We start from the raw sequence: 56,562 nt of genomic DNA, 5'->3' as shown, positions 1-56,562 counted from the left end.
TCAGCACGTACTGGGCCACCGAGATATGCCGCACAGTGAATCAGTAAGTCGACATCTTTCATAGCAGCTACGAGCGAAGCTTGGTCGTTAAGTTCACCAATGATTGGAAGTAATCTTTTAGGTACATTTCCTGCCGTCTGCTCTTTTGTACGGTAGAGACCTCGTACCTCTAATGCTTTTGGTATCAAACGAAGGGCGATTCGAGTACCTAATGTTCCAGTCATTCCAGTAACCAGGATTCGTATGTTTTCTAGGCGCAATTTTGAGCACTCCTTTAGTTCAAAGTGAAAGATTCATCAGCATCAGAAATTTTATTCCTTCTCTTCATGCTAGTTTCATGATGCATCATGAATATGAAAGTGCGTCCCCGTACAAAAGAGAACTGATGTGGGGACTGAGATCTTTTCTTGAATTTTTTATGATACCTTCGTAAAATCGATTCGTTCTGTCGAGGCGTAATAGGACTTTTTGTTTTTTTTCAGCACTATATATCCGATTAAAAATCCAAATGTAAAAAATAAGATGGAAAAGATGCTGTACGTGTTTCGGATAGAAACAAATTCTGCCGCGGAACCTATTATGAACGTCAGTGTAATGATAAGAACGGATTGAGTAGCATGAAGAACGGCCGAGAATCTTCCCATGATTTCCGTAGGTACATTCGTTTGATAGAACGACATGAACCCTGTATTGGCGAAGGATAGGGAAAACGTCAGCAAGAAGAATCCTAGCGAAGCCATGGTAAACGATTGGGACAAAGAAAAAATCAAGTATCCCAGTGGTGTAAAGAAACCACCGAAGCAAATCAAGAAGCGCAGACTGAGATTTCTATCGAATGCTACGTTGAGGATGGATCCCAAGACGATACCGCCCCCCGCGATGCTGACCAAAAATCCATAGGTGCTCTCAGAAAAATTCAGTACCTGAGTTGCGAAGGATGCTTCCAAAGAATCTAGACTACTCATGAAGACGACCATCAAGCAATACAGTGAATAGACGAGCGTAATATATTTATTTGAATGCGTAAATCGATATATTTCTTTCCAATCCTTTAGGATGAGATGTATTGTCAATTTCTCGCTTTCGATGGATGTTACCTTTTCCTCTAGGTCAGGTAATAAAAATAATATGGTAGCAGAGATGATGAGGGCGAGTGCGTTCAATTGGATTGCGGAAGTTGGTGACCCGACGATGAACAACAAGCCAGCGACGGATGGACCTAGTATGAAACCACATGATTGTATGAAATTTTTAAGTGCATTGAACTTTTGACGGCTACCTTCGGGAACGAGCTTTGTCATGTAAATCATTGACGAAGACTCGAACATTGTATTTGCTATGTTCAAGAAGAAGACGAAGGTATAGATGACAAGGAGTGAATCAGTGAATGCCAACAAAAAAACTAGGAGAGCTCTTGATAAATCCAAAACCAGCATGAGATTTCTTTTATTAACGCGATCGATGAAGCTACCAGACCAGAGGCTCGTGACGAATGCTGAGATTGGTAACAAGATATATAAAACAGAGACTGCGAACGGAGAGCCAGTCATCTCTAATACGATTAAGTTCAAGGCGATAAAATAAATCCATGCGCCCAAGTTCGAGATTCCTACACCTACTAATAGTAACCCTGGATATTTCCATTTATGAACGTTCAAACCATCATCTCCTAAATTAGATTTTAGCAAGTAGTACTTGATTACATGATTCTTGAAGGTGTCGTGCCACATAAAAACTGGATGTCAGCGAAACGAAGATGATTCCTAATCGACGTAACGTGAGCACTAGTAAAAATCCGGCAACCTTCTTGTGGCAGCCATTGGTATTTCAGACTTCAAGCGTTTGATCATTAAAACAGACTAAGCGTTGTTACGAACGACAAAAAAAATCCCACCCCCAAGACTGCTGTCTTGGGGACGAGATTACTAAAATCGTGGTGCCACCCCTGTTCGTCGATACGTCACCGTATCAACCTCATTCGGTACAGCCAGAAAAATATGGCGATTACCTAAGCTCTATAACGGGAGCTCCCGTCATGATATCCACACCTGCTAAAGAGGATTTCCACCATGCTGCTCAGAGGCTTGTTTCGACACATGACTTTTACTCCTTCCCACCAATCGGAGCTCTCTACAAAAAGTTTGATGTATGTACTTTTCTCATCATTGCTTTTCTCAAATGAAATTTTTCCAATCTTATCATGTATCAAACCATAATGTAAACCAATAAATGCGAAATATTGGAATAAAATAAGGATTAGACCCTTTATCTTTATATCTATTAGACGAATTGTAATATTAAGTGCAACACCTAACTGAAAACACAAAAAAACCCATAACGGCCTCGTGTAGAATAGAGTTACCACACAAAATTCAACGGAGGATTCGTCATGAGCTATGTTCATCTTACCACATCAGAAAGAGTCAAAATAGAGACGTATCTCGAGCTAGATTTCTCTGCCCGAAAGATTGCGGGACGCCTGGGGCGTCAACCTTCTACGATTTCACGAGAATTAAAACGAAATCCTCACTGCGATTCTTCTCATGCTGACCAGCGTTATGTGGAGCGAAAAAAGAAGTGCGGTGCACGGACGAAGTTTACGCTCGAAAAAGGAGTCCGCATCCTCGAAAAGTTACAGGAGACGTGGTCGCCTGAACAGATTGCCGGACGATTATTCCAAGAAGAAGGACTCTCGTTCAAGACAATTTATCGTTGGATCTATACGGGCCTCGTCGAGGCCGATTCTGGACTCCTTCGACAAAAGGGAAAGCGTCAGAAACCACGTGAGACGCGTGGACGCTTCACGTCGGACTACCAATCAGTAAACGTCCAGCCGACGTCAAAGGGCGTCAAACGTTCGGAAATTGGGAGCTTGATACTGTTGTCTCGGGTAGAGGGAAATCCAAAGCCTGTGTCGCAACGTTCGTCGAGCGAAAGAGCCGTTTTTATCTCGCTGTACCGATGAAAGATCGGTCCGCTCAATCGATGGAGTCTGCGATTCAAGCCTTGCATCTCTACTTCCCGTTGGGAACGTTCCAAACGGCGACGACAGATCGTGGAAAAGAGTTTAGCTGTCATGAGCGAATTCGTGACACGTTAGGCGTACCGATGTATTTTGCAGATCCGTATTCTTCTTGGCAGCGTGGGAGTAACGAGAACGCCAATGGTCTTCTCCGTGAATTTTTCCCGAAGGGGACAGACTTCGGAAAGGTCAGGCGTTCTGAACTCGCTTAAGCGCTCGCCTGGATCAATGGGAGACCACGAAAATGTCTCAACTGGAAAACTGCATACGAGGTCTTCACGGAAGAAGTGTTGCACTTAATTTGACAAACCGTCATATAAATAATTCAAAAAATCCTCTTTATAGAAAACGTTTAGAATACAGGGTTGCTTTTCTTTTTTTTCCAAAGCCTTAATTTCCTCTGGGAATTTAGACGCTACATCCAGACGAATAAACGGCAGCTTTTCTTGCGCTTTTTGTGATCGAATGTTTATAACCCTTGCTCCTGCAAAAACATAGTCCAGTTTTAATTCTTCAAAAGCAATTTGTAAAATAGCAATTTTGGATGCTTCATTATATCCTTGTCCCCAATACTCATGGCCAATCCATGTACCGATATGACATGATTTTTTGTCGTAATCAATAAACATTAAATCAGTGAGACCGATTAGTTTATTTGCTTCATTCAGAATCACACGAGGAACTGTTTTACCTGCTTGCTCTTCCTCGATAACTCGCTGTATAAAGCGTTTTGTATCTTCAATTGTTCCGTCAGGAAGACCCAGCGCATCTTTCACCGGAAGTGCCGAAGAAAGTCTAAAAATTTCCTCACTATATTCCTCTCGATGTTTCACTAACTTAATCATTTTTATAAAATCCCTTCATTTCATCACTAAGTTGACAATCCACTTAGAAAAACAAAAAAGCCCTGCTTTTAAACAAAAAGCCCCCCTGGAGGTGGTATCACCCTTATTTAAAGCAAAGCTTTACTCTCTAAATGGATAACGGGATAAACCGCTATATTTTTCAATACAGTTTATGAAAGGTAGGTTCAATAAACATCTTTTGGATATCTTTCAGCTTTCGATATCCTCTCTGAGAAAGTACCGTTTATTTACTAGTCCTTAAATTTACTAATTGCTTGATATTTACATTTTATCTAGAATAGTTGAAATATTATAACAAGTCAATAAAAAATCAACTTTCTATTTCTTTGTTCCGAAACTCGTACTTTTACGAACGGTTTTGATGTCTCTTTAAAACTCATATTATTCATTTCTTATTATCCAAATAATATGAAAACATGATATATTAGTAAAATCCTGTAAAAATTTTTCGCATAGAGAAGACCCACGATATCAGAAGCATTATTTATTGAAAAAGCAAAAGGAGGTATTTTAATTGGAAATTTGGGATTTAGTTGATGAATCACGAAAGCTATTAGGTAAGCTGCATACTAGAGGGAATGAGTTGCAACGTGGTGAATTCCATGTTGTGGTAGAAATATTTACGTTTAATGCTGACGCTCAAATTTTATTGACTCAAAGAGATCCTCTAAAATCTTATCCATTACTGTGGGAAAGTACAGGAGGTTCGGTTAATGCTGGAGAAGGTAGCATAGATGGAGCAATTCGAGAACTCGAAGAAGAAACAGGAATAGTTGTAAATCCAGCAGATCTTCAATACTTAGGAGAGATGAAAAAGGGCAATTATTTCTTAGACAGCTATTTATACGTAAGCACGAGGAATATTGAAATTAGCGAGTTGATTTTACAGTCGGGGGAAGTATGCGATGCTAAATGGGCTACATTAAATGAATTGAAAGAAATGAATAAAATGGGCCACATCGTTCCTACAGTATGGGAAAGATACCAATTGTATCATAAAGAATTAGAGACTTTACAAAAGAAATTAATGAAGATATAAAATTTAAAGAATTAGTTTACATATCATCAGATTATCGGAAGTGCTTTCGCATAATAGTATGCACAATCCTTTAATCCACAAGCCAACGCACATAAATTCATGTTTTAGAATTTCTCTTTTTCAAACATGAAATTATAGTATAATCAGAATAATTTTTAATTTGAAAGATAAAAGGAGAAATTAAAATGACAATCGAATGAGAGAGATTGGAATTCCGCAAATGCAGTAATGATGATTTTGAATTCTTACTTTCGTTAGTAAGCGATCCAGAAATGGTTAGGTATATAGGTGAAGGCAAAATAAGAAATAGAGAGGGTGCTCAAGATTTTCTAGAGTGGATTTATAAAACATATGATTCTGGTTCGAATAAGGGGTTAATGTTATTAGTAGATAAAGAAGTTAATAATCCAATAGGACATGCTGGTCTAATTCCTCAAACCATTGATGGTATGGAACAAGTAGAGATAGGCTATTGCATTTCTCGCGAACACTGGGGAAAAGGGTATGCTACTGAAGCGGCAGAAGCACTAAGAAATTATGGACTTAATGTTCTTTCTGAAGAAAAACTTATTGCGTTAATTCCACCTGGAAACATTGCTTCAAAGAAGGTGGCCACCAAAGTGGGGATGAACTTAGAAAAAGAGATCATATTACGTGGTCAAGATGTTCATATGTATTCAATATCAAAATAACCTCTTGCTTCTTTCGATACAGATTATTGGATTATCGGAAGCTTTTATAAACATAATTTATATTTGACGAATTGTAATATTAAGTGCAACACCTAACTGAAAACACAAAAAAAACCATAACGGCCTCGTGTAGAATAGAGTTATCACACAAAATTCAACGGAGGATTCGTTATGAGCTATGTTCATCTTACCACATCAGAAAGAGTCAAAATAGAGACGTATCCAGAGCTAGGTTTCTCTGCCCGAAAGATTGCGGGACGCCTGGGGCGTCAAACGTTCGGACATTGGGAGCTTGATACTGTTGTCTCGGGTAGAGGGAAATCCAAAGGCTGTGTCGCAACGTTCGTCGAGCGAAAGAGCCGTTTTTATCTCGCTGTACCGATGGAAGATCGGTCCGCTCAATCGATGGAGTCTGCGATTCAAGCATTGCATCTCTACTTCCCGTTGGAAACGTTCCAAACGGCGACCACAGATCGTGGAAAAGAGTTTAGCTGTCATGAGCGAATTCGTGACACGTTAGGCGTACCGATGTATTTCGCGGATCCGTATTCTTCTTGGTAGCGTGGGAGTAACGAGAACGCCAATGGTCTTCTCCGTGAATTTTTCCCGAAGGGGACAGACTTCGGAAAGGTCAGGCGTTCTGAGCTCGCTCAAGCGCTCGCCTGGATCAATGGGAGACCACGAAAATGTCTCAACTGGAAAACTACATACGAGGTCTTCACGGAAGAAGTGTTGCACTTAATTTGACAAACCGTCTTATAAAAAAGTCTGGTTCAAGGGAAGAGACTAATGAAAAAATTAATTAAATTAAGAGCAGGTGACTCGATAGGTATTTTTTCACCGTCCTCACCGGTTACTTATTCAAGTCCTAAACGATTCAATCGGGCTAAGTCATTCTTAGAAGAGAAGGGATTTAATATCATAGAGGGAAAACTTACAGGAAAACAAGATCATTACAGATCCGGAGGCATTAAAGAACGAGCAGATGAACTCAACGAGTTGATTAGAAACCCTACAATTAAATGTATCATGTCAACGATTGGTGGGATGAACTCGAACTCCCTCCTTCCATACATAGACTATGAAGCATTCAAGCAACATCCGAAAATCATAATAGGATACTCGGATGTCACAGCTATCTTACTCGCAATTTATGCCAAGACAGGCATTCAGACGTTCTACGGTCCAGCACTAGTTCCTTCCTTCGGTGAATTCGAGCCGTTCGTCAACCATACATATGATTACTTCAAAGACATATTGATCGAGGAGCAGTCGCTACCGTACGAAATGAAAGTCCCCCCATACTGGACGGATGAATTCGTAAACTGGAAAGAGAAAACGAAGGAAAAGGACCAGCGGCCTAACGAATGGATTTGTGTTAACGAAGGAACGGCTACAGGGAGAGTCATTGATGGGAATCTAAACACAATTCAAGGCTTTTGGGGCAGCGAATATATGCCTGAAATGAAAAAGGGAGATATTCTCTTCATAGAAGATACGATGAAGACCGCAGCAGAAATCGAAAGAAGTTTTTCGCTCTTGATGGTGAATGGAGTCTTCGAAAAAGTTTCTGGAATCATTCTTGGTAAGCATGAACACTTTGACGATAATGGTACAGGTAGAAAGCCATATGAAATATTATTAGAGGTGTTAGGAGAGACGAAGATACCTTTCCTTGCCGACTTCGATTGTTGTCACACGCATCCTATGCTTACCCTTCCAATAGGAGCTGAAATCAAGTTAGATGCTACTAATAAAAAAGTGTTTATTATTAGTGATTTTACAGCTAAATAAATTGACATAGGATATGTATCTTTTAAGAGCTTCAAAAATGTACCTAATCAATCGTTGAATTCTTAGTAGACTTTAAAATTAATTGAGTATTAACATGTTGAGGAGCAAATCAAGCAGGTGATTACTTTTATATTTGAGAGTGACGTATAGATCGATAGAAATTTAATTTTACAACTGATTAAAGTGTTTACCACAATAGTATTCAATGTAATTAAATAACTTGAATATCTTATATGAATAAGTAAAATGACGATAAAGCTTTCTGAAATAACTTGTTCTAGAAACTCTGTATTTAATTTAGTCTCGACGATATTTTATTTTGTGTCTAATTTCGATCCATAGCTCGCTTACTAACCTTTGTAATACTAAAATGAACATTCAAATACTTTACTATTGGAAGAATGTTGTGGATGTAAATCATAAAATAACAATTAATAGTTAAGGATTTATGGTCATAAGTATGATGAAATATTCGGAGTTATTAACCAATAAAATTAATTAGAGATGAGAGATGTTATTTATGGCAATTGAAACTAGTAGAATAAACAATGAAAGTATAAAAATTAATTTATTAGAACATTATAATATAGACGTACACAGCATTAGTAAAGTTAACAATGGCTCTGCAAATATATATGAAATAGTTTCTAAAAATGACAAGACGTATATCTTAAAAGAATTTCAAAGTTTTATAGATAAGAATAAATTAAAGTTAGAGCCTACTATCAATCAATTACTTTTAAACAGTAAATTCCCTACATCTAAAATTTTAAAGACTCTAAAAAATGAGTATTTATGGTCATTCAACGAAAGAATATTTCACCTTCAAGAAAAAGCCGAAGGAATAATTTTTTCTCAAAATAATGCTCCTGATTGGTTATTAAGAGATTCAGCAATGTATTTGGCTAAACTACATGAAATTTTAAAATACCTCCCAAATTTTCCAATTGGAATGCCTAAAAGTGGATGGGACAATGAAAGCAAAATAAGAAAAATTGAAAAAATGATACATATAAAAAAAGAATTTATTTCTTTAGAATCTTCAAATTTTATGATATTAGAAGCTATTAATTGTTTAGATTTTAAAATCAAATATTTAAAAGAGAGTAAATTAAGTGAAAAAAATAATTTTGATAATTTGACAATTAAAAATACTCACGGTGATTTTAATTTGAATCAGATTTTAATAAAAAATAACAGTGTAGAAAGTGTAATTGATTTTTCATCTGCTTCAGCTCTACCTGCAAGTTGGGAAATTATTCGATCATTTACGTACAGTCATAAATCAAGTCATAGTGGTGAAATTAATATTTTAGATTTAAAAAAGTATATCGAGGAATATTTAAAATATTCATTATTAACTAGAGATGATATAAATGAAATGCCAGCTTTTTATTTGAATCAACTCGCTTTCTCTTTGTATGGATTCGAACAATATTTGAAATTTCAACAAGATGAATCTTTACTTATCTTTGCTATATGGAGAACCAAACTACAAAAATACTTATTTGAAAACTTACAAACGATCAATAATGATTTTCGAAATTGGAGTATTTTATAGTTCGGATTTTGTATAAAAACTTTAGAGTTACTATATTTTAAAAATAAATCTTATAATTTAAAAATAGAATTACTATAAAAACAATAAGCGAACTACCCATCATCAATTGGACAGGTAAAATAATAAACAATTCTTAAACAGTGTTGGTTCTGAATTTTATTGGGCTCAACCTGCTTAGTCGTTTTTGGTATTAATTTTCGTTATAGAATCGAATGTATTGCTGAATCGCATAAATGAGTTCGTCGAACTTCTCGAATTGATGTAGATAGTAAATATCGCATTTCAATGCACCCCAGAACCATTTCATCGTACGAGAGCATTTTGGAGAAAAGAGGATTCGTTATCGTAGAAGGAAAGCTTACTGGAAAACAGGACCGTTACAGATCCGGAAGCATCAAAGAACGGGTGGAGGAAATCAATGATTTGATTCGAAACCCTGAAATCACATGCATCATGTCGACGATTGGAAGAATGAACTCAAACTCGCTTCTTCCGTACATCGATTATGAAGCCTTTAACCACATCCGTATATCATCATCGGCTACTCGGATGTTACTGCGATTCTATTCGCGATCTATGCCAAAATCGACATCCCGACACTCTATGGTCCAGTACTTGTTCCATCGTTCGGCGAATTCGAGTGTTCTTGAATCATTCTTGTTAAGCATGAACACTTTCACGGCAAGTCGTATTGTCGGATGGACTGCTCATATTTTAGAGCAATCTGAAAATAATCGTATTTTTAGACCTCAATCTCAATACACGGGTGATGTCCCGAAAGATGATTTCATCTAAAAGGTTAATGAATGGATGTATGTAAGACTCCGTTCTTTCTAACTTTTAATTGATTGCGACGAATCAAGGTACGAAAAAGACGAGTAGTACAAAATGCGATCAACCTGAGGCAAGGACGTTCTGTCCTTGCTTTTTTATACATCCGATGTCAATATTCCGTATACTCAAAACATACTAAGAAATGGAAAGGGTTGATGACCTATGATATTTCCTTTTGTAAAAAGTGGCACCTCAGATTTTTCTTTAGTAGTAAATTCGCGAGAAAAAGAGTGCTACGTCGCAGGATTCGTAGCGTGGAAAGGAATTTATGACAAGCTGGAGGTTGAGCATTTCCTATACGCCAATCGAATCGGTACGCTTGATTGTGGTTTGATTCGATACTTGCCCACCGGTAAGTCATCGATGGTCAATCTGATTGACCGATTGTTCTTATCTCAAGCAATAAACGCCGTCGTGCACCCTGAATGTGTCGAAAGATTCCATGATTATACAGAGACGGTCTCGATAAAAAATGAACATTTTAATGCGGTCTCACCGTTCGGAGAACGACTTTCGGTGAACGAGGAGGTAGTTTGATGAATGTGACCGTCCTCCATTATGATGTCTTCACGGAAACGCCCGGTCATGGTAACCCGGCCGGTGTCGTCCTCCAAGCAGATCACCTAACGCATCAACAGATGCAATCGATTGCTCATGTTGCTGGATTCACGGAGACGACATTTGTGCAACGTTCGAGCAATGCGACGTGGCGTATGCGTTATTTCGCGCCTGGCAAGGAGATGAATCTTTGTGGTCATGGGACGATTGCTGCGTTGACCGCGCTAGAACAAGCTAGTCAGATACCGCAGACATTCACGGTTAACACACAAGCCGGTATTCTCGAAGGAAAACAGGTAGCTTTAAAAACTCGATTCCGGTTACGGCAAGGGAGTCCACGAATCGTTCCGTTCCAAGGAGCAGTCCGTCCCATACTCGTAACCATCGGATTAGACATCAAGCATCTCGATGATCGTCTACCAATTGTCTATGGCAACACAGGAAACTGGACACTCATTTTACCCATCCGCCGGTTGATGGATTTCAAGAGGATGCGGCCAGACAACGAACAATTCCAACAGGTATTGACCGCATTTCCTACTGCATCCGTACATCCGATTTGTCTCGAGACCTATCATACTGCTCATCTGCATGGTCGGCACTTTTCCGCATCCGGTGCTGGAACAGTGGAAGACCCAGTCACTGGGACTGCATGTGGCGTGATGGGGGTCTACCATCGTCTGTTTATTGATCCGCTGTCTACGGAGATAATCAGAATTGAACAAGGACATGAGATGAATCGCCCCGGCACCGTCGACATTCTTGTTAGCGGAACAGACTCGGACCCTTCACAGTGGCAGGTCGAAATGGAAGGAGGGAGTATTTTTGTAGGTGCACGATACATTACGATATAGAGAGACGGACGGTCTGATCATCGCCTCGATTGCCATCTTCACTGATTTTGACTGCAGAGGATAGAGATGGTCGATAGTGTATTATGAATGGTCTGTCGGTAAACATCTTCAGACATATATCGATCATTCACACCACATTGGACTAATGATGAAACGACTAGTTGAAAGATGTCATGAGAGCAGCCCTTTGTTTGGTAAATCCAAAGAGTGGTGCAGTGTTTTCTCATCATACATAGCCATAGATTAATATGACCGTCATCGTATGATGCTGCAGGTGTTAAAAAATGAACATCGATGATAATGTTAATATATGTAAGGTGTTATTATTTTTTAGTGTGAAAAGGAGAGATTAACGTGAGTCGGTTTGGAATCTGTCAGGTGGACGTTTCACCACCACTCGGAATGCCGTTCATTGGTTATAGTCGACTGAATGGTATTTCTGAAGTTCACGACCCACTCTACGTCACGGCATGTGTGTTCGAGAGTGAGAAGGCGAAGTCCGTATTCGTCAGTATCGATAACATCGGCATGCTAGTTGAAGATACGAGCCTGATACGAGAGAGAGTCGGGAAACGTCTCGATATGAGTGAAGAAAAAATTACGGTCGTATTCTCGCATACACATTCGGGGCCAGCGACGGCAAGTACGGACCCACTCATCCTAGCTTATAAAACGTTGCTCATTCAGCAGACAGTTGAAGCTGTCGTCAAGGCTAATGATAACCTAGAAAATGCCGAAGTCGGCTGGCATGTCACGGATGGGAAGATTGGGGTCAATCGAAGAGAAAAGACGACAGAAGGATACGCGAAGATGGGGACGGATCCAGCTGGTATCGTTGACGAGAGGATTGGTACGTTATTGATCCGTGATCCATCGGCGAAGCATCTGATTGGTGCCCTCATCTTTTGTACGGCACACCCTAATGTGTTGAAGTCAAATAGTATGTCCTTGTCTGGTGACTATCCCGGGATTGCTAGAAAGATTTTAGAACAGTCACTCTCCTGTCCGGTCGTGATCATCCAAGGAGCGGCCGGAAATGTGAATGCGAAATATCGTGGGGATCAGGCGAGTCTCAAAAAAATGGCCTATGGGCTTAGCGGAAATGTCTTGACCATGGTACCAGAAGTAACCTTCCATCCGATCTTCAAACATAGTGTACAATCCGTCAGCTATCCAATGAGGCTCGATGATGTACCGAACCCGACTGACATAGAACGTATGGCATCACGAGCAGAGGTGGATTGGAATGTCAGTACGAAACGATGGCGTGACTACATGGTGGAGCGATGGGAACGACAATCAACGACTATAGTGATGGATATAGAAGTCCAACTGTTTAAACTCAATGAGGGATCGTTTGCTGGCATCCCGATGGAGCCTTTTTGTGAGTCTGCCTTGTTCATTCGGCAATCACTTCAAGACGATCTCGCTTTTTTCGGGGGCTATACAAACGGATATATTGGCTATTTGCCGACGGAAGAAGAATATCCGTACGGAGGATATGAAGTCACAATCAATCCAGTTGTATATGGTCCTGTTACAGGGTTATGGATGCCACCAGTTGCCTCAACGGCTACAGAAATCACTAAAACGATTCTAGAACTTTACCAAACATAGTCATCTTCGTATGTTGTCTACCAGGTGGATACTTAATTTGCTTTTCGACAATGCTGAGAAATTTGAGTGTTTATCCAGTTAAAAGCAGCTCTATTGTATTCGGAAAATTTCAGTGTTTTGAACATCCGTTCGCGATTGCTTCAGTAAACCGTGCTCTCTAACACTTATCGTTCTTTAAGAGAAAATATTTCAAAATCTGAGAAAAAATAAAGGCGGGTGAAACACATTGAAAAAGTTCGACCTGAATATTGAGCAGGTACTCGAAAACTGGGAAGTCTATCATGCTCTTCGAGAAATTATCGCCAATGCATTAGACGAACAGGTCCTTACACGATCAAAAGATATCCGTATCGAATGTGATTCGGATGGCAATTGGCGCATTCGTGATTATGGCCGAGGCTTGCAGTACGTGCACTTCACGCAAAATGAGAACCAGGAGAAGTTGAACCATCCGAATCTAATCGGGCGTTTTGGTGTCGGGTTGAAGGATGCGATGGCGACGTTTGATCGTCATGATGTCGGTGTTGAGATTCTATCGAGACACGGGCGGTTCACCTTAGGAAAAAGCAATAAACATGCGTTCGAGGATGTCATGACGCTCCATGCCTATATCGAGCCATCTCTCGATGATGCGTTCGAGGGAACGGAATTCATTCTCTCGAATATATCCGAAGAGGACATCCAGAAAGCGAAGCGACTCTTTCTACTCTTCAGTGATGAGCAGGTACTTTCCACCGTTCAATACGGTCAAATCTTAGAAAAGCATGGTCATACGGCGAATATCTACATCAATGGCGTGAAGGTCGCAGCGGAGGAGGACTTCCTCTTCTCTTACAATATCACCTCATTGACGAAGGCGATGAAGAAGGAGTTGAATCGAGAACGTACGAACGTCGGACGTACCGCCTATTCGTCTCGTGTGAAGCAGATACTCCTTGATAACAAGGAACCTCGTACGACCCGTCTTCTAGTAGAATCATTGAATCGGTTCACGGAAGGAGAGCTTCCAGTTGAACTCACATGGAAGGACGTGGCGATCCATTCCTGTAAGCTATTGAACATGCTTGAGGATGTCGTGTTCATGACACCATCCCAAATCAGGAGCCACGCCTCGATCATGGACGATGTCAGCGGATACGATTACAAAATCGTCACCATTCCGGAGAACTTGGGTAGTGCGTTGATCAACCAGAAAGATGAGGCAGGAAGGCCGATACGGGATTTAAGTACATTTGTCGAGGAAGTAAGGGATTCGCTCTCCTATCAAATCGTACCAGTAGAAGAACTGAGTCAACAGGAACGTATACTTTGGGAGATGAGAACCGACATATTGAATATGCTAGGTCCGATGCCACCTCAAATCCAGGAAGTGAAGCTCGTGAAATCCATCGATTTCGCATTCGACCGCAACCAGACATTGGGATTATGGCAGGGAGAGAGCGGGACGATTCTAATTGCACGATCCCAGTTACGTTCGCTGTCAGCATTCACAGGGACACTTCTACACGAAAGGGCGCATGCAAGTAGCGGACGACCAGATGTCGACCGAGAATTCGAACTAGAGTTGACGCGTTATATAGGTTCTCTAGCGGAAGGTCTAATCCAACAACAACCATCTCTCAAGGATACGAGTGAACTATCCGTTACTGCGCAGATAAATCCTGAAGACGATGCAAGCGCGAAGCCTACCATCGGATTTTTCAGACGCCTCTTTGGTACCAAGTGATGGTCTTATACTAACCAGATACTGAAATGATTTCGACGTCGAAATGTATACAAACTATACGTCCGCCTGATATAGGAAAGATTTAGTATCCTCTCGAGAGGAGAAGAGACCCCCTTTCGGTGGCATCATATCGAGGGACGTATTGACGCTGCGGGTGAAGGCTTCCCACATCGAGAAGGGTATACAAACAAACGATCATGATGAAAAACAGTCCAATCCTTGAGTAAAGAGCGTACTAAAGGATTGGACTGTTGCGTTTCTGGATTAAAAAATTCTTTTATCCTTAAAATTAGATGTATAAAAATCCTCCTGACATAAAAATATTCATTAATTTCTAATTTTGTAGTCGACTACACCGTATGCTATACTTATCTTGAAAGAAGGTGTCATGATGAATTCGAACAAAATAGTCGTTAACAACATCAAATCCTGGTTGCTAGATAATCAAAAGACACATCAGTGGTTAGCTCAAGAAATAGGTGTCAGCAAGGCACTGATCGGTCATATGTTGAATGAAAGCCGTGTCATTCAACCACAACGAATTGTTGATATCGCTAATGCATTAGGTCTATCAGTCAAGGAATTGACAACTGATGCTTCGATGAAGGAAGAGCGTATGACTGTGCAATTACGAGGTTCACTTTCAAATCGACGTTCTAAAATGGAATTAGAGCGTTTAAAATTTGCTGTGGAAGATTACATCGGACTCAAGGGGAGTCGATCATGAAGCCATCCATAAAGATTACTGAAGAGATTGCAGAAGCATTTGCTGCTAGCTTTCTCGAACACGTGATTGATAGTACGGTCTTTATCGGTGCGTATATTGAACAGGTGTTGGCTAAAAAAGCCAACCTGATTTTTCAATATGTTGAGGACGATGCGTATTTCGGTGCTGCTATCAAACATATGTCAGGAGAAGAGTTCATTGCCTTGAACTCCTATCAATCTTTGCGCATGCGCTATTTTACTGCCGCCCACGAACTTTGGCACTTATCTGAGATGAGTAAATTTCAAGTCAGTGGATTTGACCATGAGCGGGCAGCCGATCGATTTGCAGCGGCACTCATGCTACCAAAGAGTACGACTAAAGAGGTATGGGAAAAACTTAAAGAGTCATATGATACAACCCTTGCTATCATATATCTCGCTGATATGGCCCAAGTCCCATATGTATCAGTGGTCCGACGCCTACGGGAGCTCGGATATCGCTTCTCTGACTTAAGCGAACGAGAAGAAGATTGGGTAAAAGAGCGGGTTCAATTGAGAGTTTCGCCAAGTCTACTGGATCAACGACAAAGGTTCGAATCATTTCCCGCTTACGAGACCGAAGTTGTTAGTGCAGTAAAAGAAAAACGCTTGACTCGTTTAAGTGCAGCGAACAAACTTTCTGTCTATCGACCTACACTTGCAAAAGAGTTCCAAGAAGAGACGATGCAATCGTTACAAGAGGAATCAATGGATGATTAAGGAACCTGTATTCATTGATGCGAACATCATTATCCATGCGACAAGTTTTCGACAAGCAGATGTCTTCGATTGGTTAAATAGTCTGTATGGGCAAATTCTAATCCACATTGAAGTATTAGAAGAATTAAAAATCTCTTCGGTGAGAGAAAAGATAGATACTCTAATTGCAGAAGGAAAGTGGATCCTGTTTGATCCGGAATCGGAAGCATCCATTGAGACTGATGCACTTTATGACCTTTACCTCGTTTACTTGCAAGAAGTGCGAGTGGCATTTGAACAACTCGACGAAAAGAAAATACGAGAAGGGCGTCCACTCAAACACACAAGTGATCTAGGAGAGATTCATAGTCTTGCAGCAGCTCGACTACTTAGCGCTGACTTGATTTGTAGTGATGATGCGGATATCCGTGAGGTGATCACAGATGCTGATCTACGCATCATTAATCACAAGGAACAAGAAATATTAATCCGTCAACACACCCTTATGGATTTCTGTTTAAATCTAAAGAGACACGACATCGTGAAACGAAGCGAAATCCGAAAGTTTTTCAAATCAATTCGTCCCTATGAGGTAAAGCGTTTCGATGAACACATAGATGAGGTTTAAATTATTGAAATGTTATCCATTCAAAGATGTAAACGTTTCGACATCGAAACGTTTACATCTTTTTTGTTTTTATATAAAAAATTTTAGAAACATTTTACATCTATAAAAAGATAAGTTTACGGACATTCGTTTATGATGAAATCTTATGAAAAATTAAATAAATGAATAGACTATTAAAATTGTATGCATATTGGTCATCTGAAATAAAAAAAGAAGACTCATATACATCCATACGTAAGTCTTCTCCATCTCATTTGCAGATATCCCGTCGATGTCCAATCTTGAGAATCAAAATCACGACTTTCTCACCTTGAATTTCAGCAATCAGACGGTAGTCACCGATGCGATAACGCCATTCACCCGAACGATTCGAAACGAGTCGCTTTCCGTGAAAACGTTGATCATTCGTCCCGACAAGATTTTTCTTGGTTCAGGACATGATGATCCATCTTCTTAAGAGATTTTTAAGCCTCGCGCTTAAACTTTACGGTGTATGCCGTCATTCTAAATCAAGTTCCTTCATCATATCGACACTGCAAAGTCATCCAGATAGCCTAGACGAATAGTCGATTTTTTGAATCATCGCACTCAGTCCTCAGTACTTAATGATTATCATTCGTTCACGCATGTGATTATAGTAAAATGATAATCGATACCTTAAAACGATGGAGGTCATTTAATGATAAGAAAAGAAACACCAATAGAAGAAATTTTGTTCGAGGCAATGAACCATGCAGGTGTCTCTTTACCGATTATGATTGGAGAGGGAGCATGGCACAGGGCATGGAAAGTGACGAAAGAGGATGAAGAGTTGGTACTTCGAATTCCCAAAAAAGTTGCTTATGAAAAGCCAGTTCCATTCGATCATGACGCATTGACGGCAGAATATTCGGCAACAAAATGGTATTACGAATCCGTGAATCAAATGGTCCCAGGTGGTGCACCAGCGCTTTTTAAATTTCATGTTACGCCTGAGCTTACATATACGTTGGAGTCATTTGGTGGAAAATCATTGCCTTTAAGAGAAATGTCGCTAGTCGAAGCGGTGCGTTTAGGTAGACAAATTGGAGCTATCTATCGAAAAATGGAAAGTCTTACTCCTGAAATTGAGGGATTTGGTCGTTTAGCATGGACAGAAAATAAAGGACTCCATGGAACTATAAACGAGGAATTTCAGACGTTTTTTCAAGAAAAAAGTCTAACTCACATCCATAATTATCAAAAACTAGTTAACGCGTATCCGATGTTTCAAAACAAGGGGGTGGCACATGCACTTCAAGTAGTGACTACAAATCGAAATCGCCGAATCGTTTCGGCAAGATTAGTCAATCAAGACGTCTCGCCTGAAAACATTTTGTGGGGAGGCGACAGCGTCTGCCTGATTGACCCTTACCCAATTGTCTATGAACCTCGTGAAATGGCCGGTAATTTCATGAACTTGTACGAGACTTTATTTAGAATGTTAGCAAATACCCAACGCTATAAAAAACACCAGTTTGAGAAATATGAGGATATTCTAAAGACTATAGCTACAGGATTTCTTGATGGGTATAGTGATGGTGATCTAGCTATTTCTCGAGAAGTCAGAGGTGAGCAGTACCTTCAATTGCTTGAAACGGCTTACCAACATCATTGCTTGTTGATTAGAACATTGACGTCAGAAGATATCATTCGATACGGAGATCGGAAAGAAATCGAAGAGCGCCTTGCTAATTTAGGTGATGAGATAAAACAATTTGCCGAGACTTACTTCTTCTGACTGTTGTGTATTGAATCCCTGACTTACGAATATCTCGACGATGCCCGATCTCAAGAATCAAAATCACGACTTTCTCATCCTGAATGTCAATGATCAGACGATAGTCACCAATGTGATACCGCCATTCACCTGAACGATTTGAGACCAGTCCTTTTCCATGACGACGCGGATCATCCGTCCCGACCAGATTCTTCTTGATCCAGGACATGATGATCCGCGCTTGTTGGGGATTCATCTTCTTGAAAGACTTTTGAGCTCCGCACTCAAAATCTATATTATATGATGTCATTCTAAATCAAGTTCCTTTTTCATATCGTCAATAGAGAGTGCTTTCGATTGTTTGCGGTGTGCCACCATGGAGTCATCATAGAGTTGCAAATCAATTTCGTCTTCGATACGGTCGAGGACAGCATCACGAACAAGTGTAGAATTCGTGATATTCTTTGCTTTCGCATATTCTTTAATAAGTTGTGTGTCCTGGTCATCAAGTCGTACAGAAATAGTACTCATAATTGTCTTCTCCTTTGTAATACAAATCAAGTTTTTAGTATAGATATGAGCTCTATTCATTTGGATTCAGAGCAAAGTACTTTACAATAGTAAGAAATGGATAAAGATGAAGAAGGTAGGGAATTATGATGTACAAGGCTCTATTGATAGCAGTCAATGAACAAAGAAGTCGTGAAATCGATGCTCTTCCCAATACTTTAAATGATGTGACAGAAATCAAGCGATTATTAACGGAAGAGCCAGCTGTTTTCAAACAGTCAGATGTCTTAACCTTAAGCGGTAACTTAGCTACTAAATCCATGATAAATCATGCACTAAAGGGCTTTTTTAGTGATGCTTCATCAGAGAACGTCTTATTTTTGTATTGGGCAGGGCATGGAGGATTCGATCAAAGTGATGCTTATTTTATTCCGTATGATGCCGATGTGTCTACCATAAGTAATACTAGTATCAATATGTCTGATGTAAAAAAGTATATTGATGAGACCCCTGCTCAGACTGTCTTAAGCTTTTTCGATACGTGTCACAGCGGTGCACTGTTAAGAGGCACTACCATCAATGATTTAATGAAACGAGGACTGGATATTAAAGGTTCCGGAAAGTTTGTCGTTGCAGCATGTACCGAAGATCAATCTGCCTGGGACAGAGGTAGACATGGCGCATTCACAGATCACTTAATTCGTGGTCTTGAAGGGGGAGCCATGAATCCTAGAGGAGAAGTGGACATTTATACGCTCTATTCTTATGTCAGCCAAGCAGTGTCTAATGAATTTTCCGATCAGCATCCAGTTTTAAAAGGTACACTTTCTGGAGCACCAATCATTATCAAACACACAAAGGCACGAGAGCATGCGCAACAGCAACAGTTCGTATCGCAGTCAAGCGTAACACGTCGTAAAGTGGACGAATCGGGTGATTGGTTTTTGTTAGGAGATTTACGCGCACGACATCATTCATATCGTTACAACAGTTCTACTAAGACATACTCTTTGATACTAAAAGCTACTTCTAACGCTAGAAGCATTGAAATGACACTCAAACAAATGTTGAGAACAGTCCGACCATTCGCTATTGAGGATGGTGCTGAATATGTTCAAGTAGAAGATGTAGACGTAGAAGTGATTGATGGAGAGAAGACCATTAATCTTACACTCGTATCTAGTCAGAATCGAAATGGTCATATGTCTCATGACATGACGATCAATGGCATTAAGCCTGATGATATAGCAAAACTAAGAATTGAGCGTTTTATTTTCAATCAAGACATTCCAAGCCATGTTAATACTACCTTTTCGGGAGGAATGATTTATGGTACGTCTTCTGAATATCCAGTGTCAGATCGCTTGATTCCAGAATTACTCGAACAACAAGTCGAACCAGAATGTATCAGACTTTACGTCATTGCTGTTCTCGTATTTAAATCTATCTTGTCTGAAGTGAATGAAGTCAGTTTAATTATCCAAGATAATACCATCGTCCGCATCACGATTAATGGGAATCGTCCACGCATATATTCTAACGAAGCTCCATCGAACATCATGGTAGATCACCCAGTTACTTTTCCTATGTAGATGATGGACAACTATCGTCCTACTTGATTAAGATGGATGTAACAATCAGATAGCATATTTTTAGGTAAAGACTCAATGTACTACAGTTGACGGTAATAAAATACTTACGATAAATAAAAGATCCTTTGTTTAATAGCAAACTAACTTATTCTGAAAAGAGGAGCTATATAATGAATTTAGAGTATCAAATGACTTTCGAAGACTTTATGGCCTTACAAAAGGACTCTCTAAAGCGAATTCATTATCACCAAGCAAGATACAATATTACTTTTGTAGCGCTCTCTATGATTGTATTTTTACTAGGTATGATTGTTTTCACTTTACTGGTGCGGATTTTTCTCGACTTTCTCTCAGAAAATGTAAGGGACATTCTTAAAATCTGCTTGTCTTTTATTCCAGTTATATTATTAAGACCAACTTTAACAAAATACTATGAATTCGTTACAATTCGACAATTAAGATCTTCACTTAAAAAGGATAAGCGATGGCCGAGAAATGTCGCATTAAGCTTTAATACAGCTGGCATTCAAGTAAATTCATCTTATAACGGTATAATTAAAAATACAGATATAGCATGGAAAGAAATTAAACAGATTGGTGAAGATGATGATCGTTTCTTTTTATACTATGAAAATGCGGAAGCGATTATATTACCGAAAAAGAATTCAACACTAACTGAATCTGAAAGAACGAAACTTGGTGAATTAATGAAGCAGCACTTGAATCATGAATTTAGACTAGAATAAAAAATATTAATTAATTCATTCATTCCCGTTTCTCATTAAGCCATTGAGAGCTCACACTTAGTTCGTGTATAGAAAGATGTATACAAATCTATAAGATAAAATAAAGCCACCAAGTGCGAAGGAACTTCGCCTGGTGGCCACTTTTTTGTATAAGTGTAATATAATACTCTGTATTTAAAACATGTCATTTCGATAAATTGTTTTTAATATATACATTACTTTTAACTTTTAAATATCAGTATCTTCAGGTAACTCTCCATGCAACAAGAAATATATGGCCGATACAATACTAAGTGTTCCACCAGCAGCAACTGCAGTAGGTGCAAGTAGGATTATTGCCAAAACTCCAATTCCAATACCGTAAAATACAACTTCTTCTCCATCAATAGAAATAGCTTGAGATGCTTTAGAAAGTAACGTGTTCCAAATAGGATCTGGCGTAGGAGAAGAAGATGATCCCGAATTAGTGTTTTTGAGCACTAGCGTAACCGTGATTTCAAGTAACATCTTATCTTTTGTCAAACTAACCTCAACTTCTTCACTAAACACTTTGAGATCGATTGTCAATTCATTTCCAACAGCAGTCAAAGAAGTAGTTAAAAAACCATTGCTTGCGGATAGAGTGATATTTTTTAAAAAGTTATCATAATCCTCAATTTCTTGTACGGAAAGTTTAGTGGCAGTTCCTTCTAAAAGTGTTTTTGCATCTAAGCTTGTCTTGCCATTCGTACTATTGAGTTGGATAAATGAAAGCTCAGGTAGTCCTGGCATTACAACAGAAGCATCGGCCTTTACAAATACGTCGTAATTAGGAGTATTAATCAATTGATATTCTTGATTAAATTTGAACTCAATGTCAAATAGATTAATAGGTCCTTCTTGCAAAATCGGAATTTGAGAGGCAATCTCTTTGAACTTTTTATATAGCGCCGTATATGCCATTGGGTCTTTGTTAGGGTCAATTTCACGAGGTCCAACAGAAGCTTGACCATTATCTCGACCGGACTTGATATTATTATCAATTTCGATAAACCCTTCATCACTACCAAGTGAGATGGTTGAAATCTGATCGAATGCCCAGTTTTTAGGTAGTGGATATCCGAGATTTCCGCTAAATCCATTGGACATTCCGCTCACGAAGCTAGTAACTGCTAGTCCATTATCAGATACGCTAATACAAACACTTCGTGGGCCATAAACTCCGACCCGATATTTTGCTCCAAGGTCTTTTAGTTTTTGATTGATTCCCTCGAAGTGTGGCATAATGTTGTCGACAATTTGATAACCCAGTGCATCGAAATCCACAGCAAAATAAATGATAGTATCTTTTTTGAAACCATAGCTGTTGGCCGCTTGATAAGCTTCTGCTGCTGCACTCATACCTTGTGCGTAACTAAAATCTTCAACTCGTGATCCTTGAGTTTGGAAAATTGGAAAAACAGTCAATCCAGCATCGAAAATAGCATCCAACTCTCCGGGTTGGATTTTTTTATTTAGTCCACCTGGAACATTGGATAGATAGCGACCGATAGTTTGATAGCCAGCGTTCTTCAATGTCTGCGCACGAGCTGATGTTACTTCAGTAATACAATCACTGGCTGTTCCACGTCTTGTGGGATCTCCAGAGCTCACGAGTAATGAGAGCCATGTTTGTCGACCAACTAAACCGTCTGACGTCAATCCTACAAAATCTTGAAATTCTAATACTTTCGTTTTGACTGCTGAACTAAATGAACTGTCAAATGCGCCTGTATCAAAGTTATTTACATACATCGCATATTGAAGGAATTTTACGAAGACTCCAGTCTCACCAATGGAAAGATTCGGAAGACGGTCTCTCGTAGTTGGACCGACAGAGCCCGTTTGCTGGGATGCAGAAATACCTTGTTCTGTTTGGATTCCGTAGATGAGAGCCCGGTTGGTGCCTCTTTGATACTGGCCATCAGCAGGTTGAACCCCTGATGTAGTGAAATAATGGTAGTTCAAGTCGCGTTGCATTTCTTGAATTTTTACATCCCCACCCGGTGTAAGGCTATATGCATCCATTGTTAAAAGCGCTTTGAAAATGTAATCGTATACTTTTCCATCACGTACAGGTAATCCTGCGTCTGTTTGAAGATTAATAATCGCTTGTCGAGTAAGCTCGGTAAATGAACCGTTAAATGCGCCTGGACTGTATCCTTTGCACCAACATGCTCCCTGCAAGATCCGAACAATTCTTTGTCCTTTTGTATCTGTCGGGACACGTCCTAAAACCATTTCTCCCCACCGCTTGTATTCAGAAGCTGTTAAAGGTCCAAAACTATCGCTTGTTGAAGTAATACCAAGTTCCAGTTGTAAGGCTCGAGTGAGAGAATACATTGTTGACCAACCCGTTTTTCCATTTTCCGGTGCGGGTGTGTACCCCGTTCTATTTCCGTAAGTATTGTTTAAATACTCTTGAACTTGTAACACCATTGGATCCATAATAATTCCTCCTTTTGTTTTATCCATTTATTGATGCTGTCTTACACTGTCTTTATATCTTAAGGATTCAAAATGTAAATGATATTTCTTCGATACAATGATTTAATTTTCTAGAAACTATACTGTTGGTGTTAATCGATTCAAAGTTAGTTATGATTTAGGCGCACAACTATTTTTTCGAGACAATCAGAATATCTCCCACGTAAATAAAGTGAGAAGATAGATTATTCCAATCCATGATTTGTTTGACACTGATCTGATGTTTTTGAGAAATACTCCATAGAGTGTCTCCAGGCAAAACTTTGTATGAATTGATGGATTTTTTAGAGGCGTCTGTATCATTCTTTTTCTTTAGCTGTTTCTGATGAGCTACAATCTGAGCTACTTTTTGACCAGCTTTTTTGAGTACGCTATCATCTCGTAATTTTTTAATATCGATGAACGAATCCATAAAGCCGCCTTCAATCAAGATTGAGAGTGCATTCGTTTCTCGAAGAATGTGAAAATTTGCGGATTTAACACCACGATCTTGAAGAGAGTAAGCTTGGAGTAATCCTTTTTGAACTTCTTTAGCAAGATTACGATTTGTCGAACTAGCATTTAGATGCACATATGTTTCTGTTCCAGTCCAATTACCCCAGGACCCGTTGTTTGCATTGTGATGAAAAGAGATGACTAAATCTGCGTTCCATGAATTGGCATCATCTGTCCGTTTTTTCAATGAGACGTCCGTGATGCCAGTGGAGTCATCTAATCGTAGTAGCTGTACATTCTCATATTTTTCTATTTCAGATATAAAGGATAACAGGACTTTATTATTAAAGTTCCACTCGTATTCTCCATCAGGTGATCGTTTTCCTGGAGTAGAGTTTTTCCCTCCATGTCCAGCATCAATTGCGATTCTTAGCATAGCTGTTCCTCCTCTTTCGTTTTGATAGTACCCTAAGCGTTATATCTAATTTTTTTTAAATGTAAATAGAATTGTTATGATCTATCCTTTTCAATGCCCTAAGAAAATTATTTAGTGTAAAAATGAACTACATATGTTACTTATCAAAATTGATGAATGGGATACGATTTTCCGTGACTACTTAATTTGATGTTGTTTACATAAGAAAAAAATTTGATATAAATGATTACTATCTCGTTTTGAGAAGGAGGGTTAACGAAGAAGGGTGCGAGAAGATGCTAAGGGAAATGAAGAAATCATAAAGCCCGATGTTGTACTTGAAAAAAACAAATTAGTAATAGAGGAGGACAGGTATCAGATGACTGAGAAAATAGTCACTCGGATTCGAAATCCCAAAGTACTCGTTGGAGTTATTTCGGGAGTATTGATGATTTTAGTCAACTTTGAAGTTATCAGCATAGATTTATCTAATCAAATAAGCGACTTAGTAAATGCTGTCTTAAGTATCGGCATTTCGATTGGCATATTTGCTAATCCAGAAAGTCACGTAAAGGATGATCAAGCAAATTATAATCAAGAATAAAATAGTAAAAGGCCTTCTCAAATTTAGAGAAGGCCTCAGATCGTAGACAAACCCTCATTTCAACGTTGAAATGAGGGTTTGTCTTATGTAGTCGTATAAAGTGATGTGAAAAATAAGGATTCCCACCGGAATCCCATGACCAGTTCGCTAATTTTTTGAGGTTCAGGGCACTAAAAGTAAGCATCGCTTGTAGCGTTGTTTTTTTCAGACCACGATATCGGGCCCAAAGCATGCCATGCTTTTCTTTTGCATCTGCGAAGACGCGTTCGATTGTCTCCTGTCGTTTTCGATACAATGCACGATTCACGGAAGTATGCCGTAAATGCTCCACCTCATCCATTGCTTCCTGCCAGACATGACGCAGGATCATTTTTTTATTCTCTTGGCTCTTCGTGCATCTTGAAAGAAAAGAGCACGACGCACAGATTGTGGGGTCAGAGACGTATTCCTGATAGCCCTCTCGATTGGTCGTCCGATAACGAAGAACTTGATTCTTAGGACACAAATAACAGTCATAGTATTCATCGTAATAGAAGTCTTTCGTTTTGAACATTCCTTTCACCCCTCTGGGGCGGGTATAAGGAAAAACTGGTAAGATGTTTCGTTGAAGGAGATGACGTGCGAGTTGGATGGTCTTGTAGGCAGAGTCAGCTACGACAGCGAATGGCTGACCAAAACGATGACTGACGGACTCAAGAAGAGGTTCAAGCATTTTACTATCATGTACATTGCCAGGTGTGAGGATCAGTCCAAGTACGAAGCCATTTCGATCACAGGCTGTATGGCAAGAATAAGCGAATAGTCGTTCACGTTCCCCCTTCACGTAATAACCACTCTCGGGATCTGTCGTACTTTCCTTGATTTCCCTTGTTTCAAGACGGCTCTCCTTGGGGGTGAAGGGCTTTTTTCCATGAAGTACCCGATCCTCGTTGATTTCCAAATCGAGTTCTTCTTTATACTGTTGGATAGCGCGACGGACAATCTTTTTCTTCTTGAATTTCCGTTTGTTCGCGTTCGCCTTGATGTGTGTGGAATCCATGAACAGGACCGAAGGGTCCACGAACCCAGCATCGACAGCTTGTGAGAGGATACGATAAAAGATGGTTTCGAACACATCCGTGTCCTGAAAACGCCGGACGTAATTTTTTCCGAAAGTAGAGAAGTGTGGCACTTTCTCATCCAGCCCGATTCCTAGAAACCACCGATACGCGACGTTCGTCTCAATCTCCTTGATGGTCCGACGCATCGATGGAATACCAAACAGGTATTGGAGAAGTGCCATCTTAATCAATAGAACAGGATCGATACTAGGTCTTCCGTTATTTTCACAATACAGTTTCTCTACTAAAGGATAGATGAATTCAAAGTCCATGACCTGGTCCACTTTTCGAACGAGATGGTCCTGCGGGACCAATTGTTCCAATGTGATGGTGATGTTCTCAGAACGATGATGTTGGTCTCTTTTTCCCATCATAATGAGTCCTCCTCTTTCGAATGTCTATGCTAGTTTTATACCCGGAAGTATGAAAGAAAAAGCGTTTGTTCGCTCGTAATCGTTTCCTAGGGAAAAACAAGCAGGAGCGACCCAGCAGCGAAGCGATGCGGCGCGATGCTTGTCCCAGGAAAACGATTCGAAGCGAACAAAAAAGCGGTTCTTCTCAATCAAGAGAAAAACCACTACTTTGTCTTCAGTCTGAGGCCTTCTCAAATTTAGAGAAGGCCTTTTACTATAACTAAGTTCAAAAAACATCAAGATAGTCTGAACGTCCACAATGAGAACATAGTTGTGTATCTAAAGAGACTGAATTACATAACTCGCATCGTGCTTTTCCTATTCGTTGATCGTCTATGATCATATCCACATAGTCGTCCAAAATACGAATTGTCGCATCGGATACTCCGGATATAGGAAGAACATCAAATTCATGTTTGAATAAATTTTCTTGATCAACTTTCAACTCTTTACCTGAAACTTGTTTGAGGAACGATTCCCACCAATCATGACCATGATAATCACCATGATAATCGGTATGATCTCGCACATATATGGAAAGAGCGTCTTGTTTAATTTTTATTAGCATGACTTACTCCTCTTGACATGATAATTAGGTTTTAGCATATCGCTTTGACCTCATGGTTACTTCCATAATTTATAGATGATCGGAAGAATAGTCAAATAAAAAAGCAGTATTCGCTAAAACAAAATTAACCGTTTCCAGAAGCACTGGATTAAAAAATTAAGGTTTATCAAAATACTGCTCCTTAACAACCTTTCTGAGTTTATTTCTAAATTTAATAATTCGTTGATTAGCAGCTTGCCTAGTAATTGTATGCTTATCCGCATACTGTTGAATGCTAAATTCTTTTCTATTTATTAACGACTGCAACATCTCTTCTTCTCCAGAATCGATTGCCGATAAAATAATGGATTCTAGTTCAGAATTCAATATTCCATTCAATGAATCATCAGGAATAGAAAGAAAATCTTCTAAAGTAAAATCTGGGTTTTTAAAGGGGGCATCCAGTGAAATTTCAATACTCTGATTTTTCTTTGAAAATTTTGAGTATGTTACATCACGAACACCTTTTTGAAGTCTGAAATATAAATACGTTGTAAAGCTAGTACCAATAATGTAGTCATATTTTTCATAAGCTCGCCATAATTCAAGATATAGTTCTTGTAAAAAATCTTCTTCCTCTACTTTGTTAAAGTAAAATTTGTTATTTGCTTTCCTCATCACACTTGTTACCAAAGACGTGAATTCAACGAAAACCTCCTCAAAAGTCATTTCACAGCAGTTACCATTGGAAAAGCGAATTGTTTTTCTCATAAATGCCCTTCTTTCATAGAAAAAAATTAAATACATGAAAAATTGGAAAAACATCACATATTTTTTTAGGATTATAATGTATATTAGAACACACGTTCGTTTTTAAAACAAAAAATAAGAACTCAAGTTCTTATTTATGGAATGTGTGGATGGAATAGAGCGCACCGCTTTGTCTGATGGAAGGGGCCGAAAGCCGTCCTGTTTCCGTACTCTAGCTCGCTCCTCGTCGGCGCAAGGGCCATCAAAAAAAGCCGCTGCCGTTCTTCGTCTTCCTCCGCGTTTTGGCTCAAAGCAAGCTTTTCGCTCGCGGGCTCTGGAAGCCTTCATCCCGGTGCGCTGTCCGCTTTTTTTGATCTTTCCCTGCGGTCACCCTTGCCCCGTCTCGCGACGCTCGCTGCGTTCCCGTCAACAGGACGGCATCGTGTCGGGCTGCATTCCACTCGCGAAAGGAGCTTTTCCATGAAACTGACCAAACTCGTTGAAATCACCCGTATCCGCCAAGAGGTCCGAGAACCGGACGTCGCCCTCGAGACGACGCATATCACGTCCCCAGAGGACGCCTTTCTTGTCGCTAGACGCTTCATCCAGGACGATGACCGTGAGGTGTTCCTTGTCATCCTACTGAACACGAAGAACCGGGTCATCGCCGTTCACCGGGCGCATGTCGGGAGCATCAATTCGAGCATTATCCACCCTCGTGAAATTTTCAAGTCAGCTATCCTCAACAATGCAACGTCGCTCATCGTCAGCCATCAGCATCCGAGCGGCGACCCGAAGCCGTCCCTCGAGGACATCGAGGTAACGGAACGCTTGCAGGAAGTCGGACGCATCATTGGTATCAAATTGCTTGACCATATCGTTGTCGGGGCAGGAGACGATTACGTCAGTTTAAAAGCCCAAGGAGTGCTTTAAATTTTTCAGCGTAGACAGGTGAGGCGCTCCCTTCCTGTCCGCGCGTAAAGCATGGACGAAAAACGAATCCGTTTTTCTTTGAAGGGTGTACAAGCAGATGCAGATACGGAATGGATTTGTATCAAATCCAAGTGAGGAAAGAAGCCCGCAGTGGACAAATCCACTGCGGGCCAAAGAGTCTCATATCGATTCGTGAGAGATGCTGATCATTGAGGAAGTGGTTTAATAAGAAGTAGTGGAATTGCTGTCGGTGTACGTATGTACATCTTTTATCTTTGAGTGGATTATCCTCTGTACGTTTCGATTTAGTTTGTATGTGTTAGTAGAGACAAGAGAAGAGATTTCGGGCTCATGCGTGAGGCTGTAAGTTGCAGGTAGCAACATCCTCATCGCACCGCTGCCCTCCTGCCGGACCGATAACAAGAGCTGCACATCGCTTGCGCGAGGCATCTCTATGTTCCTGTTCCTTGCGACGGAAGACACGGAGCGTTCAAAAAATAAAAATAATTAATTTAAAGTATAGGTCTTATCACAAATATTTGGTCATTAATAAAAAACCAACAGTCAAATGACTGTTGGTAGAAGAGGAAGTATGGGGAAAAGGAAGGGAGTTAGTCTACTTTAACCAGAAAAGCGAATTGTCCGTCACCGTTGGACCACTTTGCTTTGATTTCATAGGCATACGTTCCTGTTTCTTTCGGGGCAGTAACGCCATCATCAGTTAAAGTAACTTTTTCAGCATCTTGCTTATCTTTCCAACGAACAATCTCAATAGAATCGGGTTCGTCTTCAAAAGAAATATCGATTTTTTTATTTGAGGATACTACAGTTGGTTTACTTTTTTTCGTCATATCGAGTCCGTCAACATACACTTTATCGACACATTGGTTGCGCAATAGACCATCCCAACAAAATGATCCTTGGACCGTTGGAATATCTTTTCCTTGTGCCTCTACTTTTGGGTTTGGTGGTTCCCCGCGAAAAGGATCAAACACAAAAAATAGAATAACCAATACTACCAAAACACCAATCCATTTAAATTTACCCATAAAGCACCCTCCCTTGATAAGGATAATTTAAATAAAGTTTGAGTGTTCTTATTGAGCGGCTTCTTCCTCAACAAATCCTTCTTCTAGTTCGAGTTCATCGTGTCTCTCCATGATGGGTGAAATCGTTTGATTCTCAAATGCAGTTTCATACGTATCAGCTACTGTTTGAATATCCGCACCATCTTCAAGAAGAACTTCTCCATAAGCAGGAACTGGGTTGTGCCAGTCCGTTTTTTCATCATGGATTGTTGCAAATAAATATGTTTTTCCAGGTACAAGCATTTCTTGATCTTCGTATGTTAATAATACTTTTTCGCCATTATCATCAAAAATTCCTGCATTTTGATTTACGACTTGTTCTTCGCTCAATTCACCTTTAACATTTTTGACTATTGTTACTTGAAACTGTGTACTTGGTAATGTTTCATCGTGACTAATTTCCTTTTCTACTTTTGCGATGAAAACGTTTTCAGAATTTCCAACGACAGAAGTAGTTTTTGTAACGTCCATTGCAAAGTCACCTGTCATAGTAACTTTCTTTAAATCTGCTTTTTGAATAGAAGAGACTTGTTTTCCTGAAGCACTCTCGTTTTGATCAACGAGGTAAAATGTTCCTAACCCTAAAATTCCAGCTAAACCAACAATAGCGGTGATTTTCTTTGCTTTCATTGTTTTTCCTCCTCAGTAATGACTGTTGTAGTCACTTTTAATGTGCGAATCTAAAGTTGTCATGCTAAATAGCCCTTGTTTCATAATTCCTGAATCGTGGTGGTTAAAGCCTAAGGCATGTCCCATTTCATGTAAGGCAGTTTTTTTCTGTTCCCCTGATGTCATATCAGTGAAGTTATACGTATTGTATTCAATAACGTCGGCACCTGACATTGGCATATATCGACCTAATAATGAGCTAGCTACATAAATATCTCTGAACGATAAATCTTCTACTACGTCTGCATTGTCACCAGCGATATTAATTGATCCCATGTTGTCCCAAACTGTAATGGAATGGTTTCTTGCTGTAGTGTAGGCAGTTTTTCCGCGAGCAGTACCCCAGCGAATTTCGTTCCCATCTACTGCACCATCGCCTGTCCAGTGCGTACCTGCACTAACAGGAATCGAAGATCCTAAAGTAATGAAAGCACTAGCTAAAAGTAATGTAGTGATTTTTTTATGCATGATATTTTCTCCTTTAATGTCATTTTATTACCTTTTTATGATATAGTATTTTTATGTAAATTACAACTGTATATACAGTTGTAATTTGGAAAAAAGGGGGAGTTTTTAATGGAATTGAAGAAGTTTGCGTTAGTAGCTTGTATGATTCCAGCTGTTTCTTTAGTCAGTGCGCCACAAGCGTCAGCTAAAACTGTAGTTACATATGCAGCGGGATCGTGGGATAAAGTTGGCTATACTGAATCAATTTATTTACACAATCAGCAAATTGAAAGTACACAGACGATTTCTTCAGGTGGTGGTAACGTTCAAATTAGACCTTCTGGAATAAGTGGTACTAACACTTATGTTGTATGGCTTTACGAAACTGATGGCGATAAGATCAATAAACAGTTGATTGGTAAAAAATATGGCTATGGAACTAATCCATTGACTTGGGATGTATCTAATTTTGTTGACGGAACAAACGGAAAAGCAGAAATCTTTGCGCATATAGGATATGCAAAAGTAGAACAAAGTGGATACTTCACTTTTTACGATTGAACCGAATATCGCTAAGATAAAGTAAAACGTCCCCTCAAAAGGACGTTTTTTTATTTAAAGAATGGATTTGTCCCAAATCCAAAGGCAATGAGATGCCCGCAGTGGACGAGTCCAAGCCTATGTGCATCGTCTCTTCTATAAGAAGGAGTGTCTTTCGTAATGTATGAGTGAGTGAAGAAGTGATTAAATGAATGGAGGTTTATAGATAGTTGATCTGGGGCGGTTGATTATGATGTAATCCCGTTTTGATATTTCTATAGTAATGAAGATGACTAAAGAACGTTCCTGTTTCTTGCGACACAGGGCACGGAGCGTGATAAGACAAGAAAATAAGTTTTTGGTAAACAAGGGATGAAGTAAAGAAGAAAGAGTTCCGTTTTGACATCGCGGTTTAGTCGATGCGAAGTGAAAAACAATAGATATACGATTCATTTTTAGTCTATATCCGCTTTACTTTTTTATCCTTTATATTAGATTAGGAGTAGTAAGGTGATGATTTCGAAAAGGCATAATAACCAAAGGAGAAACACTTTGAAACGTATAGATGTAGCTTCAGCTCTGATTCATGATGAGAATGGGAACATATTATTGGTAAAGAACGTCAAAGGTGATTCTTTTTACTGGAGTCCGCCAGGTGGAGCTGTGGAAAAAGACGAGACGCTTGAAGAGGCGATCATTCGTGAAGTAAAAGAAGAGACGGGGTTTGAAAGTAAGGTCATCGGTATGCATTCTGTTAGAGAAGTCATCTTCTCGGAGAAGGGACATCACGCATTAATCATTACCTTTTTCGTTCAGATTATTGGTGGAAAAATCGATATCATGGATCCGAATCAGGAAATCACGGATGTAAGATGGGTGGATTACCAAACCGCGAAAGAACTGATGCCTTCGTTGGTTGAAATGCTAAGACTGGATGCTGACATGGAGAAGACGCCTGCATTCTATGAATTCGAGGGAGTACGTTGAGTATGGTTAGACGTTGAGACGATTTTGGACAAATGGCCAGGTAAATGGGACATTACTCCTTAGAATTACAGTCATTTTCTGATGAATGCGTTGAAAAATCATCTGAATGCTCGGTTAATTCCTTTGTTGATTCAGATAACGCTTATGCTTGTTTGAATCAATTCAGTTCGTACAGCTTTACTCCCGATTGTATGCTGTATTCAAGCAAACTAAGGAGGAATGAGGCAATGAGTACGGTTTTGATGGATGAGGAATCTAAAAAATGGAACGACATGATGGAACAGTCGCAAAAGGTGACAATACTCGATGCGCAGGTTCGGTTTGTTCGCGAAGTAGACGGCTGCATCGAGCATGTGACTTGGTTCGTTGATATTGATCTATTGCTCGCCTTCATTCAGCAACATTATTTAGAACAGGCCCGTTAAAGGTCTGTTTTTTCTTTTTATTCATACACATATATGCTAACCCATAAAGAAAAATAAATGGGTGGGAAATATACCCAACTTTCTCCTGCTATTCACTGTATACTAAAAATAACGTACAAATCAGAAATGGAGCGATACAAGATGAAGAGAAAATGGATGGGTACCAGCCTGGCACTCGCAAGTGTAGGATTACTCGTTGGACCGTTACAGAGTGCAGAGGCCGCAACGCCGAAAATCAAGGTCCACTATATCGATGTCGGACAAGGTGATGCAATCTATATCAAGATGCCGAGCGGTGAGGATATCGTCATGGACGGCGGGAACAAAGGGAAGGGCGATGAACTCGTCGCCTATCTGAAAAAACAGAAGGTCGGTGACATCGAGATGTTGATCTCGACGCATCCGGACGCCGATCACATCGGTGGACTTGATGAAGTCCTCGACTCGTTCAAGGTCAAGAGTGTCTATGCTCCGAAGGTCAAACATACGACGCAAGCTTATAAAGACTTCTTGCTGGCCGTCAAGCGCGAGAAGCTGAAAATCAAACCGGCGAAAGCAGGCGTCTCGCTTCCTGTCAAGGGTGTGAAGGCGCAGTTCGTCGGACCAGTCAAGGACTACGCGAACAGTGATCTCAACAACTGGAGTGCTGTGCTACACGTGGCTTATAAAAAGAACACGTTCCTGTTCACGGGAGACGCGGAACTGAAGTCGGAACAGGACATGATCGCGAAGAAGAAGACGCTGCGTGCGGATGTCCTCAAGGTCGGGCATCACGGTGCAAAAACATCGACGAGCGCGACATTCCTCAAATACGTCAAACCGAAGTATGCCGTCATCAGTGTCGGGAAGAATGCCTATGGTCATCCGACGAAGGAAGTTGTGACGAACCTGAAGCGTGCGAAGGCGACGATGCTGCGGACGGATAAGAGTGGCACGATCGTCTTCGAAGGGAATGGATCGTCCTACACGATCAAGAAATCGAAATGAAGAAGCGAAAAGGAATCATCGACCGGATTGAGGGGAAGTGGGTCGCCGTCGAGTTCGACGATGGGATGCGCGACATCCTGCTTTCTCGCTTCCCAATGACGGTGGAATCCGGCGATGTTATCTGGATGGATGAATATGGGCATATTGAGAAGGATGAACAAGAACGACAGCGGCTCTCCAATGAAATCGATGAGCTGATGGATGAGCTATGGGAAAACTAAAATTTTAAAATAAAAAGGAAGATTTGAATGGCAAAAAAATTAGAAAATAATAATCATGATACTAAAGAAATTGAAGTTTGGTATGATAATGAGTTTAAAATTTTTGAAATACTAGCTACTAAAATCACTAGTCTTATAAAAGAAATAATTGAGTATAAAGATATTAAATATCATTCTATAACTCATAGAATCAAAGATAAAAGTAGCTTATTGAATAAAATAAAAAGTAAGAAATATGAAGATCCAATTTCTCAAATTCATGATTATATAGGGATTCGTATAGTTACGTTTGTTAAGTCAGATGTAGAAAAAGTTTGCAAGGAAATTGAAGGATTATTTGAAATAGACACTGAAAATAGTTCAAATAAAAGTGAAGAATTAGGTGAAGATAAAGTAGGATACAGATCTATTCACTATGTAGCAAAAATAGATGATAAAAGAGCAAAAATGCCAGAATATGCTCACTTAAAAGATAAGTGTTTTGAAATACAAGTAAGGACAATTTTGGAGCATGCGTGGGCAGATATTTCGCATGATAGAACGTATAAGTTCAACAAGATTCTTCCTGAAAAGAATGACATTCGGAGAAGATTCGCTTTAGCCTCTGCGAGTTTAGAGATGGTTGACAGAGAATTTGATAGGTTATCAAAAGAAATTGAAGAATATTCATTTGAAGTGTCAGAAGAAACTGAAAAAGGGAATTTAGAGTACTTAATTGACAGTACATCTTTACTGATTTATTTGAAAGAGAAGTTTAAAGATGAAATTGATAAAAAGATGATTTCACCATCTTTTAATGATAAAGATGAGATAATAATTGAAGAATTAAATAATTTAGGTATTCATAGACTTGAGCAATTAGAAGAAAAAATTGACGATTTGTTTAAACAAAAGTATTTAGGTTACGTAAAATATTTAAATGAGAACAACCATATACCAAATTTTTTAGGGATATTAAGACATTTTATGGTTATAAATTATGGCGATTTATATTTTGAAAAATCGTGGGGGGATGGAAAATGGGGCGGTATGAAACATCAAGATGCATTAAAATTGTTCGAAATTTATCCTGATGTAGAAAAGGTGATGGATGACTCTCCTATATCATTTTATTAATTCGAGAAATAATTAATTGAAAAACGTTTTGAACTGCTTCTGGTTCAAGTAATGGGTTTCATGTATGAGTTAATAAGATATATGACTGACTTCATACCAACATACTACACTAAGCAGACACTTGGAGGTCTGCTTTTTTTTCTTTTTTTATTTGTGGAAAGAGTTATAAGCTAACCTATCTACTCTCGCAAAAGGTTAAAAGACGTAGTTCGTCGGACCAATCAATAACTATAATATTTATACGACCGGAGTACTGTCCTAAACGTTATCAATAAAAAGAATACTATCCTGTTCATGAGAGACGCAGAACTGGAGATACTTGCTAAGAAGACTATACGTGCAGACATCCTCAAGGTCGGACATCATGGAGCGAAGACATCGACGAGCACGACGTTCCTTAAGTACGTCAAACCGAAGTACGCCGTCATCAGTGTCGGGAAGAACGCTTACGGACATCCAACGAAGGAAGTCGTAATGAACCTGAAGCGTGCGAAGGCGACGATGCTACGAGCGGATAAGAGCGGCACGATCGTTTTTGAAGGGAACGGATCGTCTTACACGATCAAGAAGTCAAAATGAGTAAGCGTAAAGGGATCATCGATCGCATTGAAGGAAGGTGGGTCGTCGTCGAGTTCGAAGATGGAATGCGGGACATCCTGATTTCTCGCTTTCCCATGACGGTTGAATTCGGAGATGTCATCCTGGACCGATGAGTACGGTCATATCGAAAAAGATGAAAGTGAGCGACAGCGAATGTCGAAACGAAATCGTCGGGTTGGGATTATCACTTGTCGGATGTGAGACAGAAGAAGTAGCACAAGATACACCTAAGAAGGCGGAAAATCCGACTGAAAAAGTCAGGGTAGCAGAAACGAAAAAAGAGAATGTTTATTTCAAGAATGATACTTTGAAAATTAATATGGCGACAGTCAAAATTCTTTCGACAAAAGTGCTTGAGCCAAGTAAGGAGTATTTCCGAGAAAAGCCACAGCTTGTCTTCACATACGAGACGACAAATGATAATAAGGAACCATTGAATGGAATGACCACGTGGATCGCCTGTTTCGAAGCTACACAGGAAGGAACCGACATAATCAATAAGTTAGAGGTAGGCATGACGCCACAAGAAGAGAAGTATGCCTCTTATTTAAAACATCAGCTCGATGACATCAAACCAGGTGGTACCGCGAAGGGAATCATGGCTTACGACATCGATGATCCACAAGCGGTCGTCACATTGAAAGCGACTCAAGGAATGGCGGGAAAAGAATTAGGTGAAAAAAAGATTGAACTCAAATAAGCAGATGAATAAAAAGAATCACGTTGAATGAAGTTTACAGCAGAAATATTTCAAGTAAGCAAAAACAGCAATATCGCTTCTTTTTTTAAAGCGATGTTGCTGTTTTATTTTATCCCTTTAAGATAGTAGTTGCTTTCTTTTCAGCTGTTTCTTCATCCGACCAGTCCATCTCAGATAGCATGCTGGCTTGAACTTTTTCGATCTGCTCGATTGTATAGCCGAGTTGCTCCATGGCAATGACGGCGTAAGCAACTGCTTGATTGTTATTCATGGTTGTTCCTCCATTCGTTGATATGTAGTGAAGTTTTTATTATATCGCATTGACTGTCATGTCCTATTATAGACATTTTCTTGAGGAGCGTTAAATCATTCGTTCCACAATGAATTTTACCAACAACGGAATAAGAAAGCAGATGACGATCAATTTCAAGAAGGCTCGTTGCTTTCTTTTCTTGCTCTCACGATGTATAGAGATGTCAAAATCTACTTTAGGATATAAGGTGTCTAGATTGTTACCTAGTAATCGTCCCGTCCAAAAATGAGCCCATAGAACTGCTACGATTAGCCAAGCATATCCAGCACGACTAGATAAATAGTTCTCGATAAGTAAGTACATGAAGCTAAAAATAAGGAGAACTAAAAGAATGGATAGACCTGTTCTCCAAACAGGGTGTGCGAGATACTGATTTTGATTCGGGGTAGCATTGATGATTTTTTGAATTTGTGCCGATTTTTCTTTTACCCACTCTTGATGATTACCTTCGACAGCGTATGTACTGCTGTTTTTCGCATTATCAATGTGAAGATTCATAGCGATTGATGTATGTAAACTTTTATTGGTGAGACTAAAGACGACGGATTGTATTGACCGATTCCGGTCGATAGTCAATCGATCAGAACCACTAGCAATTGTTCCATCTTTAAATTGAATCGTGTAGATGACTTCTGTTTCCTCATGGCCCAATTCTTTTTCTGTCGAAAAGAATACATCCATCAATTTGTTGATATCCTGTTCGTGAAAAATCTTATATTTGATTTGTTCCCTTTTCTCTATGCCCATTTAGTTACTCCTTTTAAATAAATACAAACTACTTTAAAGTATAGCGCACTGTTGAAAGAGGAGGGTAGCTTTTACTGGATAAAGTTCCCACCCTCTTTAATTGATACGATTCAATTACACATTAGGACACATCATATCTGCTCATTTCTGTTGCTGTATAAGCAATCGTCTCATGTTTCTCAAAGTCACGGTCGTTAGCTTTCGCGAACGGCTCGAAGAAGTCTGTTATGCCATGGACGAACACCATCGGTTCGTCCAACGTTGAAAGGTCTTGTTGCGTGTCCTGCTTAGCAATACTCGTCAGATAAGCCCAGACGTCCTCCGGTGAATGTTGCATAACTCGCTCCAGCCGTTCGGCTAATGGTAAACCGTGTTCTGTGATCTGAGCAGTCTGTTCGATGCGCTCAATCATTTTTAATCGGTAATTATGGTCATATCGAGTAGGATGACCTCGAACGGTAACGACTCTCAAACGGTAAAGATTCTCGAACGAAATCGATGAGTCGATGGAAGAAATATGGGGAAATAAACAAAGGAAATGATAAATAAAATAAGCAAAGTTCTTTCACTATTCGAGGCGAAAGAACTTTGCTTATTTTTTATTGCTGAAGAGTCTCTTGATATTTATATCCTTTCAAAAGATCAGCTTCACTTTTAAATGACCAGTCTTCTACTGAAGAATCTGGATGTGACTTAAAGTAATGATTGAGGATATCATGCCCTAAGTTGTAGTTACTCCAGCGGGGGATTTCTTTTTGTGGACTACCAGCCACAAGGTCCTCATACGAAGCTTCACCGTTTTGAATCAGCTTCGCGACATGCTTTATCGTCGCATCGTCCATCGGATCACTCCATGGCGCCTTCACATCTTTGAGGACTCGATCAGCAAAGGCATCTGCTTTCCCTTCGATAATGACCGAATCGAGTAATTTATTCATCTGATATTTATGTCTGTCGTGGAGAATTAAATGATGATATTCATGCGCAACCGTATAAGCTAACGCATCTTTATCGAAATTCGAATCAATATATAGTACGATGGCATCTTTGTACGCACCTGCGGCTACTCCACCCATAGGTTCGGTCATCGTTTTATATTCCGAGTTTATCGGTACGATGAAGATCGTACTCTTTTTTTTCGGAAGAACTTTGTGCGCAGCGATGTAATTTTTTGTGATGATCTTTTTTATCTCGTCTTGTCGCTCTTCCAAAGCATTGATTCGATCAAGTAGCGCTTGCTGATAAGCAGTCGATTCCATCATGAAGAAACCTTTCAGGGAAGTAGTATCAAAATTTTCTTTTTCACCCATTTTATCGATATCGTTAAGAACATACTTTATGTAATTTTTTTTGCTCACTTCAGCATCGTAATCTTTAAGTGATGCTTTCAAGTATTTTTGATAAGGTCCATAAAGAGGAACGATATTCACTTCACTGTCATTATCGATCTTAACAACCTTAGGTTTAGATTGTTCACTTTGTCCATCTTCCGTACATGCGGTCAAGACGATTAAGGGAATACACAAAAGCGGTGTAAGTATTCTTTTCAAAACATTATCGCTCCTTCAATAAAATATTAATAACATAAGAGAGTGATTTAAGAACGGATAGAATCATTAAGTAAAAGATAGCATTAAAAAATTGTATAGTCAAAAAATGTAATATGAGATAAATAAAACTACTTGTTTTTCCAAATCGTATATTGATTATTACAGAGCGGGAACACATATGGAGTTCTTAATTTTAGCTTTAGCAGTTGATGCAATGCTTTGGTTTTACTTTTGCTGTTTACTTGGGTTCCGAAAAAAAGAATACTACAATGACTTTTTACGACCGGCTACTATACTTTAGAGGAAAATATTGATGCTATCGAACATGAATTAGTAGAGGATGAGCATTCAGCACGTTACCTTGTTGACCGTCGCTTTAAAATAGATGGTAAGCCTTATTTATTCTTTGAACGTACAGTCTCAGTCGGTGATGTTCCGACACAGCAGACAATCCTTGAACGACAAAAAAACATTCTAAATAAATTCTGTACAAGTAGTCTTTGACTTTTTTAAGAAAGTCATAATTTATGCGAAAGTAGCATAAAAAAAGAGGATCGAAGTAATGAACTCGATCCTCTTTTTTTATGGAATGAGATATACTTTCTGATTTGCAGTACCTAATCTTGAAAGAAAGTAGGGAGTGTTTTTAACGACTACGGAAATCCTGTTCCGGTACATTGAAGTGACGCGTCACACTCTGCCGGACCTTTTCTAAATCGCGATCTTCAGTCGAAATCATCTCGTCATACCACGCCTTTTCAAGTACTTGTTCCGTCTTTTTACTGACGACTTCGGTTTTCAGGATATGATGCAGTGGTCCTGAAGCGTCATCAAGGATGCGGAAGTGTTGGCTGATTGGTTCTTCCCCCGGGATGACGAGTGTATAGGCGACTGTTTCATGCTCGTCAAAATCACGGTCATTGGCTTTCGCGAACGGTTCGAAGAAATCTGTCGCTCTATGGACAAGCATCATCGGTTCGTTAAACGATGAAAAGTCTTGTTGCGTGTCCTGCTTAGCAATACTCGTCAGGTAAGCACCGACGTCCTCCGGTGTGTGCTGCATGATTCGCTCGAGTCGTTCGGCTAATGGCATCCTTTGATCTGTAATTTGTGCCACGTTCTCGATATGTTCGATCATCTTGAGAGGCGATGCTTCCCGTTCAAGTACTTGTTCGTGCTCGAGCGAAGTATGGATTTCGCGGATGAAATGACCAGATGTCTGATGGACTTCGTACAACAAGTCTTCTTTATCGCGTAAGTTTCGCCCTTGTGTCCAGTTGGCGAGATACGACAATGAAAACTCGTCCGTTGAAAAACCAAAGTGTGCCGCGACCGTGTAAGCGACCATCTCCGCTTGGAATTCCTTCTCATGCGGATTCAACTCAATTCCGCGCTCTTCATTTCGTTCTACGTTGTGCAGATTGGCATGTGCGAGTTCATGAATCAGGACGGTCACGTTCTCAATGTCCGAGTTCCGCGGATTGAGGGCGATTGCGTTCAGTTCCGGATAAAAGCATCCTTTTGCCGTACCAAGTTCGTTCAGTGGCTGGTCGAGTATTTTCACGTCTTGTGTCTCGGCAATCCCGTTCAATGCGCGGCGAAACGTTTCCGCCTCACGAAGTGATCCATTTCGATGATAGGAAGCGAAGAGCTCGGAGACTTCGAGACCCTTCTCACGAGCATCGGTTTGCGTGTACTCGAAGACGTGACCAATCTTATAGTACATCGCTTTCCGTGTCGGAAGAGCACCTTCCTTTGCACGCTTTTGCTCTGTCTTCGTTGCGTCCTTCCATGCTACCCAATCCGTATCTCGCTTAATGAAAGTAACAGGGGAGGGAACAAAAATCTTGATGCCTTTCTCTCCTTTTTGGACCTGGACGCCTTGCTTCTCCCAGTACGCATAGGAACCGACGGCACGGGCGCCTTGGAACTGTTCCTCGATCAATAGCATGTTCCGAGTAGAGTAGCGATGGAATCGGCTCATGAAGTCGAGATGTTCCTTGATGCTCTCCTGACTGACGAAGTGAGAAGCGAGCTGCGTCTCCATCTTGTCGGTCAACGCTTGTACTTCCTTCTGATAATCTTCACGTGTTTTCTTCTTGTATGCCATGTGTCTCACGCTCCTTCAGACGAGAAAGACGAATCGGCAGCACCTTCGAAATCTTCTAGTTCCTGCAGAACAATCGGATCGGTAGCGAGTCGATCCAGTAGTAGATGACGACGATCACGTGATACCGGTAGCAACAACAAAGGTTCTTCTTGCAGGATCTCAAGGAACGAATATTCGTCATATGAGACAGGGATGTCGTATCGTGCTTGATGAATCAAGACTGTGACGTGGGTCGGTTGCAGTTCGAGAAACATTGCGATTGTGAAAGCTTCTAGTCGTCTCATTTATGGATCATCCTTTCCTCATCCGAATGCTTATGCTGCTTTCGTTGTTCGATCCGTGATTTAACGGCCGTCTCCGCTGTCTCAAGGAACGAAGGACGGTATTCGGTCGTCGGGATGATATCTTCGATGCTTTCCGTCTGCATTAAGGCTTGCACCAGTTCAATCAAGATCTGTGTTTGAAGGTCTGTCTGTTGGACACTCTTTCGTAATGGAGAGAGACTTTTTGTGATCTGTTCTTCCCAGAACGATGTCAACTCTTGTTCGATCTGTTTTGATACGGAACGACTGATATAGTTCAAATCCCATTGCTTCTTGATCATCTCTTGATAGTCACGGATGATATGATCGATTGCCGGACCAATTCCGGACAGTCGTTCCCTCTCACGATACTCCTCTAAAAATTCAGCGGTCACGGCACTCATCCGGATCCGGACTTGCTTCGTCTCTTCCATTCCGTTTCACCTTACCTTTCGTGTTGAACTTCCTGCTCGAGTTGTTCAAAAGCACGCTGGTTCTTGATGTGGTCCCACTCATCATTCATGTGTCGTCCGATCCGATAAAGCGTCTCTTGCATGATCCGTTCACGTCGAAACGCTGACCGGATTCTTTGTTTGGGTGAGGATGCAGCTTTCTTCGCAAGCTTCTGAGGTGGCTTGGACGAATCACGCATCTCGGACAGGACGGCATTTCCCATCCGTGTGTAGAGATCCTGTTCTTTCGTCTTTCGATAAGCCGATGCTTGGGATGCCGATCCATAACTCCGCTCGTAGAATGCGACCTCTGTATCGAGTTGTTGTTTAAACTCGCTGTGCTCTTTCTCGAAGTAGGTCGCAAGATACGTGTCAGTAAATTGATTGAGTGAAGGACGCAGTTCGTGCATGCCGTTCATGTTGTAATACCACTGTCGCTTATCGTCCGGTAGTTGTTTCTGAATCGCTTTATACTGTCGTACGAGTTCAGGATGTAGCACGCGGTTCGAAACAGCTAGTGTTGAACGATTCCGTTTGTGCGCCAGAACCTCATCACGGATAAAAGCATTCAGTTTCTCTTGTTCACGTGTCCGGTCGGCAAGTGTATGGACGACTTGTGCCTTCATCTTCTCGATCGTTTTCGGTTTGCGTTTGCCGCGTTCGCGTGGATGCATCGTCTCGACTGTTGCGACATGAACATGGATGTTGTCCGTGTTGTAATGAATGGCAGCAGTCCATGTCGCGTGCAGCATCTGTTCTTTTTCGATCATTAAAGTGATAGCATTGCGAGTTGCTTGCATCAAACGTTGTTCATCGATGTAACGATTTTCTTTGACACCGACTTCCTGTAACCACGCCTCATCGAATGAGATGACATCTTGCCACAGGATGCTACCGTTCTCCTGTGCCCGTCGAAAGACTTCACGCAATTGCTCTCGTTGAATCGCACTCAATCGATTTTGCTTCGCTGTGAACAGACCACTCGATTTCAGTTCATCCTCCATATAATCGTGATAGTTCTCAAACTGTTGCGACCGTGCTTTCGTCTCCGGTCGATCGATGTAACTGAGGTACGTCGTATAGCGACGCGCACGTCGGATTGTTTGAGGGAGTTTGAACTTCGACTTGATGATGACACCAGGAACGTTAGTCATCCTGCATCACCTCACGAAAGAGTTTGGTCAATTGTTCAAGTTCTGTTGCACTCCGCTTTAGGTGTAACGTGTTCGCTTCGAGTTGTCGTTCGAGGCGCGCAACCTGTGTCGACTGGATGCCGTCTACGCACCAAGTAGTCAGTAATCCTTTCAATAATTCTTGTCGGGAACACATCTGTTTCTCCGCCTGCTCGTCGAGTTGTTTGACGAATACGGAGTCGATGTCGCGAATCAAGAGATCCATCTCTTTACCTCCTTCCTTTAGGAAAGTAAGTCTCGGCTTTCTAAAAAAATGAAATTCTTTCCGAACAATTCGACCGTTCTTCCTGTCATTAGAAGTGAGAAAGGTAATACTACCCAGAGGAAGAACGGAGGGAACTACATGCAGTCAATCATCGAACATAGTTATACACTCGGAGAAGCCTTGATCGTCTCCTTGATCATCGAACTCCTGAAAAACATGTATTCGAGAACGCGCACACGTGAATCTGATTCACCAAATATGAGTGACGTCCATTAATCGAATAAAGATCAGATGAGAGTGAATTAAGAAAATTTTCCATTTGTTGAAACCTCGCTCTCCCAAATCATGTATAAGGATGAAAGGGGGAATTGAGGATGACGGTTTGGGAACTCGCTTTGTTCGGATTAACCTGTAGCTTCGGTTCGTTTTATGTCATGTTTAAAGTATTTGAGACGTTTAAAAAATAATCATGGAGCGAATTCAACGAGCTGCGATGCTCGTTTTTTTATTCAATCAAACAGAAAAAATGAGTTGTCTCCAATCAAAAACTTAGAAACCGTAGAAACAGAGATGGACCTAAAACCGTGAAAAAGAGCATAAGGGGAAACTGCTATCACGCAGCGTGCTAGCCTAGGCGGAGCCTAGTGTTTCACTGATATCATCAAAATCGCGAAAAGGTCACACCCTGTGCCACCAAAAACGGCATTTTGGCACGGTGTGTGCCGCCTTACCATTTCAGTTCACGTGCTTTAATGCGCAACTGATCTTGTCGTTTCTCTTCTTGGCTGAGTTGTTTTTTTAGATCCGTTTGTCGTAGAAGTGCTTCTTCTTTGTTCTGCTTCAGATTGAAGATTTCATCCTCACGTTCGACTTGTTCGTCGAGTGTCAGGTCAGGTAACGTAGCTTTTTTCGACTCGATGTCCTGTTCGATTTGTTGGATGAGAGAAGCTTGTTCCATCTGTTCGCGCTTCATTTTCTTGATCCGTTTTTGACTTTGCACGTGCTCGTCAGTGAGAAAAAGTTGCGCATAGTCGTCCGCTTGTTGAATAGAAAGTGATGTCCTTAAGACACGTCGCTGATCCATATAGAGTGATTCGACTAGCGCATCTTCTCGCTTCGTAGCACTCAGCTTCTCGAGTGACTGTTGTGGTTCAATGACATACAAGCGGAGTGCTAGCTGATCAAAGTCGCGCGGTACATCTTCGATTTCGAAGACGTAGTGCTCGTCCTGGTGATAGACGACTCGGACGCGTTGCTCATCCGTCGGTCGTTCCTTGTAAGCTACGTGCGCGACAAGTTTCGTCGCGTAGTCTTGGGGTTGGTCGAACTGGAGGCGGACACGCATCTTCTTCCGTTGCGCATCATAAGACCAGTCGAAAAGCATGACAGTCTGTCCATTCGTCAATCGTTTTTCTTCACCGATTGGCGTCGCGTTGATCGGTTGTTCTTCGGCAAAGAAGAGGGAGGAAAAGCCGAAAAAGAGAAAACCGATCAAGAAGAATAGTCCTGTTCCGAGATACAGTCGCGACCAGTCACGGCTCAACGTCTTTCGTTTTCCTGAATGCATTCAGACACCTCCTGACGTTTGAAGACTCTTCATCTGATCGACGATGTATCGTCCGTCTTGATGTGTAAACGTCAGTTCGACCAGCTCATCGGATGTCTCTTCATAGCCGTTTGAATCGATCGTCAACGTTCGTTTGAATCGGACGAGACAATGCTCTGGGTCGTCACGACTCGGAAAGACTTCGATGTCAGAGACAGCGGCAGTAAACTTGCCATCGCTTCCGCTACTTGCGAACAAGGTCCGTTCGATTGACTCCGACATATACTGCCTGGCCTGTCGCTTACGCGTCGGATAGGTCCCGTTTTCCCACGTGAATGCGAACGTGATGAAGCGTTCCGCATTCTTAGAAATTGACGACTGCTGCTCTTGATCCTGTCCGTCAGTGGGAATAGGAGAGTCCATCGTGGTCGTCTCTGGTAACGAATCCTTTCTGTTTTTATCTACTGTCGTGTGCTCTCCATCTGATGCCGACGAACGGTATTGATAGAAGTTAGCACTGACAGAAAGTAACAGACAGAACAACACGAGCCACAGGAGATGACGACTTGTCAACGCCATGATACATCCCTCCTTAGCGAAAAGAGTGGTGCCGGATCAATGTGTCCGGACCAATCACTCGTCTTGAATTCGATGTGAAGATGGTTCCCGGTTGAACGTCCAGTCGAACCACATATCCCGATTGCTTGACCGGCTTCAATCTTCTGACCCGTCTTGACTTGGCGCGCGGAAAGGTGCGCGTAGGCGGTGATCCATTCTCCTTGTTTGATCTGAATCAGTTGTCCATACGGTCCGCGTAAGCCGCTGTAGGTGACGGTACCGGAGCGGACGGCGTGGACCGTATCGGTATCGTGGCAGCTGAAGTCGATTCCCGTGTGGACGTCCGTCTTTCCGAAAACGATCCGTGATCCGAACCCCGACGTCATCTGAAGCGGGATGTCGAGGGGGGCATGTAGCGTCCCTTTGATGGGTCCTGTCTTGCCTTCCGTCAGTACCGTCGGCGTCAGATACCGGAGAACGGCATCGACATATTCGATGTCACCGTAACAGGCTTGATGCTCGATTGCGCTCGGACGATGGCACTGATAGATGCTACTTTTCTTGACACGTTGGTACATCATCTGTGAAAAAGAAATCGCGAGTTGTTTCGTGTAGCGTCCACCTTTCTCTTGGACATAATCGATGAAGCCACCCCCGAAGTTGTAACTTTGGAGCGTCAACTTGACGTCTTGATTCGCTTGTCGGAAGACCGATGCGAAGTGTTTCACACCGTAGCGAATGCTCTCATCGGGAGAGGTGATGCAGCCGATCCGTCCGCACTTTGATTCACTGGCTTGCATCGGATCATTCCCACGTCCACCGCTTTCCTGCATCACCAAGGCGAGGACGACGTTCGTCTGTCCCTCGAGTTGTTGCTTCTTTAATTCGCGTGCGATCGTCTCGCGATATTGTAAGACGTCATCACTGACTTGTAGACTCGCGTCCGAATAAGCAATCGGTGTCTCGGTCGCCTGATCGTTCTCGATCCCGGTCAACGTATCGAGAATGCCTGCGACGATGATAATCAGAAGCAACAATAGTAGCGCGATACCAAGCGCAATCAAACGATATTTCAAGGTCAAGAGTCGCCACTTCATCCGGACGGCGACGCGTGCCGATTGCCGGACCGTACTCCACATCAGGCACCACCTCCGAACAAGGTCAGCTCCTCGGGTGAGACATCAACATCGAAGATCAACGTCTTCACACCGGAGATACTAAGGACAATCCGACCAGTTTCGAGCGACGGAATCAACCGCGTCTCACTCTCGGTCAACTGACCGTCGAAGACGGTCTGGATCGTCGGGATGCTCTCAGCATCCTGCTCGCCGATGAACTTATACTGCGTCAGCTGGAACAGTGTCTTGACGTTCTCAGCGTTCTCCGACTTCGAACCGGTCGGGACGAAGTCCGTAATCAAGTGCGAGGCGAAGAAGATGCCGCCGAAGTATTTCCGCGCTTCGCGCATGAACTGTTGCAGATATAGAATCGCCGGTTGGGCGATATCGCGCGTATTGATCAGATGATGCGCCTCATCGATGACGATCAGATACTTGAAGGCATCCTCGATCAACAACTCGCCCTGGTTGTAGCTGCGCAGTTGTCCGGCACCGTTGAGGATCATCCCATCCCAGAGCATGTTCATCAGGTTGAAGACCTGTGCCTGAAAGATTTCGTCCTTTAAGTTCGTCAGGTTACGTAGTGGAAACGAAACGATCGCTTCCTCATCGAACCGCTCAATCGAAGAATGCCCGTCGAAGATATTGCCGTAGTTGTGGACGAGGTTCGTGATCGCGAGTTCGATGTTCTCGAGCCGTCTGACACGGTTTGTACTGATGCTCTCGCGGATCGTCGTCCGCGCAGCATCGACATACAATTCGGAGCGGACCAGCGCTAAGAAGTCGGAGAAGACCGGATAGGCGTTCGCAGGATGCGTCGTGATTGGCGCGTCACCGTCCTCATTCCAAAGTCCCTTCTCAAGATAGAGCTGACGGAGCAGAATCTCGAACTCGTTTGCCTCTTCTTGCGTCGCTGCCGGATTGATGTAGTGATAGAAGACAGCGATTTTCGATAGGTGTTGCATGAATGATAGAGCTTCGTCCGCAGAACCGTCGGCGTGCGTCACCGTCTTATAGACATGGAGCGGATTGATCCGTCCGGCGGAACCGTCGAGCGCAATCTCTTTACCACCCAGTTGTCGTACGAGGTCGGAGAACTCACCGGTCACGTCCAAGATGCGGACATGATTACCTTTGATCGCTTGATCGAGGACCGTCTTCTTGAGCAAAGTAGATTTTCCGGAACCCATTTTCCCAATCATCAACGCGTTATAAAACTTCCGTTGCTTATCCTTATGGAACAGGTCAAAGATGACACTCCCGTTCGTGTCGGTCGTCCCGTAATAGGTACCAGTCGGATCCTGTAACGACGTGAAGTGGAACGGATAACCACCCGCGATCGAGAGCGACGGAATCTCTTTCCCGCGACGCCGGTTCGGTAGTTTTTGCTGTTGCTCGTAGCTGAGGAAGAGACTCTGCCATTCCCATTCCTGTTCGTTCAGGAAGACGGCAACGCGGAAGTTTCGTGCTTCGAGTTCTTCCATCGCGTCCTGTACCTGACGTTCAAGTACGTCGAGTGTCTTCGCTTTGACGTAGAGTCGGAGATGCAAGTACTTCATCGTCTCGCCTTGCGTGATCTGTTCATAGAGTTCGTTCAGTTCCTTATACGTCTCGCGCGCATCAATCCGGTCGACATTATCTTTCGCATTCTCGAAGCGTGTATTCTGCTCGGCCATCGACTTATTGATCGTCCGGATCATCTCTCGCTTGTCCGCTGTTCCGATGTCGAGCGTCGTCAGGACACCGGGCAGGTTAAGGATGGGCTCGAGCCAGAAATCATAGACGGTCGACTGATACTTATAGACATGGAGGCAGGCGAGATAACCGTCACCGGTCCGGACATAGTTCGGTTCGAAGCGGAGTCCGCCTTGCGGCTGGATCGCTTGGACGAATGTCGGATTGTAGCCGTCCAGTTGTTTAATCGTCTCGGGATCTTGCTTCCGTAGAAAACGCGTACGCCACATGACGTCATCACTCCTTTCCGTCCTGGGTCGGTTTCGTATTCGGGTTGTGCAGTTGGAACAATACATGGATTTTCTGTTCTAGCGTCAGTTCGACCATCGGGTTGCTGCGTCGAAGGAGTTTCGTCAATTGATGCTTCCGTTCGCGGAGCATTGCCTCGTCCGGAGCATAAAAAAAGAGGAGATAATCGCGATTCGTGCGATGCTCCTCGAGGTAGATCAGTTCTTGTTTCTTTTTTTGAAGAAACGGACGATAGGCGGCAATCTGATTCTGTCGCAGCTGTCGTTCGATTCGTTGTTTCTGTTTTTCTAGATTAAGCGGTGTATTGAGTGGAATGACCTTCAATGGATGGACATACGCCTGTAAGAGATAGGCGAGGGAGAAGATGTCATGGTCCTTCTCCGTCTCAGATAGTCCGTAAATATCTTTTGAAGTCAGTTGAATGATGTCGCAAAACGTCCCATCCTGCATCTCGAAAACATCGAACGCTGTGGAGTCGACGATTGGCAAGAGGGAGGCGACAGACGGTGGGATTCGGACGCGCTTCTCCTTGCTTGCTTTCGGTGTCGTCAACTGGACCTCGTCGAGCCAAGTGATATCGGTCGTAGCACTCGTCTTCAATCGTGTGTCTTCTGATAAACTCATCTGATCACGCTCCTTTCGAAGATTCATTCCGGTCGGCCAACGCGATATAGGTGTCTTTCTTCTTGATCAGTGCGTAATAGAGCACGTGGACCATCCGCTTTTCCGGATTCGTCGTCGGTCGGATGACAAGGAAAAGTCCGAACCCGACGAGGAAACACGTGAACGGTAGATGCAAGACGTCCGGGATAAATGGAAGAGCGATCAACCGGACGATGATCAAAGCGACGAGAAATAGTAAATCATAGAGGTAGAGCATCTTGTTGATCTTGAGTTCGGTCGTGACTTCGTTCGGAATCCGGTATTGGCGCTGTTGCATGGTCTCACTCCTTTTTCGGGTCTAGACGCGGAACGTCCGTCGAGTACATCCGGGATGATTCCTGTGTCACGCGTGTCTGGGTTTGTTCAACATGTTTGAGTTCTTTCTGCGTTGTGGTCTCCAGTGTCTGATAGATCGACTTTCGCTGACGCTGCGTTCCGGATGACGTCTCCTGCGACGATTCATTCATGGATGGTGAGCCACTGGAAGAGCCAGACAAGGTGACGCTCGGAGACACATTCTCTGTTGTTTCCACAGAATGAGCAGACGCGCTAGTAGTCGTTTTGTCGAACGGTGTCGAATCCGCTGAAGAAGTAACAGGCTTACGATTTACTTCGGAAGTCTGTGGAGACTGTGATACTGGTTGTGAGGAGACAGACATTTCGGGTGACTTGAATGCATCAGTTGAGTTGGCATTTCTTTCATTCGTCGGTGAATCGGGAATCTTTGGTTGCGTAGCAGGTATTGTCGATTGCGAAGTCGATGGCGCAGGTTTTGCTTGTGAGACAGAGTCTGGACGATGTGGAACGGATTCCGGTGATGCTGTTGCAGTCTGAGCCTCTTGCGCCGTGCCATGCATTGGTATCTCAACTGACTCGAGTTGTTGATTCTCTGGCCCTGCTGGACGAGATATCCGCTCTTGTGCTTGTGATGGAATCGGAGCACTCTCAGACGAACGATCTGGACGACTCGCGGGTGTACCGCCATTCGGTGGCGGATTCGGTGGAAACTTCATACTTGCTACTTCCGAGACAGAAGGAGTGGCAGGGCGTGATGTCATCTTCATCGTCTGACCGGCGACACGAGCGCCCACTTTCGCGGTTCCTTTCCCGACGGCATACGCACCGAGTGCAACACCCCAACCACGCTTCAGACCGGCATCAATCCCGAAGAGACGTTCGACCATGTTTGGTCCATCAATCAAAGCGGCAGAGAAGGCGATCAACGCGATCAAATAGGCGAGTCCGTCCAGTGTATCGGCCAGGTATGCCGTTCCAATCGTATAGAGTTTGATCGAAACGAAGATCAGAATGATGACGAGAAAGGTGTTCAAGATGCTTTGAATGACCTTCTTCGTCTTTTGTCCGCTGTGTAAATCAGCGGGTGCCACTAAAATCGCCAAGACATAATTAAAAGCCAACTCGAACGAGAGTCGAGCCAGCTTGTAGGCAATCGAGAAGAGGGTGAAGCCCATCACCCCGAGCGTGACGAGGATTGTCAGCCAGTTAGGATGATAGCGATAATAGTACTGGTTGTTCCATTCAACACCGCTCTGATCTAACTCGGTTTCGGTCATTTCTTTCCCATTCCAAGCAAGCTTGTTCTGAGAAATATCTTCACCTTCTTTACTCAATCGATACTCATCGCTATCAAATACATCATTGATGTCTATATTCTTGATTTGGCTTGCTGGAACAGAATTTGGATTTTTAATTTTTTTATCTTTGAAAGCAGTTTTATCGTATTCAACTAAATCATGTACATTTTTTTGGAGCACTGATTGCGATAAAGTATGATCCTGATTTTCATATACTCCATCTTGATTGATGCTTGTTATAGCTTTGTCTGTGAATTCATTTGTCTTTATCATTGTCGGAGATAATAACCCTAAAACTAACAAAGTGATGAACAGATTAATGAGAAACCCTTCTCGATCAAATTTTTTCTGAAAAATCATCAAGTAACCGGTAAATAAAAAGCTCCCAGCTAAAATGACATATAAAAAAGGTTGAATCGTCTGAACGAATTCAACCACTTGAGGATTATTAAAGAATGATTTTATGAGGAGGATGTCATTTGTAATCTGTTCAAGACCATCGATGATGAAGGAGAGACCTCTAACGAAAAGCCAACCAATAGAACGAAGCGCATCTCTCACCAAATCACTGATGTTCAGTAAGTCTTGAAATTCCTCCAGTTTGGATGCTATATCTCCATTAGCCATGATGGTCCTCCCTTCTCTGTCTGCTTTTAGTCAATAAAAGAGGTTACTTCATCTTCGAGTGCCTTGTCATCTAACGCAGTGAGATCGAGAGAACTAACTAATTTACCATGTTCTAGTTTGTACAGACGACCACCCTTTAATTCTCCATGTTCATCTGTAGCACGGTCTTCTAGATCTTTCCCGTTAGGTTGAAAAGGATTAAATAATTTTACTTGTATGTCCTCTTTCTCAGCGATGTCCTTCACTTTATCTACATAAGGCTCAAATTCTGCTTTACTGTCGCTATCAACAAGTAAGAAATTGCTTTGATCATTATCTTTTAGTTGATCAATTTCTTTTACAGAAACTTGTTTAAGAGACTTTGCTTCACTATTTTCACTACAACCGACTAAAAGTAACGCAGAGGAAATCAACAGTCCGGAGAGTACTCGTTTCGCTTGCATGCCTCCACCCCTTTTCCTATGATGACACCTGTTCCGGATCCGTTAGATCGCCATTACTGACGTGGACCCGAAAATCGAATGTGTCTATAAGCGTAACAGTTTTTCGGTCGCCTGAGTCTGGGTCTTCTTCCTCAAATACGACTAAAAAGCCATCTTTGGTTTGGATGTTTAATACTTCACCACGACGGAGGCGATTCTTGTTCTCCTTGATGATGGTCGCGATGACCCGGAGTTCGCGCTGGACGCGTTCGGTGCGTGTCAGTTCTGTCATATGATGCCCTCCTTAGACGCCATGACGAAGTTTCTCGAGTCGTTTGCTGATGATCGTCTTCAAAAAGTGACGTTGGTTGTCGGTCACAGGAATCGTCTTATCCATGATGCCTTGCTCGAACGCCGTGATGGATAGGGTGTCGTATTCCGTCGTCTCGAAGATCGAGCGTAGGATTTTTGGTTGCAGGACATCACAGACACGCCATTCTGTTGCAACAGATGTCTCCTCATCCGTCTCAACGTGCTTCGATGCCACTGAGGGACCGAGTTGGAACGGGATTCGGAGTGTATTCAAGTCAAGATGGGCATGTGCGCATGGAATCACGAGATCGTTGATGGAACGTTCTGTATTAAAGTCATCCGCTAAGTATTCATAGCGGTATTTCATCGCCGTCCGCCCAGTCAGGAAGAGGGGATAGGACTGGATCCGTTTCTGTTGTTTATCCTGTCGTTTGATGACACGGATGATCAGCATCTCGCCTTCTTTCAATCCCATCACTTCTGTTGCCGTCAGCAAGCGCCGGCCATCGACGCTCTCCGTCTTCGATTTCGAGAATGAGAACGTCTGTCCGGAACGCGACTTCGTGACGATTGTTTGTTCGCCAAGCTTCTTCGAGATCAATTCTGCCGTCGACTCGTCTGCCGTCAACAAGTAGTGTGTATTCCCACAGTTCCCATCGATTGTTTTCCAATCCTCCCCGTACAGATTCTCCAGTTGCGCGTAAGACTGGATGACGAGGTTGAAGCGGATGTTCCGACCGAGACAGACGGTGATGATGTTCGCCATCCCTTCGATTGCTGGCATGTTCCCGAACTCGTCGAGGAGGAAGATGACCTGTCGTTCACACCGTCCACTCGTTGCTTGTGAGGCAACGCGAGCCAGTGATGTATAGACTTGTTTGACATAGAGCGAGGCGATGACGTTCAGCGTCGGATCATAGTCCGGGACAATCAAGAAGACGGCAACCGGACGCTGGTGCTGGCGAATCTCCCGGATGTCGATCGGGGCATCAGTCGTCCAGTCGAAGATCCCATTTGCTTTGTCTTTCCAACCTGAGAGCGTCATGGTGTACGTTTGTTTATTGATTTTCACTGTGATATTAGATCCGGCATCGAGAATTTCTTCGTGATGCAGTACGAAACTCCCGTCGTCGTCCGTCGTCAAGGCAAGCTGTTTCCCGCTCGGAAAACAGAAGGTTAGTCGTGACAAGGGGAGCGCACGTCCGCGGAACCAACGATTGAAGCCGATCAGCTTCATGTCGAGCGAGTTCTGTGCCGTCAGTCGTGCCGTCGCATCAAGGGTGAAGATGCCGAGCTTTGCGTTCGTGTTCGCCAGGATGCTGGCGCGCGTCTGGCCGCCGGAGAAATGAAGGGTCGCATACTGCATGCGTGCCGGATGATTCTCTGGGAACGACGAGAAGAAGGTGTCGAGTGCGGATTGTTCTTGTCCCATGTCATCTGTGACCGTCCGTGAGCCGAGATCAGACAGCATCAGGGCGACGTTATACATCGTGATCTTTTCCGGTTCGTATTTCGCCTGTTCACAAAGTCCAAGAATCAAGGCGGTACAGAGGTCCGTTGAGGAGTTGCTCCAAAATGGATCCTTCGCTTTCGGATCATGGTAGAGCATATAGGCGACCGAGCGGGCATACTGTTGGGCGAGAGAGTAGTTCTCGTCCAAATAGGCATCGATTGTCAGCTGTAACAGATTATAGGACATCGATTGGGACGGGTTCATCAGGTTCAGGACCTCGACTTGATACCCACGCGCCTCGAGCGTTTCTTTGGAGGCGGCGAACAGCTCGCCTTTTGGATCATTAATGATCAGGCTTGCTTGACATTCGGCACGACTGTAGAGATCGATTGTCGAGAAGACAAACGTCTCACCTTTCCCGGACCGAGTCGTCCCGATGACGAGATTGTTGACGGCACTGTCATCGATATAGAGGCGATCGCGATAACGTCCGACCGGGACGCCACCGGATCCGGTATACGTCTCTTTGCGGTCTGGCACATCCCGATACTGCTGTTTCAGCTCTTGGAACGTCGTGAAGCGGGCACTTCCTTTCTGTGCTGCCTTGAGATCACGGAAATTGAGCCAATACTTCAATAAGAGAAACCCTCCCAGGAGGAAGCAGACACCGAACAAAGCGAAAGCGAGGGAGGTCGACCAGGCGAGCGTCGTCCACCAACTCGGATCGTATTGAAGCGGGGAACCAGTCGTCAACTTCCCGTCCTGAAAGAGATTTTGGATGGTCTGCTGCAGGAACTGAAACGCGACATTGAGTACTAAGAACAATACAATTGGTAAAGCAATCAAAAAGGCAAGACATCGCCACAGCCAAGCGGAGGTAGCGAGGGAACGAAGTGAGAAGTTCATCATTATTTCAGTCACCACACTTTCATTAAAGAAGAGAAGAAACTTGTCTTTGCTTCGCTGCGAGCGACTCATTCAGCTTATCGAGTTCTTTTTTGTCCGTTTTCTCCGATAACTGTCGTTTTTGATCTTCAAGTGCTTGAATCTCTTCATCCAGTTGGACAAGTGTTACTACTTGCTGTTTCAGTTGTTCGTCTTGGATCATCTTGACGCTTTCTTGTGCCTTCGCCACATCTTTCAACGCGATGTAGGCACGTGTCTTCGCTTCCTTGCGCGCGGTCGTCATCTCGACGTCCGGGATGGAGACGGCACGTGTATAGTCTTTCTCTAGGATGGCGAGATCGAAAGCGCCTTCATCCGTCGGATGGACCGCTTGGAAGGCTTGCAATGTCTCTTGACGGTCTGTTGCGAATGGCTTCGACTGCATGATGATCGTCTCGACGTCAATTGGATCGTTCGTCACAGCAACGGCCTGATCGTAATCTTGCTTTTCGACATACTGCGTGACGAGAAACTGTTGTTGTTCGTTGCTCAATGACTTTTGTTTTTCCAGACGTTGCATGAGTGAATCGGTCTTGCCATTTAATGCTTCTTCATAAAGTGGTTGCCAATCCCCTGACGATGTTGCACGGACATTGTTTGGTGAGTCGGGCTGTGTCAGTTGAACGATGGATAGCGCACCGAGTAGTAAAAGACTCACACTACTGACGCCATAGACGAGACGACGCTGTCCTCGACGTAAGCGGGAGACGTGTGTCGTATCCGGATGTTGCTGAGTCGCTACAGTCGTCATCGTCTTATAGGATTCCGGTGTCAAACGTTCCAAGTTTTCGAGCAACAGGATCTTCTTCGTCGCATCCTCCTTCCGGATTCGGATGCGTGGGATCCTTTCTTTCAGCTGCAAATAAAGATTCGGATAGGTCGGATCACCAAACTGGAACGTTCCTTTATAGACGAGCTGATCGGCATCATCGAAGATCCGGAACTCACTCGCGAACCGTTCGTTCACTTGCTGTGCTTCCTGATGGACTTGGGTGGATAATAAAAGCGCCTCCTCATACGGGAGACGCTCGTAGTTCGGGAAAGCTTCTTTCGCTACATCAGTGAAACGGACAAAGAGCATAGATTTTCCTCCTTTGAAGCAAGACATCTTGTATGAAGGCAATAAAAAAAGCCATCCAGTTTGGAATGACGGTCTGTTTGATCGCTTGTTAAATTAGAATTTGATATTGTCGTTGACCATCTCAGCTAGCGTGACGGCGCCCATGATGATGATTAGACCGACGGCACCGCCAACGAGCCAACCAACTGCCTTCGATCGTCCACGATCCCCACCGAAGATGAAATAGAAGCCAGCAACTACGAAAGCAATTGCTGCCGCGATGACGGCCAGCCCCTGGAAGAACTGGAGCAAGCTCAGTCCTGTCTCATTCAAGCCCATGTTATTTCCTCCTCTCAATCCCGTGACAAGGTAACAGGCGATGTGACGTTCAGTTTCGAATCGAGTGCTTCTAAGATCAGTTCCTGGTTCTCCTGGATGACGAGCTGATGCTGGGCGTCGAGCCACTCCTCATAGTCTTTCCCTTGGATCCGGAGCAATTTCTCGGCAAAGGTCTTGTTCTGCTTCTGTTCACGTGTCGGCATGGCGTGTACACTCCTTCCTTGAGGTTGATGCGCAGCAGCACATCCTTAAGGACAGTCGGAGTCAAGCAAGGCGGTGGGTTTAGAGCACGTTCCCCCACGAACTCTGATATCCGGTACCGGATATCTGTCTAGGGTTTTTCGATGACCCTCAACGAATAGGT

62 protein-coding genes, 4 pseudogenes and 1 other annotated feature (1 of these 67 only partly in view) are annotated in these 56,562 nt (G+C 42.3%); of the genes and pseudogenes, 29 read left to right on the top strand and 37 right to left on the bottom strand.

Going from position 1 to position 56,562, the window contains the following annotated elements; all coding sequences use genetic code 11:
* Both P397_RS0100325 and P397_RS16955 read right to left on the bottom strand, forming a co-directional pair.
* Positions 1-260, bottom strand: the beginning of a protein-coding gene (locus P397_RS0100325) for an NAD-dependent epimerase/dehydratase family protein (RefSeq protein WP_028105264.1). It extends 604 nt beyond the left edge of the window; only the first 260 of its 864 coding nucleotides appear in the window; it begins with the start codon at positions 258-260; its stop codon lies off the left edge, out of view.
* A 156-nt stretch (positions 261-416) separates the two neighbouring features.
* Entirely contained in the window at positions 417-1,730 is a 1,314-nt protein-coding gene (locus P397_RS16955) for an MFS transporter (protein ID WP_081776933.1), read from the bottom strand.
* A gap of 179 nt (positions 1,731-1,909) precedes the next feature.
* Positions 1,910-2,175: a binding site (T-box leader), on the bottom strand.
* A gap of 214 nt (positions 2,176-2,389) precedes the next feature.
* On the opposite strand from P397_RS16955, the pseudogene P397_RS16950 reads away from it, so the two are divergent.
* Positions 2,390-3,327, top strand: a pseudogene (locus tag P397_RS16950) (IS30 family transposase).
* Here P397_RS16950 and P397_RS0100305 read toward each other — a convergent pair.
* Positions 3,319-3,867 (bottom strand): GNAT family N-acetyltransferase, encoded by a 549-nt coding sequence (locus P397_RS0100305; protein ID WP_131972981.1) that lies wholly within the window; start codon positions 3,865-3,867, stop codon positions 3,319-3,321. The pseudogene P397_RS16950 and the gene P397_RS0100305 overlap by 9 nt on opposite strands.
* A 535-nt stretch (positions 3,868-4,402) precedes the next feature.
* Between P397_RS0100305 and P397_RS0100300 the strand changes: the two genes are divergently transcribed.
* From P397_RS0100300 to P397_RS0100280, 5 genes and pseudogenes are all read left to right on the top strand, one after another.
* Entirely contained in the window at positions 4,403-4,927 is a 525-nt protein-coding gene (locus P397_RS0100300) for an NUDIX hydrolase (RefSeq protein WP_028105261.1), read from the top strand.
* Between the two features lie 206 nt (positions 4,928-5,133).
* Positions 5,134-5,619, top strand: a complete 486-nt coding sequence (locus P397_RS0100295; RefSeq protein ID WP_028105260.1) for a GNAT family N-acetyltransferase — start codon at positions 5,134-5,136, stop codon at positions 5,617-5,619.
* A 267-nt stretch (positions 5,620-5,886) separates the two neighbouring features.
* Positions 5,887-6,366 (top strand): annotated as a pseudogene (locus tag P397_RS16945) (IS30 family transposase); the annotation flags it as partial.
* 42 nt (positions 6,367-6,408) lie between these two features.
* Positions 6,409-7,413: a S66 family peptidase gene (locus P397_RS0100285; protein WP_028105259.1), complete on the top strand. Its 1,005-nt coding sequence runs from the start codon at positions 6,409-6,411 to the stop codon at positions 7,411-7,413.
* A 520-nt stretch (positions 7,414-7,933) separates the two neighbouring features.
* Positions 7,934-8,974: a phosphotransferase gene (locus P397_RS0100280; protein ID WP_160168497.1), complete on the top strand. Its 1,041-nt coding sequence runs from the start codon at positions 7,934-7,936 to the stop codon at positions 8,972-8,974.
* A 190-nt stretch (positions 8,975-9,164) separates the two neighbouring features.
* Here P397_RS0100280 and P397_RS18145 read toward each other — a convergent pair whose 3' ends face one another.
* The gene (locus tag P397_RS18145; protein ID WP_152539576.1) at positions 9,165-9,281 is read right to left on the bottom strand and encodes an IS3 family transposase; all 117 of its coding nucleotides are present in this window, start codon (positions 9,279-9,281) and stop codon (positions 9,165-9,167) included.
* Between P397_RS18145 and P397_RS17680 the strand changes: the two are divergent.
* The 8 genes and pseudogenes from P397_RS17680 to P397_RS0100245 all read left to right on the top strand — a co-directional run.
* Positions 9,260-9,615 (top strand): annotated as a pseudogene (locus P397_RS17680) (LD-carboxypeptidase); the annotation flags it as partial. The gene P397_RS18145 and the pseudogene P397_RS17680 sit on opposite strands and share 22 nt — an antisense overlap.
* Complete coding sequence (locus P397_RS18115; RefSeq protein WP_152539575.1) at positions 9,524-9,769, top strand: citrate/2-methylcitrate synthase; 246 nt, start codon at positions 9,524-9,526, stop codon at positions 9,767-9,769. The pseudogene P397_RS17680 and the gene P397_RS18115, both read left to right, overlap by 92 nt.
* A gap of 575 nt (positions 9,770-10,344) precedes the next feature.
* Complete coding sequence (locus tag P397_RS0100270; RefSeq protein WP_035413944.1) at positions 10,345-11,220, top strand: PhzF family phenazine biosynthesis protein; 876 nt, start codon at positions 10,345-10,347, stop codon at positions 11,218-11,220.
* A 354-nt stretch (positions 11,221-11,574) separates the two neighbouring features.
* Positions 11,575-12,837: a neutral/alkaline non-lysosomal ceramidase N-terminal domain-containing protein gene (locus P397_RS0100265; protein WP_028105255.1), complete on the top strand. Its 1,263-nt coding sequence runs from the start codon at positions 11,575-11,577 to the stop codon at positions 12,835-12,837.
* A 226-nt stretch (positions 12,838-13,063) separates the two neighbouring features.
* Positions 13,064-14,563, top strand: coding sequence for an ATP-binding protein (locus tag P397_RS16940; protein ID WP_064506623.1), 1,500 nt, complete (start codon positions 13,064-13,066; stop codon positions 14,561-14,563).
* Positions 14,564-14,954: 391 nt separating this feature from the next.
* The gene (locus P397_RS0100255) at positions 14,955-15,290 is read left to right on the top strand and encodes a helix-turn-helix domain-containing protein (RefSeq protein WP_028105254.1); all 336 of its coding nucleotides are present in this window, start codon (positions 14,955-14,957) and stop codon (positions 15,288-15,290) included.
* A complete protein-coding gene (locus P397_RS16935; RefSeq protein WP_051523827.1) occupies positions 15,287-16,030 on the top strand; it encodes an ImmA/IrrE family metallo-endopeptidase in 744 nt (247 codons plus the stop codon). Before P397_RS0100255 ends, P397_RS16935 begins: the two co-directional genes overlap by 4 nt.
* Positions 16,023-16,637, top strand: coding sequence for a hypothetical protein (locus P397_RS0100245; RefSeq protein ID WP_028105253.1), 615 nt, complete (start codon positions 16,023-16,025; stop codon positions 16,635-16,637). Before P397_RS16935 ends, P397_RS0100245 begins: the two co-directional genes overlap by 8 nt.
* A gap of 250 nt (positions 16,638-16,887) precedes the next feature.
* Here the strand turns inward: P397_RS0100245 and P397_RS18110 are convergent, their stop codons facing one another.
* Positions 16,888-16,980, bottom strand: coding sequence for a type II toxin-antitoxin system RelE family toxin (locus tag P397_RS18110; protein ID WP_326932296.1), 93 nt, complete (start codon positions 16,978-16,980; stop codon positions 16,888-16,890).
* Positions 16,981-17,316: 336 nt separating this feature from the next.
* On the opposite strand from P397_RS18110, the gene P397_RS0100240 reads away from it, so the two are divergent.
* Positions 17,317-18,396, top strand: coding sequence for a hypothetical protein (locus P397_RS0100240; RefSeq protein WP_235183934.1), 1,080 nt, complete (start codon positions 17,317-17,319; stop codon positions 18,394-18,396).
* On the opposite strand, the gene P397_RS17670 is transcribed toward P397_RS0100240, so the two are convergent.
* Together P397_RS17670 and relB are read right to left on the bottom strand one after the other, a co-directional pair.
* Positions 18,347-18,685, bottom strand: a complete 339-nt coding sequence (locus P397_RS17670) for a type II toxin-antitoxin system RelE family toxin (protein WP_081776932.1) — start codon at positions 18,683-18,685, stop codon at positions 18,347-18,349. The genes P397_RS0100240 and P397_RS17670 overlap by 50 nt on opposite strands.
* Positions 18,682-18,906: a type II toxin-antitoxin system RelB family antitoxin gene (relB, locus tag P397_RS0100235; RefSeq protein WP_028105251.1), complete on the bottom strand. Its 225-nt coding sequence runs from the start codon at positions 18,904-18,906 to the stop codon at positions 18,682-18,684. Before relB ends, P397_RS17670 begins: the two co-directional genes overlap by 4 nt.
* Positions 18,907-19,031: 125 nt before the next feature.
* On the opposite strand from relB, the gene P397_RS0100230 reads away from it, so the two are divergent.
* Both P397_RS0100230 and P397_RS0100225 read left to right on the top strand, forming a co-directional pair.
* Positions 19,032-20,477 carry a caspase family protein gene (locus tag P397_RS0100230; protein ID WP_028105250.1) on the top strand — a complete coding sequence of 482 codons (1,446 nt, stop codon included), beginning with the start codon at positions 19,032-19,034 and terminating at the stop codon, positions 20,475-20,477.
* A 170-nt stretch (positions 20,478-20,647) separates the two neighbouring features.
* On the top strand, positions 20,648-21,223 hold the full coding sequence (locus tag P397_RS0100225) for a YcxB family protein (RefSeq protein WP_028105249.1): 576 nt from the start codon (positions 20,648-20,650) through the stop codon (positions 21,221-21,223).
* A 228-nt stretch (positions 21,224-21,451) separates the two neighbouring features.
* On the opposite strand, the gene P397_RS16930 is transcribed toward P397_RS0100225, so the two are convergent.
* Together P397_RS16930 and P397_RS16925 are read right to left on the bottom strand one after the other, a co-directional pair.
* Positions 21,452-23,689: a glycoside hydrolase domain-containing protein gene (locus P397_RS16930; protein ID WP_051523825.1), complete on the bottom strand. Its 2,238-nt coding sequence runs from the start codon at positions 23,687-23,689 to the stop codon at positions 21,452-21,454.
* Positions 23,690-23,858: 169 nt separating this feature from the next.
* Positions 23,859-24,599: an N-acetylmuramoyl-L-alanine amidase gene (locus tag P397_RS16925; RefSeq protein WP_051523823.1), complete on the bottom strand. Its 741-nt coding sequence runs from the start codon at positions 24,597-24,599 to the stop codon at positions 23,859-23,861.
* A gap of 265 nt (positions 24,600-24,864) precedes the next feature.
* Here P397_RS16925 and P397_RS0100205 point away from each other — a divergent pair, with 265 nt between their 5' ends.
* Entirely contained in the window at positions 24,865-25,182 is a 318-nt protein-coding gene (locus tag P397_RS0100205) for a phage holin family protein (protein WP_235183933.1), read from the top strand.
* A 133-nt stretch (positions 25,183-25,315) separates the two neighbouring features.
* Here the strand turns inward: P397_RS0100205 and P397_RS16920 are convergent.
* The 3 genes and pseudogenes from P397_RS16920 to P397_RS0100190 form a co-directional block, all read right to left on the bottom strand.
* Positions 25,316-26,656 (bottom strand): annotated as a pseudogene (locus tag P397_RS16920) (IS1182 family transposase); the annotation flags it as partial.
* Positions 26,657-26,921: 265 nt separating this feature from the next.
* Positions 26,922-27,263, bottom strand: coding sequence for a hypothetical protein (locus P397_RS0100195; RefSeq protein WP_028105247.1), 342 nt, complete (start codon positions 27,261-27,263; stop codon positions 26,922-26,924).
* A gap of 156 nt (positions 27,264-27,419) precedes the next feature.
* Positions 27,420-28,013: a sigma factor gene (locus P397_RS0100190; RefSeq protein ID WP_035413942.1), complete on the bottom strand. Its 594-nt coding sequence runs from the start codon at positions 28,011-28,013 to the stop codon at positions 27,420-27,422.
* A 459-nt stretch (positions 28,014-28,472) separates the two neighbouring features.
* On the opposite strand from P397_RS0100190, the gene P397_RS0100185 reads away from it, so the two are divergent.
* Positions 28,473-28,925 (top strand): JAB domain-containing protein, encoded by a 453-nt coding sequence (locus tag P397_RS0100185; RefSeq protein ID WP_035413940.1) that lies wholly within the window; start codon positions 28,473-28,475, stop codon positions 28,923-28,925.
* Between the two features lie 611 nt (positions 28,926-29,536).
* On the opposite strand, the gene P397_RS0100180 is transcribed toward P397_RS0100185, so the two are convergent.
* Genes P397_RS0100180 through P397_RS0100170 form a run of 3 tightly spaced genes read right to left on the bottom strand, consistent with a single transcriptional unit; the run spans position 29,537 to position 31,150 of the window.
* Positions 29,537-29,974 carry a hypothetical protein gene (locus P397_RS0100180; protein ID WP_028105244.1) on the bottom strand — a complete coding sequence of 146 codons (438 nt, stop codon included), beginning with the start codon at positions 29,972-29,974 and terminating at the stop codon, positions 29,537-29,539.
* 48 nt (positions 29,975-30,022) lie between these two features.
* The gene (locus tag P397_RS0100175) at positions 30,023-30,643 is read right to left on the bottom strand and encodes a hypothetical protein (protein ID WP_028105243.1); all 621 of its coding nucleotides are present in this window, start codon (positions 30,641-30,643) and stop codon (positions 30,023-30,025) included.
* Between the two features lie 12 nt (positions 30,644-30,655).
* A complete protein-coding gene (locus P397_RS0100170) occupies positions 30,656-31,150 on the bottom strand; it encodes a zinc metalloprotease (RefSeq protein WP_028105242.1) in 495 nt (164 codons plus the stop codon).
* A gap of 108 nt (positions 31,151-31,258) precedes the next feature.
* On the opposite strand from P397_RS0100170, the gene P397_RS0100165 reads away from it, so the two are divergent.
* The 9 genes from P397_RS0100165 (at position 31,259) to P397_RS0100125 (ending at position 36,705) form a co-directional block, all read left to right on the top strand.
* Positions 31,259-31,690, top strand: a complete 432-nt coding sequence (locus P397_RS0100165; protein ID WP_028105241.1) for a hypothetical protein — start codon at positions 31,259-31,261, stop codon at positions 31,688-31,690.
* A gap of 531 nt (positions 31,691-32,221) precedes the next feature.
* On the top strand, positions 32,222-32,656 hold the full coding sequence (locus tag P397_RS0100160) for an NUDIX hydrolase (RefSeq protein WP_028105240.1): 435 nt from the start codon (positions 32,222-32,224) through the stop codon (positions 32,654-32,656).
* 227 nt (positions 32,657-32,883) lie between these two features.
* Positions 32,884-33,081 (top strand): hypothetical protein, encoded by a 198-nt coding sequence (locus tag P397_RS0100155; protein ID WP_028105239.1) that lies wholly within the window; start codon positions 32,884-32,886, stop codon positions 33,079-33,081.
* A gap of 141 nt (positions 33,082-33,222) precedes the next feature.
* On the top strand, positions 33,223-34,068 hold the full coding sequence (locus P397_RS0100150; RefSeq protein WP_028105238.1) for a ComEC/Rec2 family competence protein: 846 nt from the start codon (positions 33,223-33,225) through the stop codon (positions 34,066-34,068).
* The gene (locus P397_RS0100145) at positions 34,065-34,289 is read left to right on the top strand and encodes a DUF3006 domain-containing protein (RefSeq protein ID WP_028105237.1); all 225 of its coding nucleotides are present in this window, start codon (positions 34,065-34,067) and stop codon (positions 34,287-34,289) included. Before P397_RS0100150 ends, P397_RS0100145 begins: the two co-directional genes overlap by 4 nt.
* 27 nt (positions 34,290-34,316) lie before the next feature.
* The gene (locus P397_RS16915) at positions 34,317-35,405 is read left to right on the top strand and encodes a GTP pyrophosphokinase (RefSeq protein ID WP_051523821.1); all 1,089 of its coding nucleotides are present in this window, start codon (positions 34,317-34,319) and stop codon (positions 35,403-35,405) included.
* A 294-nt stretch (positions 35,406-35,699) separates the two neighbouring features.
* On the top strand, positions 35,700-35,984 hold the full coding sequence (locus P397_RS16910) for a ComEC/Rec2 family competence protein (protein ID WP_028105236.1): 285 nt from the start codon (positions 35,700-35,702) through the stop codon (positions 35,982-35,984).
* Positions 35,981-36,118: a DUF3006 family protein gene (locus tag P397_RS17810; protein WP_152539574.1), complete on the top strand. Its 138-nt coding sequence runs from the start codon at positions 35,981-35,983 to the stop codon at positions 36,116-36,118. The genes P397_RS16910 and P397_RS17810 overlap by 4 nt, the downstream gene beginning before the upstream one ends.
* Positions 36,119-36,180: 62 nt before the next feature.
* Complete coding sequence (locus P397_RS0100125) at positions 36,181-36,705, top strand: DUF5067 domain-containing protein (protein ID WP_200869451.1); 525 nt, start codon at positions 36,181-36,183, stop codon at positions 36,703-36,705.
* A 109-nt stretch (positions 36,706-36,814) separates the two neighbouring features.
* Here the strand turns inward: P397_RS0100125 and P397_RS17875 are convergent, their stop codons facing one another.
* From P397_RS17875 to P397_RS16900, 9 genes are all read right to left on the bottom strand, one after another.
* Positions 36,815-36,976: a hypothetical protein gene (locus tag P397_RS17875; RefSeq protein WP_160168494.1), complete on the bottom strand. Its 162-nt coding sequence runs from the start codon at positions 36,974-36,976 to the stop codon at positions 36,815-36,817.
* A 90-nt stretch (positions 36,977-37,066) separates the two neighbouring features.
* A complete protein-coding gene (locus P397_RS0100115) occupies positions 37,067-37,765 on the bottom strand; it encodes a hypothetical protein (RefSeq protein WP_028105234.1) in 699 nt (232 codons plus the stop codon).
* A 121-nt stretch (positions 37,766-37,886) separates the two neighbouring features.
* Positions 37,887-38,102, bottom strand: coding sequence for a hypothetical protein (locus P397_RS0100110; protein WP_028105233.1), 216 nt, complete (start codon positions 38,100-38,102; stop codon positions 37,887-37,889).
* Positions 38,103-38,364: 262 nt separating this feature from the next.
* Positions 38,365-39,315, bottom strand: coding sequence for a DUF2268 domain-containing protein (locus P397_RS0100105; protein ID WP_028105232.1), 951 nt, complete (start codon positions 39,313-39,315; stop codon positions 38,365-38,367).
* A 646-nt stretch (positions 39,316-39,961) separates the two neighbouring features.
* Positions 39,962-41,425 carry an ArdC-like ssDNA-binding domain-containing protein gene (locus P397_RS16905; protein ID WP_051523819.1) on the bottom strand — a complete coding sequence of 488 codons (1,464 nt, stop codon included), beginning with the start codon at positions 41,423-41,425 and terminating at the stop codon, positions 39,962-39,964.
* 5 nt (positions 41,426-41,430) lie between these two features.
* Positions 41,431-41,709, bottom strand: coding sequence for a hypothetical protein (locus P397_RS0100095; RefSeq protein WP_028105231.1), 279 nt, complete (start codon positions 41,707-41,709; stop codon positions 41,431-41,433).
* Positions 41,706-42,161 (bottom strand): hypothetical protein, encoded by a 456-nt coding sequence (locus tag P397_RS0100090; RefSeq protein WP_028105230.1) that lies wholly within the window; start codon positions 42,159-42,161, stop codon positions 41,706-41,708. Before P397_RS0100090 ends, P397_RS0100095 begins: the two co-directional genes overlap by 4 nt.
* 11 nt (positions 42,162-42,172) lie before the next feature.
* The gene (mobP2, locus tag P397_RS0100085; RefSeq protein WP_028105229.1) at positions 42,173-43,333 is read right to left on the bottom strand and encodes a MobP2 family relaxase; all 1,161 of its coding nucleotides are present in this window, start codon (positions 43,331-43,333) and stop codon (positions 42,173-42,175) included.
* Positions 43,326-43,577, bottom strand: coding sequence for a hypothetical protein (locus tag P397_RS16900; protein ID WP_035413937.1), 252 nt, complete (start codon positions 43,575-43,577; stop codon positions 43,326-43,328). The genes mobP2 and P397_RS16900 overlap by 8 nt, the downstream gene beginning before the upstream one ends.
* Before the next feature lie 138 nt (positions 43,578-43,715).
* On the opposite strand from P397_RS16900, the gene P397_RS17870 reads away from it, so the two are divergent.
* Positions 43,716-43,853, top strand: coding sequence for a hypothetical protein (locus P397_RS17870; RefSeq protein ID WP_156508413.1), 138 nt, complete (start codon positions 43,716-43,718; stop codon positions 43,851-43,853).
* 451 nt (positions 43,854-44,304) lie between these two features.
* Here the strand turns inward: P397_RS17870 and P397_RS0100065 are convergent, their stop codons facing one another.
* The 13 genes from P397_RS0100065 to P397_RS16875 all read right to left on the bottom strand — a co-directional run bounded on the left by P397_RS0100065 (position 44,305) and on the right by P397_RS16875 (position 56,401).
* Complete coding sequence (locus P397_RS0100065; protein ID WP_028105228.1) at positions 44,305-45,144, bottom strand: hypothetical protein; 840 nt, start codon at positions 45,142-45,144, stop codon at positions 44,305-44,307.
* Positions 45,145-45,702, bottom strand: coding sequence for a hypothetical protein (locus tag P397_RS0100060; RefSeq protein ID WP_028105227.1), 558 nt, complete (start codon positions 45,700-45,702; stop codon positions 45,145-45,147).
* Positions 45,693-46,820 carry a lysozyme family protein gene (locus P397_RS17510; protein ID WP_051523818.1) on the bottom strand — a complete coding sequence of 376 codons (1,128 nt, stop codon included), beginning with the start codon at positions 46,818-46,820 and terminating at the stop codon, positions 45,693-45,695. The genes P397_RS0100060 and P397_RS17510 overlap by 10 nt, the downstream gene beginning before the upstream one ends.
* Positions 46,820-48,763 (bottom strand): VirB4 family type IV secretion system protein, encoded by a 1,944-nt coding sequence (locus P397_RS0100050; protein WP_028105226.1) that lies wholly within the window; start codon positions 48,761-48,763, stop codon positions 46,820-46,822. The genes P397_RS17510 and P397_RS0100050 overlap by 1 nt, the downstream gene beginning before the upstream one ends.
* Positions 48,764-48,770: 7 nt before the next feature.
* A complete protein-coding gene (locus P397_RS16890; RefSeq protein ID WP_051523816.1) occupies positions 48,771-49,406 on the bottom strand; it encodes a hypothetical protein in 636 nt (211 codons plus the stop codon).
* A gap of 4 nt (positions 49,407-49,410) precedes the next feature.
* A complete protein-coding gene (locus P397_RS0100040) occupies positions 49,411-49,722 on the bottom strand; it encodes a DUF5592 family protein (protein ID WP_026831506.1) in 312 nt (103 codons plus the stop codon).
* 4 nt (positions 49,723-49,726) lie between these two features.
* Positions 49,727-51,667, bottom strand: a complete 1,941-nt coding sequence (locus tag P397_RS17505) for a pLS20_p028 family conjugation system transmembrane protein (protein WP_051523814.1) — start codon at positions 51,665-51,667, stop codon at positions 49,727-49,729.
* Positions 51,668-51,693: 26 nt separating this feature from the next.
* On the bottom strand, positions 51,694-52,110 hold the full coding sequence (locus P397_RS0100030; RefSeq protein ID WP_028105225.1) for a hypothetical protein: 417 nt from the start codon (positions 52,108-52,110) through the stop codon (positions 51,694-51,696).
* A gap of 16 nt (positions 52,111-52,126) precedes the next feature.
* The gene (locus tag P397_RS0100025) at positions 52,127-52,381 is read right to left on the bottom strand and encodes a hypothetical protein (RefSeq protein WP_028105224.1); all 255 of its coding nucleotides are present in this window, start codon (positions 52,379-52,381) and stop codon (positions 52,127-52,129) included.
* A gap of 12 nt (positions 52,382-52,393) precedes the next feature.
* Positions 52,394-54,763 carry a VirD4-like conjugal transfer protein, CD1115 family gene (locus P397_RS16880; protein ID WP_051523812.1) on the bottom strand — a complete coding sequence of 790 codons (2,370 nt, stop codon included), beginning with the start codon at positions 54,761-54,763 and terminating at the stop codon, positions 52,394-52,396.
* Positions 54,764-54,785: 22 nt separating this feature from the next.
* A complete protein-coding gene (locus P397_RS0100015; protein ID WP_028105223.1) occupies positions 54,786-55,880 on the bottom strand; it encodes a hypothetical protein in 1,095 nt (364 codons plus the stop codon).
* A gap of 93 nt (positions 55,881-55,973) precedes the next feature.
* Positions 55,974-56,198, bottom strand: coding sequence for a TrbC/VirB2 family protein (locus P397_RS0100010; protein ID WP_051523810.1), 225 nt, complete (start codon positions 56,196-56,198; stop codon positions 55,974-55,976).
* 14 nt (positions 56,199-56,212) lie between these two features.
* The gene (locus tag P397_RS16875; RefSeq protein WP_035387525.1) at positions 56,213-56,401 is read right to left on the bottom strand and encodes a hypothetical protein; all 189 of its coding nucleotides are present in this window, start codon (positions 56,399-56,401) and stop codon (positions 56,213-56,215) included.
* Positions 56,402-56,562: the final 161 nt, after the last annotated feature.

Origin of the sequence: Exiguobacterium undae DSM 14481 (genome assembly GCF_000620805.1) — a bacterium.
GTDB lineage: Bacteria > Bacillota > Bacilli > Exiguobacteriales > Exiguobacteriaceae > Exiguobacterium_A > Exiguobacterium_A undae.
Note: the sequence above shows the minus strand (reverse complement) of the source record. Positions and strands in the feature narration are given on the sequence as shown.

Excerpts from the sequence above, each read along its gene's own strand:
- P397_RS16955 (WP_081776933.1), bottom strand. The coding sequence starts at position 1,730 with ATGTGGCACGACACCTTCAAGAATCATGTAATCAAGTACTACTTGCTA.
- P397_RS0100305 (WP_131972981.1), bottom strand. The coding sequence starts at position 3,867 with ATGATTAAGTTAGTGAAACATCGAGAGGAATATAGTGAGGAAATTTTT.
- P397_RS0100285 (WP_028105259.1), top strand. The coding sequence starts at position 6,409 with ATGAAAAAATTAATTAAATTAAGAGCAGGTGACTCGATAGGTATTTTT.
- P397_RS0100280 (WP_160168497.1), top strand. The coding sequence starts at position 7,934 with ATGGCAATTGAAACTAGTAGAATAAACAATGAAAGTATAAAAATTAAT.
- P397_RS18145 (WP_152539576.1), bottom strand. The coding sequence starts at position 9,281 with ATGAAATGGTTCTGGGGTGCATTGAAATGCGATATTTACTATCTACAT.
- P397_RS18115 (WP_152539575.1), top strand. The coding sequence starts at position 9,524 with ATGTTACTGCGATTCTATTCGCGATCTATGCCAAAATCGACATCCCGA.
- P397_RS0100270 (WP_035413944.1), top strand. The coding sequence starts at position 10,345 with ATGAATGTGACCGTCCTCCATTATGATGTCTTCACGGAAACGCCCGGT.
- P397_RS0100255 (WP_028105254.1), top strand. The coding sequence starts at position 14,955 with ATGAATTCGAACAAAATAGTCGTTAACAACATCAAATCCTGGTTGCTA.
- P397_RS16935 (WP_051523827.1), top strand. The coding sequence starts at position 15,287 with ATGAAGCCATCCATAAAGATTACTGAAGAGATTGCAGAAGCATTTGCT.
- P397_RS0100245 (WP_028105253.1), top strand. The coding sequence starts at position 16,023 with ATGATTAAGGAACCTGTATTCATTGATGCGAACATCATTATCCATGCG.
- P397_RS0100240 (WP_235183934.1), top strand. The coding sequence starts at position 17,317 with ATGATAAGAAAAGAAACACCAATAGAAGAAATTTTGTTCGAGGCAATG.
- P397_RS17670 (WP_081776932.1), bottom strand. The coding sequence starts at position 18,685 with ATGACATCATATAATATAGATTTTGAGTGCGGAGCTCAAAAGTCTTTC.
- relB (WP_028105251.1), bottom strand. The coding sequence starts at position 18,906 with ATGAGTACTATTTCTGTACGACTTGATGACCAGGACACACAACTTATT.
- P397_RS0100230 (WP_028105250.1), top strand. The coding sequence starts at position 19,032 with ATGATGTACAAGGCTCTATTGATAGCAGTCAATGAACAAAGAAGTCGT.
- P397_RS0100225 (WP_028105249.1), top strand. The coding sequence starts at position 20,648 with ATGAATTTAGAGTATCAAATGACTTTCGAAGACTTTATGGCCTTACAA.
- P397_RS16930 (WP_051523825.1), bottom strand. The coding sequence starts at position 23,689 with ATGGATCCAATGGTGTTACAAGTTCAAGAGTATTTAAACAATACTTAC.
- P397_RS16925 (WP_051523823.1), bottom strand. The coding sequence starts at position 24,599 with ATGCTAAGAATCGCAATTGATGCTGGACATGGAGGGAAAAACTCTACT.
- P397_RS0100195 (WP_028105247.1), bottom strand. The coding sequence starts at position 27,263 with ATGCTAATAAAAATTAAACAAGACGCTCTTTCCATATATGTGCGAGAT.
- P397_RS0100190 (WP_035413942.1), bottom strand. The coding sequence starts at position 28,013 with ATGAGAAAAACAATTCGCTTTTCCAATGGTAACTGCTGTGAAATGACT.
- P397_RS0100185 (WP_035413940.1), top strand. The coding sequence starts at position 28,473 with ATGAAACTGACCAAACTCGTTGAAATCACCCGTATCCGCCAAGAGGTC.
- P397_RS0100180 (WP_028105244.1), bottom strand. The coding sequence starts at position 29,974 with ATGGGTAAATTTAAATGGATTGGTGTTTTGGTAGTATTGGTTATTCTA.
- P397_RS0100175 (WP_028105243.1), bottom strand. The coding sequence starts at position 30,643 with ATGAAAGCAAAGAAAATCACCGCTATTGTTGGTTTAGCTGGAATTTTA.
- P397_RS0100170 (WP_028105242.1), bottom strand. The coding sequence starts at position 31,150 with ATGCATAAAAAAATCACTACATTACTTTTAGCTAGTGCTTTCATTACT.
- P397_RS0100165 (WP_028105241.1), top strand. The coding sequence starts at position 31,259 with ATGGAATTGAAGAAGTTTGCGTTAGTAGCTTGTATGATTCCAGCTGTT.
- P397_RS0100155 (WP_028105239.1), top strand. The coding sequence starts at position 32,884 with ATGAGTACGGTTTTGATGGATGAGGAATCTAAAAAATGGAACGACATG.
- P397_RS0100150 (WP_028105238.1), top strand. The coding sequence starts at position 33,223 with ATGAAGAGAAAATGGATGGGTACCAGCCTGGCACTCGCAAGTGTAGGA.
- P397_RS0100145 (WP_028105237.1), top strand. The coding sequence starts at position 34,065 with ATGAAGAAGCGAAAAGGAATCATCGACCGGATTGAGGGGAAGTGGGTC.
- P397_RS16915 (WP_051523821.1), top strand. The coding sequence starts at position 34,317 with ATGGCAAAAAAATTAGAAAATAATAATCATGATACTAAAGAAATTGAA.
- P397_RS16910 (WP_028105236.1), top strand. The coding sequence starts at position 35,700 with ATGAGAGACGCAGAACTGGAGATACTTGCTAAGAAGACTATACGTGCA.
- P397_RS17810 (WP_152539574.1), top strand. The coding sequence starts at position 35,981 with ATGAGTAAGCGTAAAGGGATCATCGATCGCATTGAAGGAAGGTGGGTC.
- P397_RS17875 (WP_160168494.1), bottom strand. The coding sequence starts at position 36,976 with ATGAATAACAATCAAGCAGTTGCTTACGCCGTCATTGCCATGGAGCAA.
- P397_RS0100115 (WP_028105234.1), bottom strand. The coding sequence starts at position 37,765 with ATGGGCATAGAGAAAAGGGAACAAATCAAATATAAGATTTTTCACGAA.
- P397_RS0100110 (WP_028105233.1), bottom strand. The coding sequence starts at position 38,102 with ATGCAACATTCACCGGAGGACGTCTGGGCTTATCTGACGAGTATTGCT.
- P397_RS16905 (WP_051523819.1), bottom strand. The coding sequence starts at position 41,425 with ATGGCATACAAGAAGAAAACACGTGAAGATTATCAGAAGGAAGTACAA.
- P397_RS0100095 (WP_028105231.1), bottom strand. The coding sequence starts at position 41,709 with ATGAGACGACTAGAAGCTTTCACAATCGCAATGTTTCTCGAACTGCAA.
- P397_RS0100090 (WP_028105230.1), bottom strand. The coding sequence starts at position 42,161 with ATGGAAGAGACGAAGCAAGTCCGGATCCGGATGAGTGCCGTGACCGCT.
- mobP2 (WP_028105229.1), bottom strand. The coding sequence starts at position 43,333 with ATGACTAACGTTCCTGGTGTCATCATCAAGTCGAAGTTCAAACTCCCT.
- P397_RS16900 (WP_035413937.1), bottom strand. The coding sequence starts at position 43,577 with ATGGATCTCTTGATTCGCGACATCGACTCCGTATTCGTCAAACAACTC.
- P397_RS17870 (WP_156508413.1), top strand. The coding sequence starts at position 43,716 with ATGCAGTCAATCATCGAACATAGTTATACACTCGGAGAAGCCTTGATC.
- P397_RS0100065 (WP_028105228.1), bottom strand. The coding sequence starts at position 45,144 with ATGCATTCAGGAAAACGAAAGACGTTGAGCCGTGACTGGTCGCGACTG.
- P397_RS0100060 (WP_028105227.1), bottom strand. The coding sequence starts at position 45,702 with ATGGCGTTGACAAGTCGTCATCTCCTGTGGCTCGTGTTGTTCTGTCTG.
- P397_RS17510 (WP_051523818.1), bottom strand. The coding sequence starts at position 46,820 with ATGTGGAGTACGGTCCGGCAATCGGCACGCGTCGCCGTCCGGATGAAG.
- P397_RS0100050 (WP_028105226.1), bottom strand. The coding sequence starts at position 48,763 with ATGTGGCGTACGCGTTTTCTACGGAAGCAAGATCCCGAGACGATTAAA.
- P397_RS16890 (WP_051523816.1), bottom strand. The coding sequence starts at position 49,406 with ATGAGTTTATCAGAAGACACACGATTGAAGACGAGTGCTACGACCGAT.
- P397_RS0100040 (WP_026831506.1), bottom strand. The coding sequence starts at position 49,722 with ATGCAACAGCGCCAATACCGGATTCCGAACGAAGTCACGACCGAACTC.
- P397_RS17505 (WP_051523814.1), bottom strand. The coding sequence starts at position 51,667 with ATGGCTAATGGAGATATAGCATCCAAACTGGAGGAATTTCAAGACTTA.
- P397_RS0100030 (WP_028105225.1), bottom strand. The coding sequence starts at position 52,110 with ATGCAAGCGAAACGAGTACTCTCCGGACTGTTGATTTCCTCTGCGTTA.
- P397_RS0100025 (WP_028105224.1), bottom strand. The coding sequence starts at position 52,381 with ATGACAGAACTGACACGCACCGAACGCGTCCAGCGCGAACTCCGGGTC.
- P397_RS16880 (WP_051523812.1), bottom strand. The coding sequence starts at position 54,763 with ATGATGAACTTCTCACTTCGTTCCCTCGCTACCTCCGCTTGGCTGTGG.
- P397_RS0100015 (WP_028105223.1), bottom strand. The coding sequence starts at position 55,880 with ATGCTCTTTGTCCGTTTCACTGATGTAGCGAAAGAAGCTTTCCCGAAC.
- P397_RS0100010 (WP_051523810.1), bottom strand. The coding sequence starts at position 56,198 with ATGGGCTTGAATGAGACAGGACTGAGCTTGCTCCAGTTCTTCCAGGGG.
- P397_RS16875 (WP_035387525.1), bottom strand. The coding sequence starts at position 56,401 with ATGCCGACACGTGAACAGAAGCAGAACAAGACCTTTGCCGAGAAATTG.